Consider the following 55,617-nt stretch of genomic DNA (forward strand, 5'->3'; position numbering starts at 1 on the left):
CAGCACCAGGGCCAGGTACAGCGGGAGGTTGTTTCTCATGGCGGTTACGATAGCAACGATGGCGTCTTTTATGACTACGCTTTGGGGCTTCCGGCGCTGGTGGAGCAATCAACTAATTATGTCGTGAAAATAGGCGGTGTTCGGTTGCAAAAAAAAGGAAAGGATGCCACTAAATGAGACATGGCAATTACCCAATTTCACATGTTAAAAGTCAATTTATTTACAAGTAAATTATAATTTACGCTCTTATTAGTTACCTACCGATAGTCGGAAAACCGGCTCTGGATTGTTTAAAGAAGATTTTGCAATGCAAAGCCCTAATTACAAATTTTGAGGTAATTTGGACATCCATACATTTGATTTATTTCTTAATCTACGTGCCTCTCACCACCCCGCATGGGTACCCTCTGGCAGTAGGCAACGGTCGGCTTCTCTCGCGCTGAGTTTTGTTGTTATATATTTTATCTTTAATAAAAAGCTATAACAACTTTAAATTTCGCGGCTGTTATAAATTTTATTACTGATAAAAAATCTATAACAGCCGCGCCTACCTTCGCCCCATGATACGATTTACGGCAGGGGCCGGCGAAGGCCTGTCCGCCGCCGTGCGGCGACACTTTGGTTTCTCGCAGCTGGAGCTGGCCCGGCTGCTGGGCGTGTCGCAGGTGCAGGTGGCGCAGGCCGAAACCGGCCCCCGGCCCCTGCCGGCCGACGCCCGCGCCCGCCTGCGGGCATTGAGCGGACTGCTGGCGCCGGCACCCACCGGCCCCGCCCCGCCCGACGACCCCGCCCCGCTGGTCAAGCGCCGGGCCGCCTGCCTGGACCAGGCCCGCCGCCTGCGCCACCGCCTGCGGCACGAGCTGCCCGCCCGCGCCCAGCCCGCCCGGCACCGGCTGGCCGCCGCCAGCGCCTTGCCCGCCGCCCTGGCCGCCGCGCTCCCGCTGCCGCCCCGCGCCCAGGACACCCAGCAGGCCCAGCTCGTGCTGCTGCACAACGCGGCCCGCACCGAGCTGACTACCCGGAGCGGCCCCACCGCCGAGGCCCTGCTGCGCGCCCGCCTGGCCGGCCTGCTGGCCGAAGCCAACGCCCTGGCCCAGGCGCTAGGCGAGCCGGCGGACCCGGACGATTCCCCACCTTCGCTCAGACCGCTTGCATAAGCCACGGCGGCGCTTATCTTGCCGCATCTTTTAACCCCTTTACCCAACCCCTTCCCCCATGGCGTACTCCGTCAGCGACCTTACTACCAAAGCCGCGTGCGACGCGGTGCTCATCCCCCTCGGCCGCGAGCGCGACGCGGTGGCCAACCGCAGGTCGAACCTGGCGTTTCAGCTTGAGAACTTCGGCAACGCCGCGGCCCTGCAAGCCGAAGTGACCCGCCTGACCGCATCACGGCCGCCGAGGCCGACCTTGCCGCCCTGGCCGACGGCGAAGAAAAGCGCGACGCCGAGAATGCGCTCTCCCGCGACCGCATCCGCCGCAACGGGTTGGTGGACCGCGCCGAAAACCAAGGGGCGGACGTAAAGCTGCTCAAAGAATTTGAGCTGGCCTGGGTTACAAAGAAACTCGACGAAGCCACCGACCTCATTGCGCTGATCGAGGCCCGAAAGCTGGCCCTGCCCAACTAGGCGCCGCCGAACAACAAGCAATAAAAAAGGCCTTCCTATTTGGGAAGGCCTTTTTTATTGCCAATTTTTTATCGAAACCAGCTGGCGTACAACTGGTAGTTCGCCGCCGTACGCTGCAGCCCCGCCCGCTGCTCCTCCGTTACGGGCTTGATTTTGCGAGCCGGCACGCCGGCGTACAGGTACCCGGGCTCGCACTCGAAATTTTCCAGCACCACGGCCCCGGCCGCGATGATGCAGCCGGCGCCCACCACGGCGTGGTCCATCACGATGGCGCCCATGCCGATGAGCACGTCGTCGGCCACGGTGCAGCCGTGCACCAGCGCCCGGTGCCCGATGCTCACGCGGCGGCCGATGCTCAGCGGGGCCTTCTGGTAGGTGCAATGCAGCACGGCCCCGTCCTGGATGTTGGTTTCGTCGCCGATGCGAATACTATGCACGTCGCCGCGAATGACGGCCGTGAACCAGACGGTGCAGCGGTTGCCCAGCACCACGTCGCCCACAATGGTGGCGTTGTCGGCCACGAAGCAGTCGGCAGGAATGGTCGGGTGAATGCCGTGAACGGGGAGGATGAGGGCCATTTCAGTGAGCAATGAGCAATGAGCAAAAGGAACGTCATGCCGAGCGCAGCCGAGGCATCTCGCTCGGGAAAGTGACTCAATCGTTGGCTGCGCTGACCTTCGGTTCAGGAATGCGAGCGAGATGCCTCGGCTGCGCGGACGCCAGATGGGCATGACGTTCTCCGAGATGAATTACACCCCAATCAGCCGCTTCCACGTCCCCTTCTCCCAGTTATACTTCAGCGTGCTGGGCAGCGCCTGCCAGAAATACTTGCTGGTTTCCACCGCGAAGCTGGGCTGCATGTAGCAGTTGATGGTGCAGCCCTCGCACTGCGGCAGCCGGCCCTCCAGCGCGGCCAGACGCTGGGTTGCGGGCGCGTGGTAGAGGTCGAACAGTTGGCCTTCGATGGGAAATTTCTGCTCGCCGAGGTGGTAGCAAGGCAGCACCAGCTCGTTGCTGGGCGAAATGACCAGGGTGGTGCTGGCGGCCCGGCACACGGGCGCGGCCACGTGGTTGCCGCCGTCGCGCCGCAGCGCGATGAAGGCTTCGTTGAGGTACACGCCCTTGCGCCGGCCGAAGGCGGAGAGGTAGTCCAGCTCGGCGGGCGTGAGCTGCTCGCCGGTTTCCACGGCGCCGTACTCGAAGGCGGGGTTGAGAATCAGGACCAAGCCGTTGGGCTGGGTGATGTCGCGGTACACGGCCTCCAAATCCGCCAGGTTGTGGCGAAATACGGTGAAGAGGATGTCCGGCCGCTCGCCCAGTGCTTTGGCCACGCGGATGCTTTCGAGCACAAAGTCGTAGCAGGCCACGCCGCGGCCCCGGTCGTGGGTGGCGCGGTCGGCCGAGTCGAGCGAAAAATGCAGCATGTCGACCAGCCCGCGCAGGGTTGAGGCGTTTTTGGGGTAGAGCAAGCCGTTGGTCGTGACGGTGGTGATGAAGCCCAGTGCCCGGGCCAGCGCCAGAAATTCGGGCAGCTGCCGGTGCAGCAGCGGCTCGCCCCCGGTGAAGTCAATCACCGACACGCCCAGCCGCTTCAGGTCGCGCAGGTTGCGGTCTACATCCGCCAGCGTGATGTAAGGCGAGGGCTTTTCCCAGATGTCGCAAAACGCGCACTTCGCGTTGCAGCGGTACGTGACGTAGTAATTGCAAAGGACCGGGTGCTTGACGAGGCGCATGGTATTGGTTAATGGTCAGCGGGTAGTGATTAATGTTCAGAGGCAATCCGCTTCCTGACCACCTTGCCAGCACGAAACTAACCACTGACCACTCATCACTAACCACTGTTCAATGCGGCAGCTTGCCCCAGGCGGCTGGGTCCCACCGCGCGGGCGTAGCCGCCAGCGCCTCTGGAGTAGCGGCGCCGTAGTGCTCCTGGTAGTAGCTGCAGAAGCCTTTTAGCGGGCAGCGGGCGCAGTTGGGCTTCAGGAAAAAACAAATCTGCTGCCCGTGCCAATAGTTGTGCTTGTGGAAATTGAACAGCGTTTCGGCTTCGGCCGGCAGCAAAGCCAGCAGCACGCCGTGGGCTTTCTCCACCGATACCTTAGGGCCCAGAAAACCCACCCGCTGCGCCACCCGGTGCACGTGCGCGTCCACGGGCAGCACCGGCTTGTGGTAGTTGAAGAGCAGCAGCAGCGAAGCCGTTTTCAGCCCAATGCCGGGCATGTCGGTCAGCCAGGCCATGCCGCGCTCCAGGGACCAATTGGCCAGAAAATCTAGCTCGAAAGGCCCCCCGGTTTCGGCCTGAATGCGGCGCAGGATATCCTGAATACGCGGCGCCTGCGTGTCGGGCCAGCGCGTGGTGCGAATGGCGTGGGCCAAATCAGCCGCGGGAGCGGCCAGCACGCCGGGCCAGTCGCCAAAGGCTGCCAGCATGCGGTCGTAGGCCAGCTCTTCGTCGGCGTGGGTGGTGCGGTGCGAGAGCACCGTGGAAATGAGCTCGCGCATGGGCGGGCGACGCGGCTTGGGCGGCAGGTGCCCGTAGAACTGGTCGAGGATGGCATGGTCGGCCCGGGCCTTGGCGGCGGCGGACGATGTCGGAACCGCGGATTTATCGAATTGCACGGATTGAGCAGATTACGTGGTCGAACTATAAACCATTTACAGTACGCCAGAAGCAAAAAAAAGCCGCCCGAATGGGCGGCTTTTTGTTATTGAATCAGCGGGTAGCTACAAAATCCGACCAATCCGTAGCAATCCGATAAATCCGTGATTCCGACTTTACAGTTGGCCGCGCTTGGCGGCTTTCTGCATTTTGTCGTTGGCGAAGATGGCCACTTCCACGCGGCGGTTGGATGCTTTGCCAGCTGCCGAGGTGTTGTCCGCCACGGGCTGGGTGGCGCCGTAGCCGGTCGAGGTGATGCGGCCGGTGTCCACGCCCTGGTTCGAAATTTCGTTGGCCACGGCCTGGGCCCGGCGCTCGCTCAGGGGTTGGTTGATGGCGTCCGAGCCGGAGCTGTCGGTGTGGCCTTCAATCACCACGTTGGTGTCGGCGTATTTCTTCAGCGTAGCGGCCAGCTGGTCGATATTGCCAGCCGCTTCCGGGGTGAGGCTCGACGAGTTGGTGCCGAACAGGATGCCCGAAGCGAAAGTAATTTTGATGCCTTCGCCCACGCGCTCCACTTTGGCGCCTTCCAGGTCGCGGCGCAGCTCGGCGGCCTGCTTGTCCATGCGGCGGCCGATGAGCGCGCCGGCCGAGCCGCCCACCACGGCCCCGATAATGGCCCCTTTGGCCGTGCCCGACTTGCCGCCAATCAGCCGGCCGGCCACGCCGCCGGCCACTGCGCCGCCTAAGCCGCCAATGATGCCGCCCTTGGCGGTTTTGCTCATGCCTTTCGGCTTATCGGTCGATATGGTTGAGCTTTGGGCCTGGGCGAAGGTGTTCACCAATAGCAGCAGGGCCAGTAGGAAAGTGAGGGACGAACGAAAGAATTTCATGATTGAAAAGAGTTTTGGTAAGAAACGCTGGCAGAAAGCCGTTGCGGCCGCAACGGGCCGGCAAGTACGCCATTTGCAACCACCTTGCCAAACTATTTGCCGCCACGGTCCGGCCGGGGCGTTATTTCTTGTTGCGATAGGCGCTGTAGCGGGCCGGGTCCTGCTTCTTATCTTTTTTGCGGCCAATCAGGCCACCGCCCACCACGCCCGCAGCCGCACCAATGACGGCCCCTTTGCCCCCGCCGACGGCCGCGCCCGCTACCGCGCCAGCACCGCCGCCGATGGCTGCGCCCTTGGCCTTGTTGCTCCACCCTTTTTTAGAAGCTTGCGCCCGTGCCCCGCCGGTCAACAAAACAAAGGTCAGCAATAGCAAGAGAAACGATTGGAAGGTTTTCACGAGAATAGCCGATTAGAAATCAAAACCATAACGACCAGGCTTAAACGCGGGCCTCGCAGCTCGGGTTATGTCGAACTTGTTCGTCGCACCGCGCCACCAGCAGGGCGTGGCACAAAAAAAGCCGCCCGTTGGGGCGGCTTTTTTTCAGGTGGTCCGCTACCAGTTGGCGGGTACGTGGCCGGCCTAAAAGTAGCGTGTCAACCTACAAGTCGCCTTTTTCGGCGGCTTTTTTCATTTTCTCGTTGGCGTAGATAGCCACTTCCACCCGGCGGTTGGCCTGTTTGCCTTCCGCGGTGGCGTTGTCGCCCACGGGCTGCGAGGAGCCGTAGCCCTGGGTGGTCACGCGGTTCGAGGCCACGCCTTTGGCGATGGTTTCGGTGGCTACGGCCTGGGCCCGGCGCTCGCTCAGGGGCTGGTTGATGGCGTCGGAGCCGCTGGCATCGGTGTGGCCTTCCACCAGCACGTTGGTGTCGGGGTATTTCAGGAGCACGGCGGCCATCTTGTCGATTTCGCTCACCGATGCCGGGCGCAGGGCGGCGGCGTTCGTGTCGAAGAGAATGCCCGAGTCGAAGGTGATTTTGATGCCTTCGCCCACGCGCTCCACCTTGGCGTTCTTCATGTCGTTCTGCAGCTCTTCGGCCTGCTTGTCCATCTTCCGGCCAATGACGGCACCGGTGGCGCCACCCGCCGCGGCGCCCACGATGGCGCCAATGGCCGTGCCCTTGCCCCCGCCGATTACCCGGCCCAGGATGGCGCCGGCGGCGGCGCCGGTGCCGGCGCCAATCAAGCCGCCTTTGGCCGTTCTGCTCATGCCGGTTTTGCGCGCGCCCGTGCCGTTGTTGGTCGACAGGTCGGGCTGGGTGCTGGCTTGCTGCGACGTGGCGCAGGAGCTGAACAACAGCGCGAAGGCCATCAGCACGGAAAGAAACGATTTGGAGGTGTTCATGTCAAAAAAGAAATAATGAGGGAGAGGGTTTGCGGCCTTGTACGGGAAAGACCCGCTCCGGTACCGGAAACGGGCTTTTCAAGAAGTGTGCCGAAATCAAAAAGCGCCACTGCCAGGCTATTGGTGGGCTTTGGTCGGGGTGCGACGCGCTTCCCGCAGCTCGGGCACGGCCACCGCCACCGGCTGTAACATGCCCAACAAATCGGCCAGGCGCTGCTTTAGCTCGCGGCGGTCCACGATGAAATCGAGGAAGCCGTGCTCCAGCACAAACTCGGCGCTTTGGAAGCCCTTGGGCAAGTCCTTGCCAATGGTTTCCTTGATGACGCGCGGGCCGGCAAAGCCAATGAGCGCGCCCGGCTCGGCAATGTTAAAGTCGCCCAGCATGGCAAACGAGGCCGTGACGCCGCCCGTGGTGGGGTCGGTGAGCAGGCTCACGTAGGGCACGCCGGCCTCCGAAAGCAGCGCCAGCTTGGCCGAGGTTTTGGCCATTTGCATCAGCGAGTAGCCGGCTTCCATCATGCGGGCCCCGCCGGAGCGCGAAATCATGAGGAAGGGCGTGCGCGTCTGGCGGGCGTAGTCGATGGCGCGGGCAATTTTCTCGCCCACCACCGAGCCCATAGAGCCGCCGATGAACTTGAAATCCATGGCCGCCACCACCAGCGGCTGGCCGGCACTCTGGCCGTGGGCGGTGCGCACGGCATCCTTCAGGCCCGTGTTGCGCTCGGTGGCCGCCAAGCGCTTGGGGTACTCCTTGGTATCGACGAAGCCCAGCGGGTCGCCCGACGTCAGGTTGGCGTCGAGCTCGGTGAACTGGCCCTCGTCAAAGAGCAGCTCGAAGTAGTCGGCGGCATCAATCCGGTCGTGGTGGTGGCAGTTGCTGCACACGTGGAGCAGGCGCTTGTGCTCGGCCATGGTGGCCACGGTTTTGCACTCGGGGCACTTGTACCAGAGTCCGTCGGGGGTTTCCTTTTTCTCTTCCGTGGGGGTAACGATGCCCTTTTCGACGCGCTTGAACCAGGCCATATTTTTTAATTAAAAATTATGAATTAAAAATTAAAAATTATGAGAAAGAAAATTAAAAGCTCAGCAGGCCGTGCCTTCCCAATGAAACGAGAGAGGAGCGTTAGCCAATCTTTTTTAATTTTTAATTCATAATTTTTAATTCATCCCTACGCCAGCGTAATCCGCTCGTCCAAGTACACGTCCTGGATGGCGTGGAGTAGGTCCACGCCGTCGGCGAAGGGGCGCTGGAAAGCTTTGCGGCCCGAGATGAGGCCCTGACCGCCCGCGCGCTTATTGATGATGGCCGTGCGCACGGCGTCTTCGCGGTCGGTGGCGCCCTTGCTCTCGCCGCCCGAATTGATGAGGCCGATGCGGCCGGCGTAGCAGTTCAGCACCTGATAACGAGTCAGGTCGATGGGATGGTCGGTGCTGAGCTTATCGTACATGGCCGGGAAAGTCTTGCCAAACTTGAGGGCCGTGAAGCCGCCGTTGTTCTCGGGCAGCTTCTGCTTGATAATGTCGGCGCCCATGGTCACGCCCAGGTGGTTGGCCTGGCCGGTGAGGTCGGCCGCCACGTGGTAGTCAGTAATGGTCGTTTTAAAGGCGTTGTTGCGGGTGTAACACCACAGCACGGTGGCCAGGCCCAGCTGGTGAGCGTGCTCGAACGCCGCAGTTATTTCCCCAATCTGGCGGTTGCTTTCCTCCGAGCCGAAGTACACGGTGGCGCCGATGGCGGTCGCGCCCATGTCCCAGGCCTGCCGCACCGAGCCGAACAGGATTTGGTCGAACTTATTCGGGTAAGTCAGCAGCTCGTTATGGTTGATTTTGACCAGGAACGGGATTTTGTGGGCGTACCGGCGGGCCACCGTACCAAAGGAGCCAAAGGTGGTGGCCACGGCGTTGCAGCCGCCTTCGACGGCCAACTTGAGGATGTTTTCCGGGTCGAAATACATCGGGTTGGGCCCAAAAGCGGAGCCGGCGGTGTGCTCGATGCCCTGGTCGACGGGCAGGATGCTCAGGTAGCCGGTGCCAGCCAGCCGGCCGTGGTTGTAGAGCGCCCCGAGGCTGCGCAGCACCTGCGGCGAGCGGCTGCCGGGCCCGAAGCAACGGTCCAGAAAATCGGGGCCCGGCGCGTGCAACAGGTCTTTGTGCACGAGGCCCTCGTGGGCGAGCAAAGCTTCGTTTTCGGGGCTCAGGGTCAGGGAGGAGGCCATGTGGGACGAGGGAGCGGTGGGTTTCGGCCAACGGATATTCGCCGGGAAGGGCGGCAAAGATAGGCCGAAAAACGCGGGACAAATCGGGTTTTGGCGGGGCCAGCCGCGCGCCAAGCGCTACCTTGCCGCACCAACGCGCCCGGGCAGTCCGGTGCGCCGATGGCCCGGTACTTCGCCCCGCCTCTTTCCGTGAAAACCTTACCTCCCGCCCTCCTGGTCCTGACCCTGCTGGCCACGCCCCTGCTCCACGGCTGCGTGACGGCCAAGCGCTACGACGACCTGAGCGCCCGCCAAAAAGCGGATGCCGACGGCAAAGCCGCCGCCGAGCGCCAGCTCCGCAGCAGCACCGCCGAGCTGCAAAAAGCCACCGACGAGCTGACGCAGCTCCGCCTCACCCAGAAGCGCCTGGTGACCGACTCGGCCGAAACCGGCAACGCCTACCGCAAAACCCGTAGCCTCTACAACGAACTCAACAACAGCTACGACAAGCTGCTCAAGAACAGCGACCGGGAGTTGGCCAATAAGTCGTCGGACTACAACAAAGTAGCCCAGGACCTGGCCCGCCGCGAAGCCGAGCTCGGCGCCCTCGACGTGAGCCTGCAGAAAAGCAAGGCCGAAAACGACCGCCTGGCCGCCGACCTGCGCACCCGCGAAGCCCGCCTGACCGAGCTCACAAAGGCCCTGGCCGACAAGGACCGCGCCGTGGCCGACCTGAAAGCCCGCGTGAGCAAGGCCCTGCTCAGCTTCAACTCTACCGACCTGCAGGTGAAGCTAAAAGACGGCAAGGTGTACGTGTCGCTCTCGGAGCAGCTGCTGTTCAAGTCCGGCTCGACCAAGGTGGACCCCAAGGGGCAGGAAGCCCTGAAAAAACTGGCTACCGTGCTGCAGGAGCAAAAGGACGTGAACGTGGTGGTGGAAGGCCACACCGACACCGTGCCCATCCGCACGGGCACGGCCGGCCTCACCGACAACTGGGACCTGAGCGCGCTGCGCGCCACCGAGATTGCCCGCCTGCTCACCGTGAGCGGGGTGCCGCCGGCGCGGGTCACGGCCTCGGGCCGCGGCCAGTACGTGCCCGTGGCCGCCAACGACACGCCCGCCAACAAGGCCCTGAACCGGCGCACGGAAATCATCCTCACGCCGAAATTAGACGAGCTGTTTCAGATTCTGGACAGCAGCTCAGCGGTAAGATGACCTCACCCCCTGACTTCCGGTTTGCTACAAGCGCGAAGCCCGCGGAGACGAGGCACTGGTCCGGCTCAGTTAAAAGTTAAAAAGCAGACGGTCAGTTTTACCTTTTAACTCTTCGCTTTTAACTTTTACCTGACTCCCGGTGGCCCCTCTTTTTCGGGTCAGCGGCGAGGCTCACAACAGCGTCACGTTGACGCGGGCGAAGTAGAAGGCGCCCTGGAAGCCGAACTGGTTGGCGTTGTACACGAAGCGGCCGCGGTTGGTGTTGTCCAGGGTTGAGTTATAGCTGAGGTTGGGGTCGGCGGAGGAGTTTTGCGCGTTGTTGCGCGGGTTTTGAATGAACTTGTCGGGGTACACGTCGAACAGGTTGTTGACGCCCACAATCACGCCTATCTGCTTGATGACTTGGGCACTCAGGGTGAGGTCCGTTATCCACTGGGCGGCGAAGGTTTGGTCGAGGAACGAGCGGGCGGGGTTGGCATCCTTGAACTGCACCTCGCCGAAGCGCACGGTGCGGGCCTCGATGCCGAAGATGCCGTAGCCGTAGTTGGCCGAGAGGTTGATTTTGCTGCGCGGGTTGCCCGCTTCGAGGCGCGCGCGCTGCTGGCGGTCGAACAGCACGTTTTGCAGGTTGCCGGTGCCGTCGGTCTGGTCGTTGTTGATGGTGGTGGACGTGCTGTTGAAGCTGCGCACCACCGTTTCGTTGAAGTTGGCGGCGGCGGTCAGGCCCAGGCGGCTTTTGGCGCCCAGCACCAGGCGCTCGTTGGCCACGATGTCGATGCCGCGGGTGCGGGTGTTCACGGCGTTGGCGAAAAACTGCACCCGGCTGATGTCGGCACGGCTGGCCAGAATCTGGTCCACGAGGGTAGGGGGGGGAGTGGGCTGGCCAGCCGCGGGCGGGGGCGTTTTGGCAAACTGCGACGACAGTACGATGCGGTTTTCGATGTCAATCAGGTAGGCATCCACGGTCAGGGTGATGGTGCGGGCCACGCGGGCGGTGAGGCCGGCGCTGTAGTTGGTGGAGTTTTCCTGCTTGAGCGGGGCCACGCCAAAGCCTCGCTGGCTGGGGTTGGCGAAGTCGTTGCGCACAATGGGGTTGTCGTTGTTCACGGTGAGCACCTGGTTGGGCATGCCGTTCACAAACTGGGTGCTGGTGTTGGTGAAGTAGCGCTGCTGGAGCGAGGGCGCCCGGAAGCCGTTGCCGATGGAGCCGCGCAGGGCCAGGCCGTCGAGGATGCTGAACCGCGCCGCGGCCTGCCCGCTCGCACGGCTGCCGAAGTCGGAGTAGTTTTCGGCCCGGCCGGCCAGGTGCACCAGCAGTTTTTCGGTGACGTCGCTCTCCAAATCCAGGTAGCCAGCCACGTTGCTGCGGCCCTTCTTCACCTCGTCCTGCGGCTGGTAGCCGGGAAACACCTGCGAGCCCGAAGCCGTGGGCGTGGTCCCAATCAGGCGGCCCCCGTTGATATAAGACGCGTACTCGCCCTTGCCAATCTGGAAATTATCGTAGCGAAACTCGCCGCCAAAGGCCACGTTCACCGTGGGCAGAAAGCCCAGGTCCGTGAACTTGCGCGACACGCCCAGGTTGGTGGTGTTTTGCTGGAAAGCCAAGCGGCCGGCGTAAAAATCGGTGGGGTTGCGAATGCCGGCGCCCTGGGGCAGCGAGGCGTTCACGGTGTTGCTGATGTCGTAGCGCAGCTCGTTGCGCCCGAAGGTGTTGCTCAAATCCACGGCAAAGCCGCCGAGGCCCCGGCGCAGGCCCACGATGGCCGACTGGTCGTAGATGGTGGTGTTGATGAACGGCAGGAAACCGTCGGGGAAAAGGGTCAGGTCGCTCTGGGTGGGCTGGTTGGGGGCGCGGTTGAAGCCGGCCGACTTGCCGGTGCGGTAGGTGGCGCCGCCCGCCACGTATACCTCAAACCCCGCGCCCAGCCGGTAGGCCCCGTTCAGGAAGCCGCCGAAGTTGCGGGTGGCGGCGCTGCCGATGCGCAGGTTGTTGCGGTCGTAGCCGCGCTGGGCCACCAGGTCGTCGTCCGCGGCTTTCAGGTCGCGGCGCTCCTGCTCGGTGTCGGCGGCCGCGCCGCCGGGGTACTGGCCGGCGTTGCCGCCCAGGTAGATGAGCGGGGCCGTGTCGGGCAGGCCGCGGTTGAAGTAGTCGTGGTACTGGTACTGGCCGCTCAAATCAAGGTAGCCGCGCTGGTTGAGCCCGATGCCCACGTTGATGTCGGCCTGAAGCACCGCGCCGTCGTTTTCCGTGGTCTGGCCCACCGTGCTGCTGGCCGTCACGCCCGTGGAGTCGTCCTTGAGCTGAATGTTAATTACGCCCGCGATGGCGTCGGAGCCGTAGAGGGCGGCCGCGCCGTCGCGCAGCACCTCGATGCGCTTGATGCTGGCCGTGGGCACCACGTTGAGGTCGGTGCCCACCGAGCCGCGGCCGATGGTGCCGTTGATATTCACCAGCGCCGAGTTGTGGCGGCGCTTGCCGTTCACGAGCACCAGCACCTGGTCGGGGCCGAGGCCGCGCAGGCTGGCGGGGTCGATGTGGTCGGTGCCGTCGGAGATGGTTTGGCGCGAGGACTGGAACGATGGGGCCACGTAGGACAGAATCTGGGCCACGTCGGTCTGGGCGAAGGCCTTGATTTCGCGGGCCGAAATCACGTCCACCGGGGCCGTCGTGAGGATGTTGGAGCGGCCCTCGGTGGCGCGGGAGCCGGTCACGACCACCTCGTTCAGGTCGGTGGCGGCGGCCACCAGGCGCACGTCCACGCTGGTGCGGCCGCCGACCGCAATCTGCTGAGCCGCGAAGCCAATGGCCTGGATGGTGAGCGTGGCGTCGGGTGCCACGGAGAGGGAAAATTCGCCGTTGCCGCCGGTGCTGGTGCCATTGCTGGTGCCGCGCTCCAGCACCGTGGAGCCGGGCAGGGCCTCACCGGCCGCGCCCAGCACCCGGCCGGTCACGGTTATCTTCTGGGCCCGGGCCGTGAGGCCGACCAGCAGGAGCAGTAAGAGTAGAACGTTTTTCATAAGGAAGAAAATGGGTGAAAAAGTTTAGGAGCAACGAAACGAAACGATAAGAAGCAGTTGCAACCCACCGCCGACCGGGCAAGGCATCGGGCAAGTCCGGCGCTCCGACGCGGGACCGACTCAATTTAAATTCCAGAAAAACACGAGAAAATGCCCCGCGCGGGCCACCGCCGAAGTCAACAGCAGCAGCAGGGACCGTTTTTTTGACGGCAACAGCACAAGGGGCGGGCTACAAGCAGGCGCACGGGAGAGAACACTGGTTGCCTGAACTTACAACAGCCCACCGGAATTTCCACCGGCCGAGGCAGTGAAGTTCCTTAAAAACCGCATTTTATTCCGGGGGCAGCAAGTGACGCGCTTTCTGCAATCAGCGCCTTTTATCCCCCTAGGCGGCCAGTAGGCTACCGCCTGCGACGAACGAGCCGTTAATTACGCTTCTGTGATTTACGCCATTACCGCAACGAGACCGAGCACGGCGCTTCCCAATGCTTCGTCGCCGCTCAGCTGCACGGAGGCCCGGGCCTCGGCCGGACTGAGACCTTTGGTGAAGAGCCGCCAGGCCACCTCGGGGGCCAGTTGCACTTCGGCACTTAGCGCGGCGGCGGGCGAGCTCGGGCGCAGTTGCCAGCCGGCTGGCACTTTCTCCGCCTGCCAGGTGCCCCCGCTCGCCGAGGTCACCCGCACTTGCAGCACCGCCCCGGGCGCCGCCGGCACGGCCCGCAAGGCGTGCGGCAGGCCGCGCATCAGGGTTTCAACAAATGGCCGGAACAGTTCCGGCGTCATCAGGTCGGCAGGTGCGCCCACGGCTTCGCGGATTTGCTGCTGGTGGTGCCACTTCTCGGTGTAGTCGCGGGCCACGTGAAACCAGTTCAGCGAGGTGCTTTCGCCGGCCCAGGCCACTGAAAAACCCGCCGGCGCCCACGGGTCGAGCGTAGCGAGAAAAGCCGCGTACTCGGCCCCCGATTGGGCCAGCAGTTCAATGAGCACTGCCGGGCTCAAGCGGCGCACGGCCCGCACCCAGTCGGCGTTCAGGCGGTTGAGGAAGGCCACGACGCCCGCGTAGCTCGGGTCGTCGGGTGCCTCGCCGAAGTGGCCGTCGCGCAGCATCGAGAGCGTGCGCAGGTTGCCGTCGAGCAGGTGCGCGGCCACGTCTTTCACCGTCCATTGCCGGGCCAGGGTGGGCCGCTGCCAGTCCGCCGGCGTCAGGGAGCGCAGCAGCGCCAGCAGCTTCTGGTCCAGCACCGAGAAGAGCGGCAGCACGACAATGGGCGGTTTCTGCATACGTCTTTCTTCTGGCGAGACTGGTCAGTTACCTTTTTGATTGTTTGTCGCTGGTAATCCCAAGCGCAGCGTGAAGGCTGAAAACCGGACGGCACTACTGCACCGAATTACCAGGGCATCTTCAGCGCGTCTTCCCACTTAGTAAACGCTCCGAACCGGACTTTTGCCCGGCCGTAGCGCAAGGTACCGCCGGGAATGGCCCGGGCGGCGGCTTCCACCTGCCGGAAAGCAATTTTCGCCGGTGCCCCATCGAGCCCCAGAAACGTGGCTGGAAATGCGGTGTAGCTACTGTTCAGCGGCCCGCCGATGAGGTAGAGGCCTGTCAGCTTCCAGCCATCAGCCACGCGCACCGCCCGGATTTTCATTTGTTCCGGCAGCGTCTCCGCCGATTCCTGCACCCGGGTCGTGAGCAGGCAGGCCCCGGGCGGGGTCCAGCGTATCCGGTGCAAAGCCGTTGCTAATCAAATAAGAGCGCAGCCCGGCAAGTACCGAATCCGGCCGGGCTGCGGTTTCTACCAGTATCAGGTTGGCCCGGCCGGTTGGCTCAGTGGTCCCCTGGAGCTGCTGTTGGGCCGCTGCCGAAAACGACAAAACCACCAATCCGCCCACAGCTGCGGTCATCCGAAGGCCGCGCATTACCCAATGGCCTGGGCCAGGTCCTCAATCAAGTCCTCGGCGTCCTCGATGCCCACGCTCAGGCGGATGAGCGAGTCGCTCAGGCCCGATTTGCGGCGCTGCTCGGCCGGGATACTGGCGTGGGTCATGCTGGCGGGGTGGCCGCTGAGGCTTTCCACGCCGCCCAGGCTTTCGGCCAGGGTGAAGAGCTGAAATTTTTCGAGCACGGCCACGGCGTCCGCCTGCCGGTCACCCTTGAGCACGAAGGAAATCATGCCGCCAAAGTCGCGCATCTGCCGGGCGGCCACGGCGTGGTTGGGGTGGTTCTCGAAGCCGGGCCAGTACACCCGCTCCACTTTGGGGTGCTGGCGCAGGTACTCGGCCACGGCGCGGCCGTTTTCGCAGTGCCGCTGCATCCGCAGGTGCAGGGTTTTGAGGCCACGCAGCACCAGGAAGCAGTCCTGGGGGCCGGGCGTGCCGCCGCAGGCGTTCTGGTAGAAGCTCAGCCGCTCGTGCAGCAGGTCGTCGTTCACCACCAGGGCGCCCATCACGGTGTCGGAGTGGCCGGCCATGTACTTGGTGAGCGAGTACATCACGATGTCGGCCCCCAGGTCCATGGGCGTTTGCAGGTAGGGCGTGCTGAAGGTGTTGTCCACTGCCAGCAGGGCGCCGCACTCCTTGGCCACGGCGGCGGCGGCCGCAATGTCGATGACGTTGAGCAGCGGGTTGGTGGGGGTTTCCACCCAAATCAGCTTGGTGTTGGGGCCGGCCACGGCGCGCACGGCGGCCATGTCGTGCATGGGCACGAAGTGAAATTTGATGCCCAGCGGCTCGTACACTTTGGTGAAGAGGCGGTAGGAGCCGCCGTAGAGATCGTTGGTCGAAATGACCTCGTCGCCGGGCTGCAGCAGCTTGGCCACGCAGTCGATGGCGGCCATGCCGGTGGCGAAGGCCAGGCCGTGCCGGCCGTTGTCGAGGGCGGCCACGGCGTTTTGGAGCTGGGTCCGGGTGGGGTTGTGGGTGCGCGAGTACTCGTAGCCCTGGTGCTTGCCGGGCGAGGACTGCACGTAGGTAGAGGTCTGGTAAATGGGCGTCATGATGGCCCCGGTGGCGGGGTCCGGGTGCACGCCGGCGTGGATGGCTTTGGTGGCGAATTTCATGGGGCAAAGGTAGTTTCCGCGGCCTGTTGCGCCGGCGTTGGCACCGGCTTCGCGGCCCCGGCCCGGCCCCGACGGCCAGCCCCCTGGCAGCAAGCCGGATGCGGACGAAAAACAGGTTCTGAGTGGCCCCGGAAATCTTTTGGAAATCAGTCATTTGGGGCCCTACCTTCGCCTCGCCGACCGTGTTGGCCGGTGGTTATTTCTGCTTTTTTCGATGAAACACCTTCTACTGTTGCTGGCCGCGGCCCTGCTTCCCGGCGCGGCCGTGGCGGGCCCCGGGCCCACCCCCAAAGCCCTGGTCGTGACCGATACGCTCTCGCTGAAGCGGGCCTACGCGGCCTACGTCGACTCGGTGCACGCCACGCTCAGCTACCAGCAGGGCCACGTGGTGCTGCCCGGCGGCGTGGGCGAGCTCACGGTGCCGGGCGGCTTTCGCTACCTCGACTCGGCCCAGAGCCGCCGCGTGCTGCAACGCGTGTGGAACAACCCCAACGGCGAAAGCCTGGGCATGCTGTTTCCGGCCGACCGCGGCCCGCTCAGCGACGACAGCTGGGCCTACGTCATCCAATACGACCCCATGGGCCACGTGAAGGACGACGACGCCGACGACATCGACTACGCCGACCTGCTGGAAGAAATGCAGAAGGACACCGAAGAGGCCAACGCCGGGCGCACGGCCGCCGGCTACGAGCCCGTGCGCCTGCTGGGCTGGGCCGCCGCGCCCTACTACGACCAGGACAAGCACGCCCTGCACTGGGCCAAAACCCTGCGCTTCGGCAGCGACAGCGCCACGGCCACCCTCAACTACAACGTGCGCCTGCTGGGCCGCAAAGGCGTGCTGGTGCTCAACGCCGTGGGCGAGCCCGCCCAACTCGGCCAAATCAAAGCCAGCATTCCCAGCCTGCTCCGCAACGTAGCTTTCACCAAAGGCCAGCAGTACGCCGACTTCGACGCCGGCCTCGACGAGGTGGCCGCCTACGGCATCGGCGGGCTGGTGGCCGGCAAGGTGCTGGCCAAGGTGGGGCTGTTCGCCGTCATCCTCAAGTTCTGGAAGCTGGGCTTGCTGGCGTTGGTCGGGGCCTGGGCCGGCATCAAAAAGTTTTTGGGCATGGGCTCGAAGGAAGCTTAGCCAACATTTTCTGGGTCGGCTGGGCCGGCACGCTCCCAAAAGGCGTAAGCAGCCCCGTGGGGGGCCGGCTTACGCCTTTCGGGCATCTCACTCGGCCGGTGGCCCCCCCCGGTGCCGCCCTACCTTCGCTGCCCATGAGATTTTTGCGCGAGCTTTTTCAGAGAAACTTCTCCACCCTGCTCACCATGTTTCTGCTGGTGGCCGTGCCGCTGCTGGGCTCGGCCTCGCTGCTGGGGCTGCTCTACCGGCAGCAGGAGCTGCTGCGGCACCTGAGCGCGGGGCAAATGCTGCTGTATTTCGTGGCCATTGCCTTCACCATGGCGTTTGCCTTCACACCCACCACGTTCGTGGCCATCGTGACGGGCTACTACTTCGGCTGGGCGGCGCTGCCGGGCATGGTGTTGGCCTACGCCCTGGCCGCCACCATCGGCTACGAGCTGGCCCAGCGCCTCGACCACGGCAAGCTGCGCCAGTTCCTGCGCCTGTTCCCGAAGGCGGACGCCGTGCTGGGCGAGCTGCGGCACCAGAGCTGGCAACTCATCCTGCTCACGCGCCTCTCCCCCGTGCTGCCGTTTGCGCTCATGACCTTCGTGCTGGCCATCGTGGGAGTGCCGCGCCAGCGGTTTTTGTTGGCCTCGGTGGTGGGCATGCTGCCGCGCAGCCTGTTTTTCTACTGGCTGGGCACCCAGGCCTCCGACGTGCTGGCGCTGCTGCGCAACCCCGACCAGGGCACGCTGAGCAAGCTGTTGCTGATTGGCTTGGTGGTGACGTCCCTGTTCGGCCTGTTCATCATCTTCAACCGCGCTTTGCAAAAAGCCCTGCGCCGCAGCACCGCCGACAGCCCCGAAACGGGCGGCTGATTGTGAATCAGTTGCCCGCAGCACCAAACTTTTCTTCGCGAAAAAAGGGCCCCCGGCTTGCACTGCCGCGTTTTTTCCGCTTACCTTTGCGCTCCCAACGCGGGAACTGGTTGTGTAGCTCAATTGGATAGAGCATCTGACTACGAATCAGAAGGTTTAAGGTTCGACTCCTTACACGACCACTGGAAACCGCCTCTACAGCACGTAGGGGCGGTTTTTGCTTTTCTGGGGTACAGCATCGGGTACAAGCCCACGGTCTGGGCTACGTTGCTGCGGGCTGCCGCAGGGCGCGGATGGCTTTTTTTAGGCGGGCCTGGGGCCTTTCCGTTGGCCGGGTTTTCGGGACGCTTCGCCCGCTTTTTGGGCCCGCCCGCCGCCGCCTGCTTCGCCCGTAAGGCTTCGGGCGTTCGACCCAGGGGGGGCGCCGCTACATTTGACGGGCAATCCCTTCGCTTGGCGGCCGCGCAGTTCGCTCGTACTGTTGATGAAACACCTCTTCTCTGTTCTGTTTGCCTTTCTCTGCCTCGCCACCGGCTGCTCGAAGAAGAGCGCCGACCCGGCCCCGGACAACACCCCCACCGTGGCCTCCCAAACGGCCCTGCTCACCGCCGGCCGCTGGAGGCTGACGGCCTACACCATCAGCGGCGGCCAGGCCAACGCCGCCCCGTTCGACTACATCGCCAAGCGCAGCCTCACGAATAACACGTTGTTTGAATCCACCCGCGGCGACGACTTCGTTCGCTTCAGCACCGACGGCACCTGGGTGCAGGACGAAGGCGCCACCCGCGCAAACAGCTTCCCCCAAATTCGCTTTCAAGGGACCTGGTCCTTCGATTTGCCCAACCAAGCGCTCAGACTGAGCGGAATGCGGTTTGTCTTCAACGCCAACCAGCGCCCCCTAACCTCCCCAACCCCCCTCGACCTGGTCGAGCTCAGCAACCAGCGCCTGGTGGTGGTCTACAACGACTTCGAAACGGCTCCCGGCGTCATCGGCGGCATCTCGACCAAGGAAACCCTCACCTTCGAATCGTTCTAGGCCGGGTCAATCCGGCCCGGAGAATTAGCTTCTAGCGGCGAGTAACGCGGCGGGCAGGGGGCGACCTCGACCAGCGCCCGGCAGCAGGCGCGGACCTCGCCCAGCAGGCGGCGGGCGGCGCGCACGTGGCACAGCAGGTGGGCGCGGGCAGGGCCGCTCAGGGCGGGCAGGGGGGCAGGAGACTGGGGGTGGGTCACGGTTGCGGGGGAAGGTGTGCCCCTAAGTAGCCCACTGCCCTCGCAACCGGACCGTTTTTGCGGGGCATTCCGTCTTTTTATTTTTCGGGGTACCGGATTTGCACCTCGGGCCCGAATCGTGCAATTGGCTACGCGCGCAGGGCCCGGATGGCTTTTTTGAGGCTCGCCTGGGTGAAGTCCTGGGCCAGGAGCCAGTCCAGGTAGGTTGGCGCGGCGGCCTGGACCTGGCCCAGGGTCTGGCCGCGGTGCTTGCCGAAGCCGAGCAGGGTAGCGCCCGGGTCCGGGGCCGCCGGGTGGGCCGCGGCGGGGGCCCGGCAGAGCCAGGCCGGCCAGGGCTTCATGCGTTGCGGGCGCTCGATGATGGGGGGGTAGTCGGTGGAGCTCATTGCGTCAGGTCGTGGGGGTTGGCTAGGCGCGCAGGGGTCGGTCCGGCTCCACGTCGGCGAAGAAGGCCAGGCAGTCCTCCCAGCAATACATCGGGTCGTCGGGGCATTGGTTGCTGCGGATGTGGCCCGCTGCCGCTTCGAGCACTTCCCGGCACCGGGCTTTGCTCAGGCCAAATTCCTTGCGCAGGTGTTTGAAGCTGACGTAGAGGCCGTCGGCGCGTTGGATGAATTTCATCTGCTTGAGGGGGGATTGGTGACGGGGGTGGGGTTGCTTTTTCGGGGCCTGCGGGGCGGGCGGCCGCGCTGGTTCGGGCCAGGTTTTTGGCCAGCCACTCGGGCTCGACAGTCGGCGCAAGGCCGGCCGCTTCAGCGAAGGCGGCGCGCAGCAGGGCCTCGGCCACGGGCACGTCGCGCTCCCGGACCACGACGCTGTCGTGGATGGACGCCGCCCAGATGCCGCGCTGGTGCAGGGCCGGCAGCACGGTGTCCACCACCAGCCCGGCTTCGATGCGCTGGAGCTCGACTGCCAGGTGCTTGTAGCTTTCCGCCTTGCCAGCGCGCACCAGGGCGTAGACGCTCGGGTAGTTGGCCATGAACCACTGGCCGAGCCGGCTGCCTTCCGTGTGCTTGGTTTTGCAGAAGAAGACCGACCCGAACATTTTGCCCTTGAATTCCTTGCGGGCGCGGTATTCTTCCGCCTGCAGGCCGTGGGCGTCCGCGGCCAGGTTGTAAAAGGCGCCGGCGGCGGTTTCCCGGCGGTAGCAGGCCGCGTCGGCGGGTAGCGCCTGGTCCTGGTAGCGGCGCTGGAGCAGCACGTTGAGCAAAAAAGGCTGGGAGTTGCGGATGTCGAGGTTGAAGAGCTTCTCGCCGGGGTACTGGGCGTGGTAGAGGAAGGCGCGCGAGGGGGTGGCTAGGCTGGTGAGCGTGGTGAACACCCGCGAGCGCGGGTCGGGCCGGGTCACGTCCTGGAAGTGGCCGCTGGCCAGCCGCTCGACCGTGACCAGGTTGCGGGCGTGCGAGGCGTACACGTTCTCCAGCAACGCCCCGTACCAGGTCAGGGCGAGCGGCTGGCCCGCGGCCAGGGCCTTCTTGCGGGCAGTTTTCAGGCGCGAAGCGACCTCGGCGTGGGCCGGCAGGGCGATGGCCTCGTCGGTCGCCTTGGCCAGGTCCAGCAGGTAGCCGTAGCGCTTTTTGGGGCACTTGGCGGACGAGAGCAAGGTCTTGTGCCCGGCCAGGAAGCCGAGGGTGCACGCGTAGACTTGCTCGTTGGCGGCCAGGGCCGCCGCGCGGTGGATGCGCAGCTGGTGCACGTCGCGGCCGATGCGGGCGAGGAGCCGGTCGCCCGTGGCCTCCCCCGTGGCCCAGGCGGCGGCGGTGCGCCGGTCGAGCTTGCGGCCGAGCGATTCGGGCTTGAGGAAGTTGAGGCGCAGGAGCTTGCCGCGGAAGGCCGGGGCGAAGCGGTAGCCCAAACTCTTGCCGGTGCGGTGGTCGAAGCGGTTATCGCACTCGATGAGGCCGTGGATTTGGCAGTTGTGGAGCACGGCCTTGGCGTAGCGGGAGCCGACCAGGTCCTTCAAAACGGCTTGGTTGACCGGAATGAAGTCGTCGGCGTCGAGCTTTGGGTTGTAGACCGGCGCCGTGGCCAGGCGGTCGAAGAGAGCGGCGTACTTGTCGTGGTGGTCCATCACCGCCCGCTCGTCGAAGTCCCAGGTGCGCAGCATGCCGCAAATGTCAGCCAGCGGGCCGGGCACGAAAAGGGGGCGGTCGGTGTCGTAGAAAACGGCCACGGGGGCGGGGGTTTTAGGGGGAGTCGGGGGTCTCCGGCGTATCAAGGCCAGGGGCTAGGATAGCGGGTTGATACCCCCGGGTAGGCCCTAAAACCAACTCCTACCCGGGGCCCGGCCAGATTTAGCGAGTCCTGGCTTCTCGGAAGACCCAGCGGGCCTTCGGGGGTAAATACGCGGACCGACGCCTCGTTTTCCGTTTTGCGCAGAAAATATTTCAATGCGGTCGGTCAGCAACGCGAAGCACCTCTGCGCGGGGCAAGGAAACGGAAAAAGGAGCCGCCCCCGGTCTACGCCAAGTCGAATTCGCCCGTTACCCGCGGCGCAAAAACGTGGAAAATTTTGCCTCGCGGGCGGGCGCGCGCGCGGGAGTTCCGGAAGCAAGATTGAGAAAGGCAAAGGGGGCTCCAACAGGCCCACCTGGAGGGCCACCACCACCCGGGCCCACCACCAGACAACCCCACCAGGCAACCCCATCAGGCTCCACCACCAAGTCCCCTTTACTCGGGTACAGTTGGCAGAAAATCTCGATGCGTTCGTTTGGCCAATGCTTTTTTCAAGGTGAGCATCGGGGAGTCACCCACTCGCTGGTTGCTTCGTAGCTTCTGGTTGCTCCGTAGCTTGGTGCTCACTTTCCATCCCCGAACCCCAACCGTCTGTTTATATGCCAGCCCTGGTCACCAAGTACCGCATCTACTTCCTCTCGGATAGTGCCGCCGAACAAGGCGGCGCACACAAGCCGCACCTAGTACCTGTTGACGTCGCTCTGGAGTTCAACAGCCACCAGGAAGCCCTGGTTTGGGCAGAAAATATACTGGTGAGCCGGGGCACCTTCACCATTCTAACCGTCTATCGGGCCACCTAACCCAACGCACATCACCGGAAATTCGGCCAGGGCCGTCTCGTTGTCGAGTAAAAGAAGTGGAGGTAGAGGGCCAACTGCGGGTCGCACAGGCCCAGGATTTGGGTAATCTGCGCATTGGCGTAGGGCCGGTGCCGCTCGCCCCGAAAAAAATTTGGGATAACCAAGCCGGAACCCGCCCGGCGAGCCACCCCGAGGCCTAGTTAGGGCATGACCACGCCCCTGAGCCCCGAAAACCTGACCCTCATCGCCCCCCGCAAAAGCGCCGGCGGCCGCGACATCGTCTCCGCCCGGGCGCTGCACCAGTTCCTGGAGGTGGCCACGCGCTACAACGACTGGTTCCGCCGCCGCGTCGAAGAGTACCGGTTCGTCGAAAACCGCGACTACTCAAAGTTGAGTACTGACAATCAGGAAGTTGTCATCACCCTGGACATGGCCAAGGAGCTGGCCATGGTCGAGCGCAACGAGCAAGGCCAGCGGGCCCGGCACTACTTCATCGCCTGCGAAAAGCAGTTGCGCTCGGCCCTGGCTAGCCCGGCCCTGCCGTCCACCTACGCCGACGCCCTGCGCCAGCTGGCCGACTCGGTCGAAGCCCGTCAGCGGAGCGAGCAAGCCCTTCAGCTCCAGGTCCAGGCCACTACCCAGGCCCGCCACGAGCTCCAGACGGTGCAGCAGGTGGTGGAGGCTCAGCAGCCGGCCGTCGAGCTCGTGGCGGCCGTGTTCGCGGCCGGGGACCTGCTCGATTTGGAAACCGTGGCCAAAACGTTGGCCCTGCCCGGTCTGGGGCGCACCAACCTGGTGAAGCGACTCGTCGACGAGAAGGTCTTAACGAAGGACAGCAAGCTGCCTTATCAGCCGCTCGTTAACCAAGGCTACTTCCAGGTAAGGCACAAGACCCACACCGACGCGGGCGGCCGGACCCACGCCACGGCGCAGGTGATGGTCACGATGCGTGGCCTGGACTTTCTGCGCCGCCGGCTGGGTCGCTAGCACCGTCCGCGTCGGGGCCTGGCTCGTCGCTGCCGCCGCTCAACTCTTGCACCATTGCGCGCAGGGATGAGCCGGCGGGTAACCCCTGCGCCTCGTCCAGCGCCTGGTAGTGCCGTTGGACCTCCAGCAGTGTACCTTTTTTTGAGGGCATGGAACCGAGGGGTTGGTGGTGGTTGAGCAGCGCTTGTCGGGAAAAATCGCGGCCTCGAAGATAGGCGAAACGTGGTGTTCCGCAACGGGGAAACGAGCCGGTTCAGTCCCGCTGCTCCGGTTCAAAAGGCACCTTGCGGGCTTCGTATTCCCGGGTGTACCCACCTCACCACCCGCATGCGTTTCTTCTTCCTCGCCTTTGCCGTCCTGACCCTGCTCACCGGCGCCTACTGGCTCTTCGACGCGCCCGGCTCGGGCGCCGCCCCGGCTTGTTGCTTCTTCGCCGCCCTGGCCGCCGGCACGGGTCTCTATAACTGGATTCGGTTTGGCTCGCCCCTGCGCGAAGCCCGGCGCCGCTAGCCCGTGCCCGAGACCCTGCTGCTCCTCCCCCGGTCGCGTGGCCGCAAAATAAACTTCGCGGAAAGCCCCCAAAATCTGCCCGGTCGCGGGCTCCACGGGCTAGTTAGGCGCACACCCCTCCCCGTGCCCCTCCCCCCCCTTTCTGCCCCCGCCCCGCGGCCTGCCGTTCTCCCCCCCGCCGAGCTCGCCGCCGCCTTTCTGCTCACCATTGGCCGCACCCACGCGCGCCGGTGGCAGCGCTTCGCCTACCAGCTGCGCCGGCACCGGGCCGGGGCCGACGCCGGCGCGGAGGACGTCTTCGCCGACACCCTGCTCAAGTGTCACGAAAAAATCGGCCGGGAGGGGTTGGCGGACGCCAGCGGCCGCTGGGCCGAAGCCTACTTCGACCGCGCCTGCGAGCGCAACCTGGCCCGCTACCAGGAGCAGGCCCGGGCCACGGCCCGCACGCACCGCTCGCTCGACGCCCCGGCCCGCGAGGGGGCCCCGGCCTTCGCGCTGCCGGCACCGCCGCCCGAACCCCGCGGGGAGGACCCGCTGCCGGGCCTCATCCGGCAGGCCCTGGCCGAACGCTTCTCGCCCTTCGAGCAGGCCGCCTGGGCCCGCCACCTGGCCGGCGACACCTGCCAGGCCATTGCCGCCGACCTCGGCGTGGGCGACCCGCACGCGCTGTGGCGGCGGCTGCAGAAAATGAAAAAAACCCTGCGCGAGGCCTTTGCCGCCGACTACGCCGCCGGGGCCGACCCCTTCGACTTCGCCGACTAGCCATGCCCGTCAAAAAGTCCACGCCGGTGAAGCCCACGCCCGCCAGGACCTCAACCGCCACGCCGGTGAAGCCCCCGCGGCCCTCCCGGCGCCGGACACTCCCGGACGGGCTCCGCGCGCCCGCGCACGAGGGCTCGCCGCTGCCGGTCTGGCGGGCGGCCTTTTTGAAGGGGCTGGCGGCCACGGGCAACGTGCGCGAGGCCTGCGCCGGGGCCCAGGTGAGCCGCTCGCGGGCCTACGAGGCCCGGACTGAACAGCCCGCCTTCGCCGCGGCCTGGGAGGAGGCCCTGGCCCAGGCCGCCGACGCGCTCGAAGCCGAGGCCTGGCGCCGGGCGGTGGAGGGCGAGCGGCGCTACCAGTTCGACCGCGCGGGCCAGCCGCTGCGCCACCCCGAAACGGGCGCGGCCTACTACGAGCTGGCCAAGAGCGACGGCCTGCTCACGCTGCTGCTCAAGGCCCACCGCCCCGAGCGCTTCAAGGACCGCTCGGCGGTCGAAACCGGCCCCGCCCCGGCCCCGCCCTACGATTTGTCCCGGCTCAGCCCGGCCGAGCTCGAACAGCTCGAAGCGCTGACCCGCCGGGCCGCCGGCCCCGATTCCGCCCCAACCCCCTGACGCCGTGCTTGCCCCGAACGCCGCTTCCCTGCCCGCCGCTTCCCTGCCCGGGGCCCCGGTACCGCTGGACGAGATTGTGGCGCAGGCCTGCCGCAACCGCTTCTACCGCTTCTTCGTCGAGTTCTGGCCGACCATCGAGGCCGTCGAGCTGCAGGCCAACTGGCACATCGAGTACCTCTGCGACGAGCTCCAGGACGTGTACGCGCGCTGGGAGCGGGGCGAGGCCCAGCCCGACGTGCTCATCAACATCCCGCCGGGCACGAGCAAGAGCACCACGGTGACCCAGCTGTTTCCCGCCTGGCTCTGGCTCAAGCGGCCCAGCTTGCGCGTGATTAGCTCGTCTTACGCCGCCTCCCTCTCGGTGGGCCACGGCATCAAAACCCGGGACTGCCTGCGCTCGGACAAGTTCCAGCGGCTGTTCCCGGGCCTGATTGAGGCCAAGGATGACGAGGACGGCAAGACGGCCTACCGCAACACCCGTGGCGGGCAGCGCTACACCACCTCGACCGGGGGCGCCGTGACCGGCGTGCACGCCGACTTTATCCTGCTCGACGACCCGCTCAAGCCCGATGCCGCGAGCAGCGAGGCGGGGCTGGCCGCGGCCCGCAAGCACCTGCAGACGCTGGCCACCCGCAAAACCGACAAGGCCCGCTCGGTGACCCTGCTGGTCATGCAGCGCCTGCACGAGAAAGACCCCGCCGGCATCTGGTTGGCCAGCGGGCGCCCCTTGCGCCACATCTGCCTGCCCGGCGAGCTGACGGTGGACGCCGCCACCGGCGAAGCGGGCAAACAAGTGCGCCCGCCCGCGCTCCGGGACCGCTACGTCGACGGCCTGCTCGACCCTCAGCGGCTCGGCCGGCCGGTGCTCCAGACCCTGGCCACCGCGCTGGGGGCCTACGGCTACGCGGGCCAGGTGCAGCAGCTGCCGGCCCCGGCCTCGGGCGGCATTTTGAAGAAGGCCTGGTTCCGGACGCTGACCTGGGAAGCCTTCCTGCAGCTGCCCGGCGCCCGCGCGGCCACCTGGCAGTTCGACGCCGACACCGCCTACACGGCCAACACGGCCAACGACCCCTCGGCCCTACTGGCCTCGACCTACCTGGGCCAGACGCTCTACGTGGGCCACGCCTCGGAGCACTGGCTGGAGCTGCCCGCCCTCAAGGCCAAGCTCCTGGAGCTGGTCAAGGCCCACGGCTACGGGCCCCTCTCCAAGCTGCACGTCGAGCCCAAAGCCTCGGGCAAGTCGGTGGTGCAGGAACTGCGCAGCCTCTCGCAGCTCAACGTGGTGGAGGCCCCCGCGCCCGAAGCCGACAAGCTGACGCGCGTCAACGCCGTCTCGCCTTTCATCGAAGCCGGCCGGGTGGTGCTCCTCGACGGCGCCTGGAACGAGGCCTTCGTGACCCAGTGCGCGGGCTTCCCCACGGCCGCCCACGACGACATGCTCGACTGCCTGACCCAGGCCATTGCCCGCGCGCAGAAACCCACCGGCGCCTTCGCCTGGGCCTGATTCTTAATTCCTACTTAACTACTTAAAAAAGATGCCCCGCCTTACCCTCACCGACTCCGACGGCGCCGTGCTCACCGGCACGCTGCCCAGCGGCTGGCACGACACCCCGCTGGCCGCCTACGCCGCCCTGGCTGCGGCCCAAACCGTGGCCGAAACCTGCCAGGCCGTGGCCCAGCTGCTCGGCCTGCCCGCCGAGCCTTTCCTGGCCGACGTCTCGCTGCTGGCCCCGGTGCGCCGGGCCGCCCCCTTCCTCTTCGACGGCTCCCTGCCCGAGGCCACCGAGCCGGTGGGGCAGTTCTCGCACGAGGGGCACCTCTACGGGCACGTCGGGCACCTGGATAAAATCAGCGCGGGGCAGATGGAAGCTCTGCTCGGCCTGCTCCAGACGCACGCCGAGCAGCCCCTGGCCGCCGCCCCCGCCCTGCTGGCCGTGCTCTACTGCCCGGTGGGCCGGGCGCAGACGGCCGACGTGGTGGCGGCCACCGCCCGGGCCTTCGCCGCCCTGCCCATGGCCGTGGCCTGGCCCGCTCTGGCGGCTTTTTTACGGAGCTCGGCGGGTGCCGCGCTGAGCATCCGCACTGCTTTGGCACTCGAAAAAGAAGCCCTGGCCCTGCTCGGCGCCTTGGAGACGGCGGTGAGCCGGCCGACGACGGGTGGGGGTTGGCGCATCTCCTCTTCGAGTATGCGGCGCTGGCTCACACGGCAGTGGATACGGTCCGCCAGGAAAATGCTTACTCCGTCCTAGAAACCGTCGAGTACCACCGGGCCATGGCCGCCCGCCGCCCGCCCCGCTAGCCGACCTGCCCTCGGTGGTACCGAGGGCAGGTTTTTGGCCCGCCGCCTGCAATTTTCCCCGCCGCCCGCTTCCTGGCACCATGCCCCTCTCCTTCGCGCAGCTGCTCACCACCCTCCAGGCCCTGGGCACCCGCCGGCTCGCCATCGGCCGCGCCCGCCTCGGCTTCGAGGGCGCCGGCGAGTACCCGGTCCTGGTGGTCGAGCCCGACCCGCTGGTGAGCGAGACCAGCCGCGGCCAGCTGGTCTACGAGCTGGCCCTGCTCGTGCTCGACCGCGCGCGCGACCCGGCCGGCGCCTACCGCCCCGACCCCGACCAGGTGCCCGCTTTGCTCGCCGCCACCGGCCAGTGGGCCGACGAGCTGGTGGAACAGCTCCGCGCCGAGCACCCCGGCGACGTGGTGCTGGGCAGCGTCTCCCGGGCGGCCCTCACCGATTTTGGCGCCGACCTGGCCACCGGCTGGCGCGTCGAGCTGCGCCTGCAGGCCCGCCAGGACCTCAACCGCCAGGCCAACGCTTCCTTATTTGAAGCCAGAAGCTAGGAGCTGGAAGCTAGCCTGCTTGTCCCCAATCTCCCAGCTTCCAGCTTCCAGCTTCTGACTTCCAGCTTCTACCTACTTAACACACCATGAGGGTTCCCGACTTCACCGCCCGCAACCGCGCCATCAACGACCTCGGTCTGACGGCGGACGTGAACGCGGACAGCTTCCAGCTGCAGCAGATTTCGCGCCACCTCAACAGCCTGCCCCCGGTCGCGGTGAGCTTCTACAGCCCCACCAGCCCGGGCTACGCCCCGGGGCGTACCACCCTGCTGGGCCTGGACACCACCGGCTATCCGCTCCACACGCAAATCGTGGTCGAGTTTGGACCCAACGGGGAGTACATCGAGCGCTGGCAACTCATCTACGACGCCCTGGGCCCCCGCCAGGCGCTGCTCGACTACGGCGGCGAGGCCCTGCCCGTGCGCTGGGAGCGGGTCACCGACAAGCGCAGCGGCGTGCCTTCCTACGACGAGCTGCAGCTCCGGGCCCCGGCCGGGGGCTACGTGTTTGCGGAACGCGACCTGATGCGCGACTACGCCGGCGGGCCGGTGGAAAAGTTTTTCGCGGCCTTGCTCGATGGCCCGCTGCCCCGCCCCACCGACCCGGAGGGCGACGCCAACTGGCGCCGGGTGGGGGACGAGCAGGTGCCGGACCCGACCCCGTTTACCTTGTTCGTGCCGCTGGCCGCCGCGCAAAGCGCGGCCGCCGACGAGCAATTGCGGGCCCACCGCCAGTACCGCATCCTGGGCGGCGACGCGGCCGCCAGCGGCCGGGACGTCATCGCCTACGCGCTGAGCCCGACGGCCTTCGACCCGCGCGCCTTCCGGGTCACGCCGGCCACGCCCAGCAGCCAGGAAACCTACGAACCGGGCACCTACGAACTCGTCCCCGGCGCCTTCGTCCCCGGCCCGGTAGCGCCCGACTCGGTGGCCCTGCCCTTCCTCGCGCCCGAAGTGCGGGCCCTGCTGGCCCTGGGCGCGGCGCAGCTGCTCACCGTGCCGGCCGGGCAAACCAGCCTGGAAACCACGTTTTTGACCTACGCCTTCGGCAATTACGCCGGGGACGAAATCCACGTCCTGAACGGGGCCCTGGACGAGATTCGGGACCTGAGCGGGGACAGCACGCTGTGGACGGCCGGCGACACGCAATCCTACACCTTATTTGGCGGGCTCTACGCTTTTACCGTGACCCCCGCGGACCCCGCCCGCCCCGTGCACGTGCTGCTGCGGCGGGCGCCCCAAGGGGGCATCCTCTACGACGCACTGGGCCAGGAAACGGACGGCGCCCCCACCAATAAATCTTTTTCCGACGAAATAGACAACCTCTACAACGTCCTGCAGGAAACCGTCGACGAATTATCGCTGAACAAGGCGGATTTGGTCAACGGCAAAGTGCCGGCCGGCCAACTGCCGTCCTACGTGGACGACGTGCTCGAATTGCTAACCTTCGCCGCCCTGCCGGCCCCGGGGGAAGCCGGCAAGCTGTATCACGTCACCGACGACCCGACCCCCACGGCCAACGGCCTGTACCGGTGGTCGGGCACGGCGTACGCCAAGCTGCCGGCCGGCTACGTGCGGCCGGCCGTGGAAGTCCGCCGCCCCGACGGCACGGTAACGGCCATTCCGCCGTCCGCCGTGCCGGGCAACGAGCTGGTCGACGCCCTGAACCAGTCGGGACAAAGCGGCGGCCCGGGGGACGTGCTGGTGGCCTTCACCCGCAAGGGCGGGGACCTGGGCCGCGTGAACGTACTGGGCAACGACAACACGGTGTTCGGATTCGGGACGCAGCTGCTCGACAACGGCGTTGGGTTGTCCGTAGGCGACAATACGACCAACCGCTTTTACGACGTGCTGTTTGAAAGCAGCCTGCCGCAGTCGTCTTTTTTCTGCCAGGTTGGCCACGCCCGGGTGGAGTTGTTCGGCGGCCGCCTCAAAACCCCGGCCGGCGGGGGCTACACGGCGATTGGCGTGGACCTCGTCCTGACGGACGTGCGGGCCACGGGCGTGAACCTGCGCGGGCAAGTGGCCCAGGGCGGAAGCACGGCCGGGTTCGTGTACTTGCGCGGCAGCACCCGGGTCGACGCCGCCGTCCTGGCCAACGTCAACGTCGTGGACCAGCGCGGCAGCGCGGCCGGCACCTTCGTGCCGCTGACCGGTACCACCCCGGGCAACGGCCTGAGCGGTCCGCTCGAATTAAAGGCCGGCCACCAGCTCCGCCTGGCCGGCCCGGCGGTGGGGTACGCCTTCGAAAACCAGGCCGGCAACCTGGAATTGTTGCGCAACGGCCAAAAAGTGGCCTTGTTCAACGACCAGTTTCTGCAACTCTCCCGCGGGGGCGGCGGCGTGGTGACGCTCGGCGCCTCGGCCGGCAACGAGCTCTTGGTCAACGGCCAGCCCGTGGCGGGCGGCGGCGGCGTCTCCACGCTGGTCATCGACAGCACGGCCGCCCTGCGCGTTTCGCGCGGCATCCCGGTGTACGAAGCCGTCGCCGGCCTGGAAGAAGTCTACGAGACCAACGCCAGCGCGGGGCGCTACCAGCTCGACAAAAACACCCTGTCCGGCACGCGCATCTTCGGCCCGCCCGACCAAAGTCGGACCCAAATCCTGACCGCCCTGCAGGCCCTGACCCCGGCCGAGCGCGCGGCCGGGGTGCGCCTCTACGTGAAAACCGTGCCCGTGGTGCCCTCCGACGCGTCCACCCTCCTCATCCGCCTCTAACGTGAACGTTCAATTCCTCACCGCCAGCCGCGCCGACTTTCCCGCCGCCGTGGTGGCCGCCCAAGTACCCGAAATGGGCGCGCTCTACGCGCGTTACCAAAACAACGACGCCAACTTGTTGGCCGACGGCAGCGGCAACATCACCACCTGGCTCGACAGCAGCGGCCGGAGCAAGCACCTGACCCCCCCGCGCAGCGGCACCCAGAAGAAAATCGTGGTCGACAACCGCCCCTACCACCGATTCAACGACTCGGGCTTCGACGTGCTGCAGGCCCCGGACGCCTTCCCGGTCTCCTCGGACTACAGCCTCCTGTTTCGCTGGCAGCAACTGGTGAAAATCGACAAGCAGTCGCCGGTCTCGGCCGCCGGGCAGCACGCCGTGGCGATGCGCGCGGCCGGCAATTCGCCGGCGCTCTGGGGCAACACGGGCTACCTGGCCGAAGCTCCATCGAACCCGCCGGCCGGCGGGTTCTACACCCTGTTTGTGACCTACGACAACGCCACCGGCACGGCCCGCACCTACATCAACAACGTCTTGGGCGCCACCCAGGGCGGGGGCAGCGCCAACACTGCCGGCACGCTGGTGCTCGGCGATTTCCTCAGCGGCTTTTTTGGCTGCCCCCAGGCCCTGCTGGGCGAGCTGGTGGTCTACAACACGGTGGTGGCCGCGGCCACCCGCGATTACTGGCACTCCAACCTCACGTAAGTCATGGCCCTCAAAATCACCATTCTATCCTCCGACCCACTGCTGCGCAACACCCCAATCCAGGCCACGCGCTACTACGTGCACCTCGCCGGGATTCATTACATAAAGGACGAAAACACGGGTTCGCTGCCCGTGCGCTACTACGCCATCACCGACAACAACATGCCCTCGGGCCCGCAGCTGACGGGCAGCGGCTTGCCCGAAATCGTGCCCATTTTGCGGCCCATGGAAATTTTGGCCAGCCAGAGCGAGCCGGCCGTCCTGATTTGCTACCGCCTGGTGGCCGAGCACCTGCTGGCGGCCTGCGCGCCGGGGGCCACGGTCGAAAACCTCTTCTAGGCCCGCGCTCGCATGGTCCTCGTCCTGCCGTTTTGGGTGGTGCTAGTCTTCGCGGCCGGGCTGCTCGGGTGCCTGGGGGCCGTGGCCCGCAAGCACCGCCGCTCTCAATAATTACCAAGTAAAAAAATGGCCGCTCCCACTCCTCTGCGCGACGCTTTGCAGGCCATCGGGCGGGCCGTGGCCGGCGACCTGCTGCGCCGGCTCGACGCCACCGGCCGCACCCCCCTGCGCCCCAACTCGGCCCTGAAGCGCGCGCTGCTCGCCCCCGACGCGGTGCGGGTCGTGGCCGGCCCGGGGGGCAACCTGGGCCTGCAGCTCTTCGCCCCCGACTACCTGCCAAGCGTCGACGCGGGCCGCCGGCCCTTCGCCCGCAAGGTGCCCCTGGCCGCCATCCTGCGCTTCATCCAGGACCGCAACCTGCGCTACCGCGCGCCCACCACCGGCCGCTTCGCCCGCGCGCGGGTGCGGCTCCGGGCCGTTAATCGTTCGCCGATTGGGGAGGGCACCCCGGCCCAGTCGGTGAACAAGCTGGCCTTCCTGATTCAAAACGCCATTTACCGCCGCGGCATCCGGGCCCGGCCCGTGCTGCTGCCCGCCTTCGCCCTCGGCCAGGACCTGCTCGACCGCTACCTCGACGAGCAGCTGCTCGCCGTGCTGGCCGCCGAGCTCGACGCCCGGCTCCCACTCCTTACCCCGTAAAAAAACATGCCTCTTTCGCCTTCGGACATCTACCTACGCGGCTGGGAAGACGCCGCCCGCAACAAGCGCGTGGGCGTCTACTACGCCCCGCCGCCGGCCGACGGCAGCTACACGCGGAGCGTGTACGTCGAATCCTTCCCCCTCGACCCGGGCCGGCAAATGGAAACCGGCGGCTCCCCCCAGGACGGAATTCCCGAGAACGTGCTGCTGCTCACGCGCACCGACGGCCCGGCCCCGGGCGAGCGGGTGCGCGTCTACAGCCAACGCCGGTCCTTCTACGCCTACATCTTCACCGAAGCGGGCGACTTGCTGGTGCTCAACACGGTGGTCACCGGCCCGGCCAGCCCGGTGCCGGGCGCCCCGGGACGGGTGGCCTTCGACGTGCGCTTCCCGGTCGACGTCCCCACCCGGCCGGTCGACCTGCGCGTCTACCGCCAGCCCGGGGGCGAGCAAGCCCCCCCGGTCGCCGAGCGGCTGGGCATTGCCGCCCCGGCCCGCTCCGAAGTGGACCTGCCGCCCGGCGACTACCTGTTCTTCTTTCGCAGCGGGGCCGGCGAGCTGCAGCGCTACCTCACCGTGCCGCCCTACGTCTCGCCGCTGCCCGCGGTCTGCCGCGACGAGGCGGCCGACAACTACGTCGACGACCCGACCCGGGCCTCGGACCCGGGCCTGTGCACCTACTCGCCGCCCCTGGCCCTGGCCGCGCCCCTGCCCGCGCTCGTGCCCAACGGCCGGCCCGTGCTCGTTACGTTGGCCGCGGCCGCCCTCCCCGGCGCCGTGCCCGCCCCGGCCGAGGCCACGCTGGACTGCTCCTTTCTGGGCGGCGCCGTGGGCGTGGTGCTCACCCTCAACGGCTACCGCTTCACCAGCGGCCCGCTGGTGGACGCCACCCGCTTCGAGGACGCCGCTTCCCTGGCCGAGGCCCTGAACGCGGTCGCCGCCCTGGCCGCCGGCTACCGCATCCGGGCCGTAGCCGGCGGCCAGGTCCGGCTCACCGCCCGCGCCGACGGCACCGGCGGCAACCTCGACGTCGCGGTCAGCAACCCGGCCCGGGTCGTGGCCACCGCGGCCCCGGGCGTCAACCGCTACCGCTCCGAGTCCCGCCGCCGCTGGGGCTGCTTCCTGGAGGTGTGGACCGGGGCCCCGGAAAGCAACCCGAGCCCCTTTTCGGACCGCTACGCCGACGCCTACCGCGACCGCTACGGCCGGCTGGCCCCGGCCCCGGCCGGCCCCGCCCTGCCCGTGCTGGTCCAGCGCCTGGAGCAGGAGCTGCGGGCCGACAACGCCTACGTCTTCGACATCGCCCCGGCCCTGCGCCAGTTCACCGGCCACGCCTACCCCAACCCCGACGGCAGCTGCCCCGACCGGCTGAGCTCCTACTTTTTGCGCTACGGCGAATCCTACGCCACGGCCGCCAGCACCCGGCGCGAGCGCTACGCGGCCGCCAGCGAGACGGCCTGGACCATTGACGCGGTCGAGCTGGGCCCCGAGGTGGCCGGGGGCCTCTACCTGCTCAGCCGCCGCCCGGGCCCCTGGCGCAGCGCCGGCCCCGCGCACGCCGCCCCGACCCTGCTGCTGGCCCGCCCCGGCGGCCTGGGCGCCGCGGCCCTGCCCGCCACGACCGAGCTGCTCACCGTCCGCTACGACGGGCTGGTGCAGGTGGTGGCGGGCCCGCCGCTGCCCGCCGGGACGGTCACCCGCCTGGCCCTGCCGGCCGCCGTGCTCGCCGGCCAGCGCACGGCCGAGCTGCGCCTGGACCCGGGCACCGGCGGCTCCCCGGTGCGGGTCGGCGCCCTGGCCCTGCTCGACCGCCCGGCCGCCGAAAACACCGCGCTCACCTTCGCCAACGGCCAGGGCGGCTTCGACACGGTGGTCTTCGAAGGCCTCCGCGAGGAGGGGCTCAAGCGCACGGCCGCCACGTACGCCACCCCCACCGGCTCGGCCACCCGGGCCGCCGAGACGGCCGAGCCCTTCCGCCTGCACTCCGGCCCGCTCACCGCCGACGAGTACCGCTGGCTGCGCCGCGAGCTGGGCAACTCGCCCAGCGCCTGGCTCGAAACCCCCCAGGGCCCGCTCGCCGTCACGCTCACCGGCCTGGCCGCCGACAACGACGAGCGCGCCGGCGCCTACGCCCTGGTGCTCGACGCGACCCCCGCCGAAGAGCCAATCTACGGCATCACCAATTAGTGCTTAGTGGTTAGTGATTAGTGGTTAATCGCCCACTGCTCACCACTCACCACTAATCACTCACCACTGAACACTAACCACTAAAAAAGATGCGTTCGCTGACCCTGTTGCTCGCCGGCCTGCCGGCCGATTTGCCCGCCCAGACCCGGGGCCTGGTGCGCCTGACCCAGGCGCGCGCCCCGCTGGGCGATTTGGGGGCGCGGGTGGGCGAGTACAGCTGGCCGCTGACCTTGCCGCCCACGCGCGGCAACGCGCGCATCTTCGGCGTCGACGCCCTGCACCCGGCCGGCCTGGACAAGTTCCGGGCCCTGGATTACCCCTTCGAGCTGCTGGTGGGCGGCCAGCGCCTGGCCGGCACCTTCCGCCTGAGCGCCCTGCGCGGGGGCTACACCGGCGCCCTGCTCGGGGCCGGCACGGCCTGGGGCCAGCTGCTCGGGGAGAAGACCCTGCCCGAGCTGGGCTTCGCCCCGGTGGCCTACGACGGCTCCCAGCTCGAAGCGATTCAGGCCCTGGACGGCGACCAAACGGACCTGCAGTTCCCCCTAATCGCCTACGGCAACTTTTACGCGCCGCCCCGGCTCACCACCGGGCCGGACGGCACGAGCGAACTGGTTTCGCTGCCCCCCCAGGCCCGGCTGCTCTTTCCGCTGGCCGTCGACGACTGCCCGCCCTGCGTGTACTACCGCAACGTGCTGCGCCAAATCTTTGCCGACCTGGGCTGGACCCTCACCGGCCGGGTGCTCGACGAGCCGGCCTGGCGCGCCGCCCTGCTGGCCCCGGCCGGCGCGGACCTCGACGCCGCCTGGCCCTGGGGCGGCCTGCTGCCGGCGGCGGCGGCGGCCACTATTCCCCAGCAGCAGGACAGCTTTTTTGAGTACGGGCCCGGCAGCGACAATTTTTCCAGCACGGCCGTGGGCGTCGACGAGCCGGGCCGGGTCCGCTACTTCGGCCTGGCCACCGACCAGGTCACGGCGGGCGGCGGCACCCGGGCGCTGGCCCCCGGCCAGGCGGCGTACACGGCCCCGCGGGCCGGGGCCTATTCCTTTGCCTGGTCGGCCACGGTGGCCGCCGCTTCGCAGTTCATCGACGAGCAGAACAACCCCGGCGGGGCTCGCTACGCCCCGCACTTTGCGCCGGTGGTGCTCGGCCTGGTCGTGTTCCGGGGCGGGGAGGGCTACGAGGGGGCCGACGGGGGCGTCAGCACCGGCGGCACCGGCGCCTTCGCGCCCGGCCAGCAGCGGGTGACGGGCTTCGTGCGCCTCGACCAGCCGGGCAGCTTCGCTCTGCGCACCGGGGCCTTCGCCGGGGCGGCCCCGCGCCTGTACCTGGAGGCCGGCGACGCGGTGCGCCTGCTCGCCTTCACGTGCGTGCAGTACGAGCGGGCCGGCGACGGCCTGAACAAGTACACCCGCAAGGAATTGCACCTGACCCTGGCGGCCGCCGCCTTTGCCTGCACCGCCTACGAGGACGAGCAGGGCACGAGCGAAACCCGCCTGCGGCCGGCCGCCTTTTTGCCGCCGCTGCGCCAGCGCGACGTGCTGCGCGACTTCCTGCTGCGCGTCGACGCGGTGCTGCTGGCCGACGCCGGCCGGCGCACCGTGGCCGTGCTCACCCGGGGCGAGCTCAGCGCCGCCGCCGGCCCGCCCCTGGCCCTGGGCGCCGTGCTCGACGCGGCCGGGGCCGAGTTCGTGCCCGCCGCCGGGGCCGGGGTCAGCGCCCTGCGCTTCGCCGCCGCCGAGCACCCGGCCGAGCCCCTGCCCGTCGCCGGCGGCCCCGACGCCGTGCGCCTGGCCGTGGGGCCGCCCGGCGGCAGCGAAACCGCCCTGCCCCTGCTCTACGCCCCGGTGGCCTTCCGCCGGGTGGCCATCGCCCAGCCCGGCGGCGGCGAGGCGGCGGCCGAGCTGCCCACCCTGGCCACGGCCGCGGCCCTGGCCCAGCCCCTGGCCGAGGTCGAATGGGACGTGGCCGGCCAGCCCCCGCGGCTGCTGCGCTACCTGGGCCCGGAAGCCGACGGGCCGACCGTGCCCTTCCAGCAGCGGCACGTGCCCCTGGCCCGCGCCGCCTGGGACGGCCCCCTGCGCGCGGCCGGCCCCGAGGGGTCGGTGGCCGCGTATTACGGCGAGACGGCCCGGCGCCTGCGCCGCGGCCACGTGGCCAAGCTGCCCGGCGTGCTCACCCCCGCCCAGTACGCCCAGCTCACGCCGGGCCGCCGGGTGGACCTGCACGGGGTGGCCTACACGGTCGAAGGCATCGGGCAGTTCGACCCCGCCGACGAGGCCGCCGCGGCCACCGTCGAGCTGCTGCGCGAATGCTAACGGCGCTGCGCGCCAATTAGTAATTAGTAATTACTAATTACCAATTAAGAATCACCGATTCCTGCTTCCTTCTCAATAATTAGTAATTACTAATTATCAATTACTAATTAAAAAACATGGCCGCCACCACGACGAAGACGTACCAAATCAACATCGAGGGCCTGGACACGGCCGGCCAGACCTCGAAGGAGCTGCGCGCGGAGCTGGCCGCCCTCAAGGCGCAGTTGGACACGGTGGGCACCGACTCGGCCGCCGGCCAGAAGATTCAGGAGCGCCTGGGCGTGGTGCGCGGCGAGATTAAGGGCCTGCGGGACGAAATAAAATCCTTGGACCCGGAAAATCAAATCCGGGCCTTTTCCAACTTCGCCCAGGGCGTGGTGGGCGCCTTCGGGGTGGCCACCGTGGCGGCCGAGGCCTTCGGGCTCAGCAGCCAGACGGCCGAGGAGTTCACCAAGAAAACGCAGGGCGTGATTGCCGTGCTCGGCTCCCTGGACGCCATCCGCAACAGCCTCGACGGGGAGACGCTCAAGAGCATCCGCACCACGCTGGCCCAGGGGCAGGCCTATTTGTTCAGCGGCACGGCGGCCACGGCCTCGGGCACCGCCGCCACGGCCGCGGGCCGGGCCACCCGCCTGGCCCTCATTGCCACCGGCGTGGGGGCCTTCCTGGTGCTCGTCGGCCTGGTGGCCGCCAACTGGGACAAGGTCAAAGAAGTGACCAGCGGCTGGGCCGACAAGTTCCGCCCCGAGCTCCTCGCCCTGAGCGGCTTCGTCGAGGACGTCATCGCCAAGGCCCGGGACGTGGCCAGCTTCCTGACCGGCGGGCTGGTGGACAACGCGGCCAAAGCCGCCAAGGCCGAGCTCGCCCAGGGCCTGCGCGAGGTGGACCAGGTCAACGCCGAGGCCACCACCCGGCGCATCGCCGAGCTGCAGGCCGCCGGCCAGGACACCTTTGCCCTGCGCCGCGAGCAGCTCCAGCGGGAGCTGAACCTGTTGAAGCAACAGACCGCGGAGGAAAAGAAAATCTACCTCGACAAGGAGTCCGAGCTGCGCGTGCTCGAAAACCAGGAAGCCAAAAAGCGGGCCGACGAGGCGGAGAAGAACCGGAAGAAGCAGGAGCAGGCGGAGCAGGCGGCGGCCGGGAAGGCCAAGGCCGAGCGGGAGAAACTGGCGCAGGAAGCGTTTGAGGCCTTCAAAAAGCGCAACCAGGAAGTAGAAAAGATTCAGGGCCTCAGCGCCCAGGACCGGCTGCGGCTGGATTTGGCGGCGGAGGCGAAGCGGCAGCAAGACGTGGCGGCCCTGGGCCAACAGGCGCAGGCCGCCGCCGGGCGCATCGCCGAGCAGTTCGCCCGCGAGCAGGCCGAACGGGTGCGCCTGGCGGCCATTCCCCCGCTGGGCCTGGGCGACAACGTGCTCGTGCGGGTCTTCGGGGTGGCCCCGGACCAGCTCGACGCCACCAAAGCCGCCCTGGCCGGCGCCGCCCAGCAGCTCGCGGGCCTGGCCGGCGGCCTGCTCGACGCCCAGCTGCAGGGGGCCGACGAGCGCCTGGCCCAGACCACGCAGCGCCTGGCCGGGCTCGACGCCCAGGCCCAGGCCGCGGCCGCGGCCAGCGAGGCCACCGCCCAGCAGCTCGACTCGGCCAAGGGCGCCCGCCGGGACTTCCTGCTCGGCAAGCTGGAGAAGGAGCGCGCCGCCGAGGCCCGGCTGGCCACCGAGCGCGCGAAGGCCGCCAAAGAGCAGGAGCAGGCGGCGAAAGCAAAGGCCGCGCTGGAGCAGCGCCAGCAGCAGATTACCGCGGCCACCACCGCCGTCGAGGCCATCCTGCTCGGCATCGAGGCCGCGCGGGCCATCGCCAAGGCGGCCTCGAAAGGCGTGGTCGGCTTCGACAACATCGCCCTGGCCATTGGGGCCACCGCCGCGCTGGTGGCCGGCTTCGCGTCGGTGAAGAACGCGGCGAAGCTGGAGGAGGGCGGCGTGCTCAAGGGCCCGAGCCACGCCCAGGGCGGCATCCGGGGCACCGGCCGCTTCGCCAACATCGAGGTGGAGGGCGGCGAGGGCGTGCTGCCGGTCGACGCCACCCGCCGCAACTACGCCGCCTTTGAGCTGCTGCGCACCGCCGGCCGCACCCGCACCCTGACCGCGGCCGACTTCGCGGACGCGGCCGCCGTGCGGGTCCTGCCGCCCGCCGGCAACCGGTTCGCCGACGGCGGCGTGCTGCCCGGGGGGGCCGGCGCCGGGGGGGTGCTGGTGCCGCAGGCCGAGCTGGCCGAGCTGGTGGCGACGAACAAGCAGATGCTCGCCCGCCTCGACGCCGTGGCCGCCTCCAACCAACAGATTGCCGGCTACGGCCCCGCCGTGCTGGCCATCGGCCCGGGCGAGGCCTTGCGCATCGAGGAGCAGCGCCAGTCCGTGCGCGCGGCCGAGGCCAGCGCCGCCCTCTAGCCCCGGCCCCAATCGGCGAACGATTAACGGGCCAAACTTTTTTGGCGCGGCAGCTGCAAAATCCGCCGCGCCCCGCTTCTGGGCACATGCCCCAGGCGACCGCCGCTCCTCTGTTTCTGGCCCTGACTGCCCTGACGGCCGCCGACCTGGCGGCCGCCCCGGTGCTGCGCATGGTGCTGAGCGAAAACCAGGCCCAGGGCGTCAAGCGGGTGAGCCTGGTCCGCAACCCGGCCATCGAAAAAGGCTGGGTCGCCCTGGCCGCCGCCGAAGCCCCCGCCCCGCGCCGGGTGCACCTGAGCACCGAAACCGACGGCCCCCGGGCCCAGGTGCTGACCGGCCCGGTCCTGGTGCCCGGCCAGAAGATTCTGCGCCTCGGCGCCGACGGCAAGCCCTTCTACGTCACCTTCGAAGCGGCCGACATCCTGGCCATTGCCCGCCGCTTTGCCGCCGAGGGCCAGCACAACCACAGCAACCAGGACCACGCCACGGTCTTGTCCGGCAACGTCTTCTACGAGAGCTGGATTGTGGCCGACCCGGCCCAGGACAAGTCCACGGCCCTGGGCCTGGACGAAGTGGCCGGCACCTGGATGCTCAGCGCCCACGTCCCGGACGCCGACTTCTGGCAACGCGAAGTGGTGAGCGGCAACATCACCGGCTTCTCGATTGAGGGCCTGTTCGACACCGAAGAAATCACGCTGGCCGCAACGTCGGCGCCCCTCCCCCCCATGAAGAAAAACTGGATGTTTTCCCTGCTCGTGGCCATGGCCAAAGTAGCCGGCATTAAGCTGACCAAAACCGAACTCAAGGACGGCACCATCGTGGACGTGGCCGAGGACGGCACCGTGTCGAGCCTCGACGCGGAGGGCAACGTCACCGGCCCCGCCAAAGATGGCCCCTACGAGCTGGCCGACGGCACCGCCATCGAGGTGAAGGACGGCAAAAAGGTCCCCGCGAAGGCCGCCGGGCAACCGGTCGCCGCCGCCGACGAAGCCGTGACGGCGGCCACCGAAATGCTGAAGGGCTTGAGCGCCGAGACCCCGGTCGACGAGGCCAAGGCCCTGCTCGAAAAAGCCCTGGAAGCCCTGGCCGGCAAGCCGGCGACCGCCGTCGAAGCGGCCGCCCTGCGCCTGGAGGCCGTGCCCCTGGCCGGCGGCAAGACCGTCAACTTCGACCCGATGACGCGCAAGCTCACCGACGAGGCCGGCGCGCTGCTGCCCAGCGGCGACTACCAGCGCACCGACGGCACCTGTTTCCGCGTGAACGTGGACCAGTACTGCTACGAGATTCCGGCCGCCGACTACAAGGCGATTGCCGAGACCGCCACGGCGGCCGAGACGGTCGCCGCCGAGCTGGCCGCCGTCAAGCTCCAGCTCACGGCCGCCGAGGCCAAGCTCAGCACCGAGCCCGACGGCCAGCGCGTGCACCTGTCCGGCACCGGTGCCCAGGACAAGCCCCTGCCCCGCCACCTGGCCTTTCTGCAGGCCCACCAAAGCTAGCGCCTGCCGCGTCGGGCCCGAACGGCACCGGCGTCCTGTTCGGCGAGAACAACCCACCAAAGCCAGGCCCTACCGCCCGGCTCCCTCTTTTTCCCTCCCCTCGTTTCACCAACCCCCTCCCGCACCCCCATGCTGACTTATGCTCCCCGCGTGTTTGCTCCCGAGCACGTCGCCGAAATTTTCTCCGAAGTGCTCTTCGCCAACCGGTCCATCGGCCGCGGCCTGGTGCGCGGGGTGACCGACATCCTGCACTCGCAGGGCGTGACCTCGCTGACCGGCGACATCGAACTCGGCGCCCGCATCGACCACGTGACCGACGCCGTGGTGGCCTCGCGCAGCAACAACCTCGCCTTCTCGGACGGCACCCTGGTGCCCCAGCAGCTCATGGCGCTGGAGTTCTTCAACATGAACGAGCTGCGCAACACGCGTTTTGGCCGCACGATGAACACGGCCGACCGCACGTTCCAGTCGAGCGAGTTCGACACGGCCGTGCTCGACTACACCCTGCCGCGCATCGGCAAGAGCTACGAGCGCCGGATGCACGTGGGCATCACCGCCATCAGCCAGGCCGCCATCGCCGCTTCGGGCAGTGCCGTCTCGGCCGCCACCAAGGCCTGGGCCGCGGCGCAAACCCCCGGCCTGGTCGACGGCTTCGTGGCCCGCATGGTGCTCGGCAAAATTGCCGGCGCCAACATCGCCATCCTGGACGGCGTGACCGTGACGGCCACCAACATCGCCACCGAGTACGGCAAGCTGTACAGCAACGCCGACGGCGCGGTGGCCGGCAACCCCGAGACGGTGATTTTCGCCCCGCTCTCCGACCGCTCGCTCATCCTGCAGTACAACCTGGCCCAGACCAACCGCGACACGTTCGTGGTGACGGGTATGGGCACCGAGGCGGAAATGTTCATGTACCTGGGCGTGCCCATCGAGTTCGTCGAAACCCAGGGCCGCCAGGCCGGCGCCGCCACCGGCGTGCCCGCCCGCTACCTGGGCCGGGGCAAGGACCAGGGCGACTTCGTCTACGGCACGAACCTGACCAGCGCCCTCAACAGCGCCACCATTGAGAAGGTGAACACCTTCTCGACGCTGCTGGGCATGCGCATGGACGTGACCCTCGACACGCTGGTGCTCGTGCCCCAGCAGAAGGTGCTCTACCTGTAATTCAGCTGCCCGGCCCGGCTCTTTCGAGGGCCGGGCTCCTGGCGCACCCCCTCCCGAAGATGAGCGAAGAACAGAAAAAAGCCGCCGCCGAGAAAGTGGCCGCCGAGAAAGTGGCCGCCGAGGAGGAAGCCATCAAGGCCCTGCTGCGGCGCAACGGCCTGCCCCGGGCCTGGCGCGACCAGGACGGCGGCGTGCACTTCGATGCCGCATTCATTACGCGTTTCGACGCCGATACCCTCACCGTCATCGAGGCCTAAGCGCCTTGCTGAGCATCCTACTCCCTCCCCCATGCCCTCTTTGCTTAAGTCCCTGCGCAAATCCACCGAGTACAGCCAGGGCGGCGTGCTTGGCGTGCTGGCCATCCCCACCCTGCTGGCGAACGGCGCCCGCGGCTTCGAGGTGACCCGCACCGGCGACGAAGCCACCAACCTGGTGCCCGCCGCGGGCAACGCCTTCCAGCTCATCGAGCCGGAAGAGAACTCCTGCGGCTTTGCCGAGACGCTCAAGGTGGGCGCCACCCGCTACCTCAACCAGTCGGTGAGCTTCAAGTACGGCACGCTGAGCAACCTGAGCGCCGTGGCCATGAAAGCCCTGAACCTGGGCCGGCACAGCTTCCTGCTCAAGCTCAAAAACGGCACCTGCGTGCTCTTAGGCGAAAATAACGGCCTCACGGCCGAGAAGAACGACGGCGGCGCCGGCGCATCGAACGACGATTTGGCCGGCAACGACCTGACGCTCAGCGGCGGCGAAATCGTGCACGCCGCCCTCTTCCCGGCGTCCGTCTTCGACGCGCTGGCCGCCGGCGTCACCGACTAATTCAGTAGTGGGTAGTGGTCAGTGATTAACGATTAGTGATTAATCGCTCACTGACCACTAATCACTAAAAACTAACCATTAAAAAGTGCTCTATTCGCTGCTCCCGGCCACGGGCTACGGGCTGGCCGGCCTCAAAACCCTGCTGCTGGCCCCCTGGTCGGGCGCGGCGACCTACGCCTACGCCACGGCCGAGTGCTCCCACCTGGTCAGCTTCAGCGGCCTGAGCGGCTGGCAGCAGCTGCCCTGCCAGCCCCCGGCGGCCTGCGAGTTCGGGGAAGCCTACGCCCTGACCGAGCAAGGCCCGGCCCACGCCCAGGCCGTGAACGTGGCCCTGGCCGGGCTCTCCGCCGCCCAGCGCACGGCGGTCCAGGCCCTGGCGACCGCCGGCCCGCTGGTGGCCTTGTGCCAGGACTACGCCGGCCAGTGGTGGCTCTACGGTCAGACGCAAGGCCTGCGCCTGCTGGCGGCCGCGGCCCGCGGCGGGGTGTTCGGCGGCGAGAGCGGCCGCACGCTGGCCCTGACCGGCGCCCAGCGCGAGGCGGCCCGCACGGTGGCCCAAAGCCGCATCAACCTGCTCTTTAACGCGGCCACCGCGTTCACCTACCCCACCTGACCCTAATTAGTAATTTGTAATTACTAATTATTAATTAAGCAAGGATGCAGACCCACACCGTCAAGCTCAACCTGGCCGCCGTCACCGTGCCGGTGCCGGCGCTCCAGAAGGCCAAGAAGTTCGTCGAATGGGGGCCCAAGCACAGCTTTCCCGCCACCGTGCTGGGCCTGATTCGCCAGTCCCCGACGGCCTCGGCCATGATTGGGCGCAAGGGCGAGTACATCGCCGGCGAGGGCCTGAGCTGCAGCCCCACGGCCCAGCCCGAGCTGGCCGCCTGGCTCACGCAGGTGCAGGCCGCGCAGCTGCTGGCGCCCACCGGCGCGGACGCGGCGCACCTGGAAAGCTACGCCTGGCAGGTGATATGGGCCAAGGACAAGAAAAGCATCGTCGAAATTTACCACCAGCCGGTTGACACCGTGTTGTGGGGCGAAAAGAACGCCGAGGGCCGGGTGGAGACCTACTACCTGTGCGACGACTGGAGCAAATCGGGGACTGCGGAATTTCCGGTGGTCCCCCTGCCGGCCTACGACCCGAAGAAGCCCGGCGGCACGCAGCTCTACGTGTTCCACCACTACGCCCCCGGCCAGCGCTACTACCAGGACCTGAGCTTCACCGCCGGGTTCAACGACATGGCCACCGAGGCGGCGCTCACCCGCTACCGCAAGAACAGCGTCGACACGCGCTTTGGGGGCAACACCATCGTCAGCATTCTGGACGGGCCCAAGGACAAAGTCGACCCGGCGGACCCGGCCAAGACCATCACCGCCGCGGCCCAGCGCGAGGCCTTTAAGGCGGGCGTCAAAAACACGTTCCAGGGCCCCGAGGCCGATTCGCTGCTGTTCGTGTTTGGCGACGGCACGGCGGAAGCGGCCGCCAAGATGGTCAAGGTCCAAAGCCTGTCGGCTGCCAGCCCGGAGAGCTACGAGAAGATTTCCGACCAGGCCATCCAGGCCATTCTGAGCTGCGGCGGGGTGACGAGCCCGGCGGTGGTGGGCCTGCCCACCCAGGCCGGGCTGGGCGGCGGGGGCAGCGAGCTGCGCGAAGCCTACGAGACGTACGACAACGCCGTGTGCCTGCCCTGGCGCCGGGGCATCGTGGCCGGCCTGCTGGAGCTGTTTACCGCCGGCGGCCGGGCCCTGGCCGAGGTCCCGGACGACACCGAGCCGCTGGCCATCGTGGCCCCGCTGCCCGTGCGCCAGCATTTTGGCGAGGAGTCCCTGGCCCGGGTGCTCGAAGACGACGAAATCCGCCAGGCCGAGGGCTACGCGGCCCGCAAGAAGCCCGCCGAGGCGGAAGGGGACGCCCCGGTGCAGACCGAGGCCCAGAAGGCCCTCTCGGGCTCGGTGGGCGGGCAGACCAGCATCGACGCCATGCTCAACCTGCTGGCCCAGAACCTGACCACCCGCGCCAGCTGCCTGGCCCGCCTCAAAACCTTTTTTGGCCTGACCCCCGAGCAGGCCGAGGCCATCGTGCCGCTGCCGGCTGAGACCACCCAGGTGCCGGCGGGCACCGTCTAACCCCTCCCCGGTACCCATGCCCCTCGTCCACCTCATCACCTTCGCCGACGTCACCGCCCGCACCGTGGTGGCGCTCGGCAGCGAGCCCCACAAGTTCACCGTGGCCATCCCCCGGGCCGAGCAGCGCCACCTGCGCCCGGTCCTCGGCCCGGCGCTCTACGACCAATTGCGGGCCTTCGTGGAAGCGAATCCGCTGGCCACCACCGGTCCGCTGGCCGCGTTGGCCGCCGAGGTGAAGGACATGCTCGCCAGCTGGGCCGTGGTCGAGGCCTGGCCCAGCCTGCTCGGCCACATCGAGGCCGCGGGCTTCGTGACGAAAGTGGGCAAGAGCGAGGGCACGAGCACGGCCGACGTGCAGCTGGCCGACCGCACCCTGGCCGACCTGCGCGAGACGGCCGGGTGGCAGTCCGGCGAGCTGGCCCGCTGGCTGGCCGCCCGGGCGGCCGACTACCCCGACTGGGCCGCCCCGGGCGGGGCCCCGGCCACCGAAATGCTCCTGGGCGGGCTGCTGCTCTAAGGCGGCTGCCCCCATTCCAGCCGCTTCCCTACTACCCGCGCTCTGCTGCTACCCACCCCCTCACCCCCTACCAGATGACTCCTTCGCCCCCTGCCGCCCTGCCCGGGGGCGACCCCGCCGCCGACGCCCTGCGGACCCGCAACTGGGTGCTGGCCGGCGCCCTGGCCGGCCTGATGCTCTTCGTCCAGGCCCTGATGACCTTCGTGATGACCAGCGCGGCCGCCAAGATGGACGTCACCTCGACCGGCCTGGCCCGGGTGCTGACCGCGGTGGAAGTGATGAACGCCCGCAACGAGGCGCTCTCCCAGCGCGTGGTGCTGCTCGAAGAGGCGGTCAAGGAATCCGCCGCGCGCGGCCGCGACACCGAGGTGCGCGTCGGCTCGCTCGAAGCCCGCGTGGCCATCCACGACAACTACCTGGACCACAAAAAATAAGCCCCCCACCCGCCATGGGTTTTTCCTTCCGCCACTTCTTTTCCCCGGCCCCGGCCCGGGTGCAGCGGGCCACGGCCCTGCTCAAGCTCGCGGGCGGCCTGCTCACCGCCGCCGCCGCGGCCGAGTACACCCCGCCGGCCCGCAAGCCGGCCTGCTTTTTTGGCGGCCTGGTGGTCTGCGCCGTGGCCGAAGGCCTGGAAAAGCTCTGGCCCCCGGCGGCCCCCGAAACGGCCGAACCCCCCGCCGACGAGGCCGGCTAAGCGGGCTGCGTATTCCGGGTTAATTAGTAATGAGTAATTACTAATTATTAATTACTAATTACTAATTAAATGATTGCCCCGACCCCCTTCCAGCACCGCCTCTCCCTGGCCCTGACGGCCCTCTGGTACCTGTGCTTCGCCGCCCTGGCCCTGCTGGTGAGCTGCACCCGCCCCGTGAGCCGCCCCGTGGCCCGGCCCGCGGCGAGCACCGCGCTGGCCCCCGATTCGCTGGCCGCTGCCTGGCCCGCCGTGGTGGCGCCGCCGGCGGGGGCCCGCGAATCGGTCTTTTTTCTGAGCACGGCGGCCGGCAGTGCGCGGCGCCAGGAGCGGCGGGCCGCCGTGGCCCGCAGCCGGGCGCTGGCCCGGGAAGCCGGCGCCGGCGTGCCGCGCAAGGTGAAGGTGCAAAACGGGTCCCTGGCCTGGGGAGGCGGCGACGCGGCCTACGTGGGCAAGAAAGCCACCGCCGTGGTGCAGTCCGATTCGGCCCGGCTCACGGCGCCGGCCACTGCGCTCCCCGAAGGGCCCCGGGGCTGGGCCCGGCGGCTGGCCGGCTGGCTCACCGCCGCGCTGGGCTACGCCGTAACGGCCGGCCTGGGCTGGGCGGCCGGCCACTGGGGCAACCCCTGGCGGCAGCTGCGCCGCGTGCTGCCCGGCTAGCGGCGGATTCTTTTTTGGGTTTTTGCTGATTTTTTGGGCGCGCCCCCGCCCCGGGGCCCTATTTAGGTTCGAGCGCCGCCGCCGGCTGCGTATACCTGCTTACCGTCCTGCTTACCGTCCCCCTTCCCATGCACCTCGACCTCTACCGCGACCTTTCCGCCCACGGCTGCACCCTGAGCCGGCTCCACCTGGCGGGGAATTTTGAATGCTTCGTCTGCGAGGACGTCGTGCGCACCGGCCCCAAGGTGTGGGGCAAGACCGCCATCCCGGCGGGCACCTACCGGGTGGTCATAACCTTCTCCCCGCGCTTCCAGACCTACCTTCCTTTGTTGCTGAATGTGCCTGGTTATCAAGGCATTCGTATTCATTCTGGAAATTCCGAGCACCAATCCCTGGGGTGTTTGCTCCCGGGCCAGGCCCTCATGCCTGGCCGGGTGGGCGTGCTCCGCAGCCGGGCCGCCTGTGCCTCGCTGTTCGCCAAGCTGAAGAAAGTGGAAAAGAAAGAGGTCATCACCCTCACGATTCACCCCGCTGCGGCCTAATCAGGCAACCGCCATTCCTGCTACCAGAATGTCCCCGCCCGGTCTACCCCCGGGCGGGTTTTTTTGTGGCAGGCGGCGCCCTGGCGGCCGGCCATCACGGGGTCAGGGGCGGCTGCGCACCGCGGCGGAGGCTATCAGCCATCCCTCAGGAGTTCAATTCATTCAGGTTATCTGTGTGTTAACAGACGAACCACGATGTCGCAAACCGGTGATTTTTTGCTGAAAAAGACCATAAAAAACTGTCCTCACAGACGCTCATTGCGCTTTCTGAAAATTTGGGGGGCATTTAGTGACGTCACAAAAACAGGCAAAGTGTCCTTGAGCACCGCACAGCACGCCCGGTACCTTTGACCCGCTATCCACCAATTGGCAGCAGAATGAACGTTGCCTGTTTTCGCCCTCAAAAGCTCACTCTTTTCCAACCCAATCCTTTCCCTATGCAGTTTTCCTCTTACCTTCGCAGCAGGTCCTTGCTGCTAGTATTAACCGCAGCCCTGGGCCTGAACGCCTGCTCGGTTCTGCCCGAGCCCGAGGCGCCCAAATCAGTGCCCGTGCAGCCGTCAACCCAAGACGACTACTGGTTGCCCGGAGTCGTTGTCATTGGCGGTGACAGCGGCGGCGATAGTGGCTGGGGGGGCGGACTCGGACCGGGCGGCGGGCCGCCCGGCAGCGGCGACACCGGCGGCGGCGGCGATGGCGGTCCTACCCCTGTGAGCGACCCTGGCGGCGGCAGCGGCGGCGGCGGCGGCGGCCCTCAAGATGGCGCACCAACTCTCGCGCCCACTGTAACACTAAACATCAGCTTAACACCTTGTCAAACGACGGTTTTTACTAACTTACAAGGCCTGAACAATGGGATGCTTGCTTTCATTGTGCAAAAGTTTGGGGGCACCGCCACGGGCTACAACTGGCGTTTGCTCAACGGCACATTAGACCCGGGAACGTATGGAAACACAAGTCCATACAACAAAATATCTCGAAGCATCACCAGCACATTTGATGCTAATCAATGGCGAAATGCCTCGGATTTGAGTGTGGCACGCACGATGATGCACGAGTCCGTGCATGCGTATTTGCTAACCTACTTTGCCAATACCCCACAGTATGCCAGTTTTAGCTACCCGGAACTAGTGAAAGCTTATCGTGACCTTGCTGTGGCCGGCGGAGCCGACGCCAATATTCCCCACCACAATGTGATGGGACAGGGCTGGCTGAGCGACTTGGCCTGGGGATTGCAACAGTACGGGCAGAACCAAGGCTACAATTTACCGGACCAGTACTACGCGGACATGTCTTGGGGCGGGTTGGAAGCCAGCGACGCGTTTAGAGCGTTGTCCCCGGCGGACCAAGCCCGCATTAGCAATTTGCTGCGAGTAGAGGCCACAGGCCGCGACTCGCAGGGCAACTATCAGCCCCAGGGCGGGCGACCCGCCGGCTGTCCGTAACCGCATAGTAATTCCATTCGCCATGAAAATACTTGTTTATTACGCTTTTTTCGGGTGGCTCCCCTTTGCCAGTGGGCTGGTGGGGTGCAGTAGCGAACGCGTGGCCCTGGGGCCAGCTCCTCCCCGCGAGCAGGAGATTACGCGGTTTCGCCGCACCGACCCTGCGAAAGAGCCTGTGGTGTTTGGCCGAGTCTTGGTGCTGGACAAAACGCACACATATCCTCAAGCAGCGGCAATTGTGTCGTTGGACGACAGCATTTCATTTGCCAATGAGGCGGGCGAGTACCGCTTAATCGTGTCGCCAGGAGCGCACCGGTTCTTGACCGGGCAGATTGGCATTCTCCCGTCCCAATTGACCTTGGAAGTAGAGCGAGGTGACTCTGTACGCATCAATTTTCACCTGCGGCCCGACTTGCGCCCATTGGATTGAGCGGGAACCACCCGTGTTGCTCACACGCGGCAAGCTCTGGTTAGGGGTTTTAAAAGAACCACTGCCTCATTCCAAACCGCTTCGCCGTGAAAAAGTCCCGTCATTCCCGCTTGCCGCGCTGGGCGCTGCTGCCCTTCGCCTCAGTAGGAGGTGCTGGCCCGCTTGCGGGCGTACTTGCGCCGCCCGTCCGGCTGGGTCTGGGTTTCGAGCAGGGCCAGCACCTCGCCGCGGCGGAAGCGCAACTGGCGGCCGGCGCGGTGGGTAGCAATCTTGTGCGCCTTCACCCAGTCGTAAATGGTGCCGCAGGTGACTCCGAGCAGGGCGGCGGCCCCGGCCACGTCCAGCAGCTGCTCGGCCTGGAAGGCCTGCGCGGCGGCCTGGGCTTGCTCGTGGAGCAGCGCCTGGTACTCCTGGCGCGCCGCCTGGCGCACGTACCGGTCGAGCTCCCCCAGCAGCGGCAGCAGCGCCTGGGCCCAGGCGGCCAGGGGGGTGGTCGGCTCGGGGGCCGGCAGGGCCAACGAAGCCAGCAGGGAGGTCGTAACGGGGGAGAGGGCGGCGTACGGGAAGTCTTTCACTCCTGGTTTACGAAAAAAGAAATTCCGCCGTTACCCGCCCCTGGCAACTTTTTTCGGGCCAACCCGTAGCGCATTCCCTTGTTCTTTATTCTTCGTCCCAGGCCCGCCGCGAGACCTCGACTTGCCGGCTGACGCTGGTTTGGTTGTAGCGCAGCGTGGTTTTGGCGTTGGCGTGGCCGGCCGCCTGCATGATTAATTCCAACGGGATGAGCTTGGCGAAGGAGCGCGTGATGAAGGTGCGCCGCGCGGTGTGGCAGCTCACCAGCTCCCATTTGCGAAACGTTTCCTTGACCACCCGGCTGGTCTGGTCGTAGTAGGTGATTTTCTCGGTCAGCGCGTCCAGGCCCGCTCGCGCGCACACCACCTTGATGTACGCGTTTATCTTCTGGTTGCTGGTTTCGTGGAGCGCCCCGGACCAGACCCGCTCCAGCAGCGCCCGGGCCGCGCGGCGCACGTAGACCGTGGCCGCCCGGTCGGTGGTCTTTTTTGGCACCAGCTGGAGCACCTCGCCTTTGTCGTGGACGGGCCGCAGCTTGGCCGCGTCGGAGTAGCGCAGCCCCGTGTAGGCCATCAGCAGCCACAAGCCGCGGGCGTTTTCCAGGTAGCCCGGCAGCCCGTCCAGGGCCTCCACCCGGGCCAGCTCGTCCTCGGTCAGGGCCAGCACCTCGGGCTCGGCGAACTTCCAGTTCCAGCCCTTGACGTCGATTTTGGGCGTTCGGCCGCGCAGGGCCGCGTCGGCCAGGAAGGCCTTCAGGTTGTTGAGTTGCTTGTTGACGCTGGCGTCGCCCATCTGCTCGTTCCGCTCCGCGCCGGCCGCGAGCCAACCGGCAAACCGGTCCCGCCAGGCCCGGGTGAAGTCCGCGTAGTCCAGCTCGTGGCCGGAGGACTGGGTGAAGCGCACCAGGTGGCGGTAGGTCGACCGCCGCCCTTTGATGGTGTTGGCTGCGTTTTCCCGTTCCAGGCGCACCAGCCAGGCCACGAAATCGGGCAGGGGCCGGGGCAATTCCGGCGCCGGGGCTTCCGCCTGGGGCTCGATAACGGCCCGCAGCTGCTCGGCCGAAGGCAGCTTGCCCTCCGCCCGCATGTCGCCCCAAAACGCGAGCAGCCGGGCCGACATGCGGTCGAGGCTTTTGTTGAGGCGCGCGTTGGTCTTCCGGGTTTCTTCGTCCAGGCCGCGGGCCTTCTCGTTGGCGCGCTGCACGTCCGCGCCGGTCCAGTGGGCGGGCAGTATTTTTTCGCCGGTGTAGAGGCGGATTCGGGGCTGCCCGTTTGTCGGGTTGAACCAGATGAAAACCGCGGTGGGCTTGGCGGACTTGGGGTCCTTCAGATGAAAAGAGACGGTGGCCATGCCGCGAAGGTAGGCAACATCCGGGTACAGTCCGGGGTACAAGCGGGTACAGAATGGGGTACAAACCAACCGGAATCAATCCCAAGACTTTCCCCAAAGCCCGGGGCTGGGGGCGTGAAAACCGCTCCATTCACCGCGAATGACCCATTTCCCCTGGACGACGGGTCGGGTTGCGCAAGGCGAGTTCGACTCCTTACACGACCACGAAAAGACCCTTCATGGTAGCGTGAAGGGTCTTTTGCTTTCCTGGAGACCCATGAGGGAACCTCACTCTTTGAGCAACTAGCTGCTTAATCTCGTTATCAGTCGGCAGTTGTCTGTTGTTAGCTCCTTGACAAACACCTGACTGGCAACGAACAACTGACAACTCGTTTACTTTTGGACGACTACTTAGGACACTTATGCTGTTCATGGCAAACGGCTGCAACGCAAACCACTGGCCTGTGATGGGAAAGACGCGCCGGCGAAGGCCCTGGTTATGAGCCAGAAGCTGGTGGTTGCGGGCAAGGCCGATGCAGCGGGCCAGCATTTGCACGTCTGTCTCGCGCGGGCAAGCCGCGACGCAGCGTTTGCGGGCAGCGACGCAAGTGGTGAGCGTAGGCGGCCGGCATGGCGGGGAGGGTTGAGCGGGGGCCGGACGCGGCTGAATTGCCTGGCACAGGTTCCGGCGGGCCCTCCCCAACCCCCGGACGATAATCTGCTTGGCGGGGGGCTTTTGGCCTGTCCGCTCTTTCGCGCTCAGCGGCTTTGGGGCCGCCCCCGAACAGCTCCCGGCGGATGGCCTCGTCGCGGTGGTAAACGTCGGGCCAGCAACGCAAGCGGCCGTTTACAGCCGTGCAGGTGGCGTAGCGGATGTACAGCGGCAGCGGGCGGGCCAGGCGCACCTCGCGGGGCCGGGGCTGGCGGGCGCATTCTTCTTCGCTGGGCAGCAGCGCCGGCCGACCCTCGCGGCGTAGCAAGTAAGCAGCCAGCGCGAAGGGGTTATCCAGCCGGATGCACCCGTGGCTGAGGGCCCGGCCGGGCCGGGCAAAGAGCTGCCGCAGGGGCGTGTCGTGCAAATACACCGAATACGGGTTGGCAAAGCGGAAGACGATGTTGCCCAGCGCGTTCTCGCAGCCCGCCGACTGGCGCACGGTGTAGGCAAACGTGCCGGACGTCACCCGCGCCCAGTTGATGCCTTGCGGGTTTTGCGGCTGCCCCCGCTCGTCGTAGAGGGCGTAGTTGTTGCGGGCCAGGTAGTCAGCGTCCCGCTTGAGGTGGGGCAGCAGCTCCCGCGTGGCAATGGAGTGCGGCACGTGCCAGTCGGGGGCCAGGGTGAAGGAGCGAATGGCGCTGCTGAGCGTGGGCGTGGGCGTGGCGGGCGTCCCCACCACCACGCGGTGCCGGCGCCGCACCGAGTCGCGGACTACCACTTGTAGCTCGAAAGCCGGAATATTAATCAGCGCATATTCCGCCGCCGGGGGCACGGGGTCCCAGCGCCAGCGTTCCAAGTTGAGGGCGGCCTGCTCGTACTCGGCCTGGTGCTGCGCCGCCGAATCCGGGGCCGCGGGCCGGGCCAGCCACTGCGCCAGTGCCTGCTGGAGCTGGCGGTACTCGCGGTTGGCCGGTTGGCCGGCCCGCACGGCGGCCGGCACCTGGCGGCCCCCGGCATCTACGGCGGCCCGCAGCAGCACCGCCGGCTGGCCGGCCGGCCCCGCCGCTTTTTCCGGGGCCGAGGCCGCGTAGCGGCGCAGCCGCCCCCGGCTCAGGTCGCGCATGAACCGCAGCACCGCGTCGCTCAAGTACACGTCGAGCCGGGCCAACTGCCCGGCCCGCTGGTCCGGCGGCGCGGGCCGCCCGAGCGAGTCGCGCAGGCCCCGCAGGCGGGTTGCGCCGTAGTCGGCCGGGCGCAGACCGTGCTCCGCGGCGCGGGCCAGCAGCGCCAGGGCCGCCGTGGCATTGGCCGTGAGGCTGTCGGCGGGGGCCGTGGTCCAGGCGGGGGTGCCGGCCGGGCCGTAGAAGGCCCGCACGTCGGCCCCGGCTTGCAGGCCCCGCCGGGCATCGGCGGCGCGGGCACTGCCGGCGGCGGCCGTGTCGAGCAGCGCCTGAATCAGGGGCGCGACCGGAACCTTCGGGGCCTGCCCGGTTGGGCGCGGGGCAACCGCGGTTGCGGCCGCTTGTTGGCTCGTCGGCGTCGTACCACAGCCCGTCCCTGCCAGCACCACACCCAGACAGGCCCAGCGCAATTGGGAGTAAATGAACATTCGCGGGTAAGTGAAGAAAGCCAAACAAAGTGGTTCCAACCGAGCGGGACAGGCCCTGTCCGTCCGCCGATAAGGCACCGAAAAAATCCGGTCACTTTTCCGAAGTGGTTGGGTTTCGTATTGATGGTATGAAGGGCTTTTAAATCTTCATCATCGGCTTAGCAAAGCAGTTGGGAGAAATTCCCGCCCTGGCCCGCGTCGAGGCGGCGGGCTAGGCCGGACGGGTCGCCGTCGCTGGCTCCCGCAGTCAGCCCCGGCCAGGAGCGGCGCAGCCCCGAGCCACGCCCGGAAGCAAGCATTGCCACTGATGGAAACGGTACGGGAAGCGGAAGCGAGAACGTGGGCGCGCGCAGCTAACCGGCCATTTATGCCCCGACGGCCGCCGCCAGGCCAAGCCCCGCGCCCTTTCCACTTCTGCATCCGGTCGCCCGCGTTGTAGTAGCCCACCACGGTTTCTTCGGTGTGGTAGTCGCGGCCCACGATGGAGAGCTGCCGCATGTTGTAGCCGCGGTGCTGGAGCCGTCTGACGGCTTGCTCGGCCAGCTCGTGGGTATCGTGGGCCGCGACCATTGGCGAGTGCTTTTTCATGAGTGGGGAGATGTAGTGATGGAGGAATCCGGCGGGACCTCCGGGCTCATGCCTACTGTCTCGAAGGCAAGTCGCCCGTCCGATACCGCAAGATTACGGGCGCATCCCGGCCGGTCAACTGACAAAAGTCAGCTGCGGACCCTGACGTTTGGCAGGTTTCGGTGCGCCGTAGCCGGGTTCCTTGGCCCAGCGTTTTCCGGCTTCATCCGCTCCCGTTCGTGGCCCCGTCTTCGCTCGTTCTCACCGATTTCTACCGGCCGGCCAACCATGCCCTTGCCCGCGCCAGCCGCCTTGGTGCTGCTGCGCGTGCACCGCGATGCGCTGCTGAACCCCGAACGGTTTATGGGGCTGGGCCTGACTGACTGAGGTGGTTTAGCAAGCCACAGGCGCTGCTACAAAACCCGTCAACTGCGCGTGGCCTCGCGCGAAACACTAAGAGCCGCCGCGTAGGCCGCCGGGCCTTGCGCACGGCCCTGGCCCTGCGTGGAAAAAGTGGGCCCGCTGCATTGCCCGGTGTTTCCCGACGCCTCGGCGACCGGGGTGCGCGGGGCGCTCCGTCCAAAGCCCTTGAACCGGACCTGACAAAAGTCAGGTCACGGGGCAATTATCGTCATGGCCGGGGGGATGGCCGGGGGGGACTTTTGTACCAGACCCCCCATCCTTCCAGCATCCAACGCCATGACCACGCACCTCCAAGCCCCTCCGAATTCCGCGCTTTTAGCCTGTCCTGCTTCGGCCGACGACTTAACTGATGCGGCCATCACGGCCGCCATCGAGACGCTGCTGGCCAATAAGAAAGGCCTGAGCTCGCACCTGATTACTGTGCAGACCCACGAAGGCCTGGTCAAGCTGGCCGGCTTCACCGACAACTTGCTGGCGCGGCAGCGGGCCGAGGACATTGCCCTGGCCGTGCGCGGCGTGCGCGGGGTGACCAGCACGGTGGCCGTGCGCACCGACGAGGTGGGCGACGCCGAGTTGCAGCGCGACGTGGCCGGGGCCCTGGCCGATGACCCCGCCACCGACGACTACCGGGTGCACTGCACCGTGGCCGGGGGCGTGGTGACGCTGTCTGGCCTAGTGCAGTCGTGGGCCGAAAAGCAGTTGGTGCTGCGCGTGCTGCAAGGCGTGCGGGGCGTGCACGCTTTCGTGACCGACCACCTGACCATTCGCGGGGGCGCCATCCTGAACTCCGACGAGGAAATCACTACCCAGGTGCGGGAGCTGCTCGATTGGGACATCCGCGTGAACGGCGCTTTGGTCGAAGTGCACACCTATGAGCAGGTGGTGCACCTTTCGGGCACGGTGGGCACGGCGGCCGAGAAGGACCGCCTGGTGGCCATTGCCTACCAGACCGGGGCCACCCGCGTGGACGCCCGCGACCTGTTCGTGGCCTACTGGGCGCTGGGCCGGGCCATCCGCCGGGAGAAATTTGCGCCCAAAACCGACGAGGCCATTGCCAGCGCCGTGCGCGACACCCTGCGCTTCAACCCGCGGGTGCGGGCGGCGGAAACGTTGGTGCAGGTGCTGGACGGGGTGGTGACGCTGGCCGGCACGGTGAGCAACCTGCGCACCAAGCAGGACGCCGAGCAGGACGCGCGCCACGTGGTGGGCGTGGCCAACGTGCACAACCTGCTCAAGGTGCGCCCCGGGCGGCCG

The 55,617-nt window shown here is 67.1% G+C and carries 55 protein-coding genes and 1 tRNA gene (2 of these 56 cut by a window edge); 36 read left to right on the forward strand and 20 right to left on the reverse strand.

Translation table 11 applies throughout. From position 1 onward, the window contains the following. On the reverse strand, positions 1 to 39 hold the 5' portion of the coding sequence (locus RMO51_RS09365; protein WP_310394080.1) for a DUF6252 family protein. The gene continues 513 nt to the left of window position 1, outside the view; only the first 39 of its 552 coding nucleotides appear in the window; the start codon lies at positions 37 to 39; its stop codon lies beyond the left edge, outside the window. A gap of 521 nt (positions 40 to 560) precedes the next feature. Here RMO51_RS09365 and RMO51_RS09370 point away from each other — a divergent pair. Beyond that, a complete protein-coding gene (locus RMO51_RS09370) occupies positions 561 to 1,157 on the forward strand; it encodes a helix-turn-helix transcriptional regulator (RefSeq protein ID WP_310394082.1) in 597 nt (198 codons plus the stop codon). Between the two features lie 58 nt (positions 1,158 to 1,215). Then, positions 1,216 to 1,521, forward strand: coding sequence for a hypothetical protein (locus RMO51_RS09375; protein ID WP_310394084.1), 306 nt, complete (start codon positions 1,216 to 1,218; stop codon positions 1,519 to 1,521). A gap of 172 nt (positions 1,522 to 1,693) precedes the next feature. On the opposite strand, the gene RMO51_RS09380 is transcribed toward RMO51_RS09375, so the two are convergent. From RMO51_RS09380 to RMO51_RS09415, 8 genes are all read right to left on the reverse strand, one after another. After that, positions 1,694 to 2,203 carry a gamma carbonic anhydrase family protein gene (locus tag RMO51_RS09380; RefSeq protein WP_310394086.1) on the reverse strand — a complete coding sequence of 170 codons (510 nt, stop codon included), beginning with the start codon at positions 2,201 to 2,203 and terminating at the stop codon, positions 1,694 to 1,696. Between the two features lie 171 nt (positions 2,204 to 2,374). After that, a complete protein-coding gene (locus RMO51_RS09385) occupies positions 2,375 to 3,358 on the reverse strand; it encodes a radical SAM protein (RefSeq protein ID WP_310394088.1) in 984 nt (327 codons plus the stop codon). 109 nt (positions 3,359 to 3,467) lie between these two features. Further along, complete coding sequence (nth, locus tag RMO51_RS09390; RefSeq protein WP_310394091.1) at positions 3,468 to 4,244, reverse strand: endonuclease III; 777 nt, start codon at positions 4,242 to 4,244, stop codon at positions 3,468 to 3,470. A 156-nt stretch (positions 4,245 to 4,400) separates the two neighbouring features. After that, the gene (locus RMO51_RS09395; protein ID WP_310394092.1) at positions 4,401 to 5,117 is read right to left on the reverse strand and encodes an OmpA family protein; all 717 of its coding nucleotides are present in this window, start codon (positions 5,115 to 5,117) and stop codon (positions 4,401 to 4,403) included. Positions 5,118 to 5,238: 121 nt separating this feature from the next. After that, positions 5,239 to 5,514 (reverse strand): YMGG-like glycine zipper-containing protein, encoded by a 276-nt coding sequence (locus RMO51_RS09400; protein WP_310394094.1) that lies wholly within the window; start codon positions 5,512 to 5,514, stop codon positions 5,239 to 5,241. A 202-nt stretch (positions 5,515 to 5,716) separates the two neighbouring features. Continuing rightward, a complete protein-coding gene (locus RMO51_RS09405) occupies positions 5,717 to 6,460 on the reverse strand; it encodes an OmpA family protein (RefSeq protein WP_310394096.1) in 744 nt (247 codons plus the stop codon). 117 nt (positions 6,461 to 6,577) lie between these two features. Then, positions 6,578 to 7,483: an acetyl-CoA carboxylase, carboxyltransferase subunit beta gene (gene accD, locus RMO51_RS09410; protein ID WP_310394099.1), complete on the reverse strand. Its 906-nt coding sequence runs from the start codon at positions 7,481 to 7,483 to the stop codon at positions 6,578 to 6,580. Between the two features lie 146 nt (positions 7,484 to 7,629). Next, positions 7,630 to 8,676, reverse strand: coding sequence for a class I fructose-bisphosphate aldolase (locus tag RMO51_RS09415; protein ID WP_310394101.1), 1,047 nt, complete (start codon positions 8,674 to 8,676; stop codon positions 7,630 to 7,632). Positions 8,677 to 8,865: 189 nt separating this feature from the next. Here RMO51_RS09415 and RMO51_RS09420 point away from each other — a divergent pair, with 189 nt between their 5' ends. Beyond that, positions 8,866 to 9,870 (forward strand): OmpA family protein, encoded by a 1,005-nt coding sequence (locus tag RMO51_RS09420; RefSeq protein ID WP_310394103.1) that lies wholly within the window; start codon positions 8,866 to 8,868, stop codon positions 9,868 to 9,870. A 171-nt stretch (positions 9,871 to 10,041) separates the two neighbouring features. Here RMO51_RS09420 and RMO51_RS09425 read toward each other — a convergent pair whose 3' ends face one another. The 4 genes from RMO51_RS09425 to RMO51_RS09440 form a co-directional block, all read right to left on the reverse strand. Continuing rightward, positions 10,042 to 12,888 carry a TonB-dependent receptor gene (locus RMO51_RS09425; protein ID WP_310394105.1) on the reverse strand — a complete coding sequence of 949 codons (2,847 nt, stop codon included), beginning with the start codon at positions 12,886 to 12,888 and terminating at the stop codon, positions 10,042 to 10,044. 444 nt (positions 12,889 to 13,332) lie between these two features. Further along, complete coding sequence (locus RMO51_RS09430; protein ID WP_310394107.1) at positions 13,333 to 14,169, reverse strand: maleylpyruvate isomerase N-terminal domain-containing protein; 837 nt, start codon at positions 14,167 to 14,169, stop codon at positions 13,333 to 13,335. Positions 14,170 to 14,276: 107 nt separating this feature from the next. Next, complete coding sequence (locus RMO51_RS09435) at positions 14,277 to 14,618, reverse strand: hypothetical protein (protein ID WP_310394108.1); 342 nt, start codon at positions 14,616 to 14,618, stop codon at positions 14,277 to 14,279. A 186-nt stretch (positions 14,619 to 14,804) separates the two neighbouring features. Beyond that, complete coding sequence (locus RMO51_RS09440; RefSeq protein ID WP_310394110.1) at positions 14,805 to 15,944, reverse strand: cystathionine gamma-synthase; 1,140 nt, start codon at positions 15,942 to 15,944, stop codon at positions 14,805 to 14,807. A 214-nt stretch (positions 15,945 to 16,158) separates the two neighbouring features. Here RMO51_RS09440 and RMO51_RS09445 point away from each other — a divergent pair, with 214 nt between their 5' ends. The 4 genes from RMO51_RS09445 (at position 16,159) to RMO51_RS09460 (ending at position 18,969) form a co-directional block, all read left to right on the forward strand. Beyond that, complete coding sequence (locus tag RMO51_RS09445) at positions 16,159 to 17,073, forward strand: DUF2167 domain-containing protein (protein ID WP_310394111.1); 915 nt, start codon at positions 16,159 to 16,161, stop codon at positions 17,071 to 17,073. A 134-nt stretch (positions 17,074 to 17,207) separates the two neighbouring features. Next, positions 17,208 to 17,933, forward strand: a complete 726-nt coding sequence (locus tag RMO51_RS09450; protein WP_310394112.1) for a VTT domain-containing protein — start codon at positions 17,208 to 17,210, stop codon at positions 17,931 to 17,933. A gap of 108 nt (positions 17,934 to 18,041) precedes the next feature. Next, positions 18,042 to 18,115: transfer RNA gene (locus tag RMO51_RS09455), tRNA-Arg, on the forward strand. 302 nt (positions 18,116 to 18,417) lie between these two features. Then, positions 18,418 to 18,969, forward strand: a complete 552-nt coding sequence (locus tag RMO51_RS09460; protein WP_310394113.1) for a hypothetical protein — start codon at positions 18,418 to 18,420, stop codon at positions 18,967 to 18,969. On the opposite strand, the gene RMO51_RS09465 is transcribed toward RMO51_RS09460, so the two are convergent. From RMO51_RS09465 to RMO51_RS09475, 3 genes are all read right to left on the reverse strand, one after another. Next, the gene (locus tag RMO51_RS09465; protein ID WP_310394115.1) at positions 18,966 to 19,166 is read right to left on the reverse strand and encodes a hypothetical protein; all 201 of its coding nucleotides are present in this window, start codon (positions 19,164 to 19,166) and stop codon (positions 18,966 to 18,968) included. The genes RMO51_RS09460 and RMO51_RS09465 overlap by 4 nt on opposite strands. A gap of 128 nt (positions 19,167 to 19,294) precedes the next feature. Beyond that, on the reverse strand, positions 19,295 to 19,552 hold the full coding sequence (locus tag RMO51_RS09470) for a hypothetical protein (RefSeq protein WP_310394116.1): 258 nt from the start codon (positions 19,550 to 19,552) through the stop codon (positions 19,295 to 19,297). Next, positions 19,549 to 21,339, reverse strand: coding sequence for a hypothetical protein (locus tag RMO51_RS09475; protein ID WP_310394118.1), 1,791 nt, complete (start codon positions 21,337 to 21,339; stop codon positions 19,549 to 19,551). Before RMO51_RS09475 ends, RMO51_RS09470 begins: the two co-directional genes overlap by 4 nt. A gap of 661 nt (positions 21,340 to 22,000) precedes the next feature. Here RMO51_RS09475 and RMO51_RS09480 point away from each other — a divergent pair. The 28 genes from RMO51_RS09480 to RMO51_RS09615 all read left to right on the forward strand — a co-directional run bounded on the left by RMO51_RS09480 (position 22,001) and on the right by RMO51_RS09615 (position 49,207). Further along, positions 22,001 to 22,201 (forward strand): hypothetical protein, encoded by a 201-nt coding sequence (locus RMO51_RS09480; protein WP_310394120.1) that lies wholly within the window; start codon positions 22,001 to 22,003, stop codon positions 22,199 to 22,201. Between the two features lie 207 nt (positions 22,202 to 22,408). Continuing rightward, entirely contained in the window at positions 22,409 to 23,188 is a 780-nt protein-coding gene (locus RMO51_RS09485) for an antA/AntB antirepressor family protein (protein ID WP_310394121.1), read from the forward strand. 327 nt (positions 23,189 to 23,515) lie between these two features. Beyond that, complete coding sequence (locus RMO51_RS09490; protein WP_310394123.1) at positions 23,516 to 23,698, forward strand: hypothetical protein; 183 nt, start codon at positions 23,516 to 23,518, stop codon at positions 23,696 to 23,698. A 123-nt stretch (positions 23,699 to 23,821) separates the two neighbouring features. Then, positions 23,822 to 24,460 (forward strand): hypothetical protein, encoded by a 639-nt coding sequence (locus RMO51_RS09495; protein ID WP_310394124.1) that lies wholly within the window; start codon positions 23,822 to 23,824, stop codon positions 24,458 to 24,460. Positions 24,461 to 24,462: 2 nt separating this feature from the next. Next, on the forward strand, positions 24,463 to 25,074 hold the full coding sequence (locus RMO51_RS09500) for a hypothetical protein (RefSeq protein WP_310394126.1): 612 nt from the start codon (positions 24,463 to 24,465) through the stop codon (positions 25,072 to 25,074). A gap of 4 nt (positions 25,075 to 25,078) precedes the next feature. Beyond that, positions 25,079 to 26,578, forward strand: coding sequence for a phage terminase large subunit (gene terL, locus RMO51_RS09505; RefSeq protein WP_310394131.1), 1,500 nt, complete (start codon positions 25,079 to 25,081; stop codon positions 26,576 to 26,578). A gap of 31 nt (positions 26,579 to 26,609) precedes the next feature. After that, positions 26,610 to 27,323 (forward strand): hypothetical protein, encoded by a 714-nt coding sequence (locus tag RMO51_RS09510; protein ID WP_310394133.1) that lies wholly within the window; start codon positions 26,610 to 26,612, stop codon positions 27,321 to 27,323. 130 nt (positions 27,324 to 27,453) lie between these two features. Then, the gene (locus RMO51_RS09515; protein ID WP_310394134.1) at positions 27,454 to 27,912 is read left to right on the forward strand and encodes a hypothetical protein; all 459 of its coding nucleotides are present in this window, start codon (positions 27,454 to 27,456) and stop codon (positions 27,910 to 27,912) included. Between the two features lie 86 nt (positions 27,913 to 27,998). Continuing rightward, positions 27,999 to 30,629 carry a hypothetical protein gene (locus RMO51_RS09520; RefSeq protein WP_310394136.1) on the forward strand — a complete coding sequence of 877 codons (2,631 nt, stop codon included), beginning with the start codon at positions 27,999 to 28,001 and terminating at the stop codon, positions 30,627 to 30,629. 1 nt (position 30,630) lies between these two features. Further along, positions 30,631 to 31,335 (forward strand): hypothetical protein, encoded by a 705-nt coding sequence (locus RMO51_RS09525; RefSeq protein WP_310394137.1) that lies wholly within the window; start codon positions 30,631 to 30,633, stop codon positions 31,333 to 31,335. Positions 31,336 to 31,338: 3 nt separating this feature from the next. Beyond that, positions 31,339 to 31,674, forward strand: a complete 336-nt coding sequence (locus RMO51_RS09530; protein WP_310394139.1) for a hypothetical protein — start codon at positions 31,339 to 31,341, stop codon at positions 31,672 to 31,674. Positions 31,675 to 31,800: 126 nt separating this feature from the next. After that, positions 31,801 to 32,373, forward strand: coding sequence for a hypothetical protein (locus tag RMO51_RS09535; RefSeq protein WP_310394141.1), 573 nt, complete (start codon positions 31,801 to 31,803; stop codon positions 32,371 to 32,373). 6 nt (positions 32,374 to 32,379) lie between these two features. Continuing rightward, positions 32,380 to 34,560, forward strand: coding sequence for a hypothetical protein (locus tag RMO51_RS09540; RefSeq protein WP_310394143.1), 2,181 nt, complete (start codon positions 32,380 to 32,382; stop codon positions 34,558 to 34,560). Between the two features lie 89 nt (positions 34,561 to 34,649). Next, positions 34,650 to 36,875 (forward strand): hypothetical protein, encoded by a 2,226-nt coding sequence (locus RMO51_RS09545; protein ID WP_310394144.1) that lies wholly within the window; start codon positions 34,650 to 34,652, stop codon positions 36,873 to 36,875. 116 nt (positions 36,876 to 36,991) lie between these two features. After that, complete coding sequence (locus RMO51_RS09550; RefSeq protein WP_310394145.1) at positions 36,992 to 39,316, forward strand: hypothetical protein; 2,325 nt, start codon at positions 36,992 to 36,994, stop codon at positions 39,314 to 39,316. Positions 39,317 to 39,402: 86 nt separating this feature from the next. Then, positions 39,403 to 40,812 (forward strand): XkdF-like putative serine protease domain-containing protein, encoded by a 1,410-nt coding sequence (locus RMO51_RS09555; RefSeq protein WP_310394147.1) that lies wholly within the window; start codon positions 39,403 to 39,405, stop codon positions 40,810 to 40,812. A gap of 129 nt (positions 40,813 to 40,941) precedes the next feature. Further along, positions 40,942 to 41,976, forward strand: coding sequence for a hypothetical protein (locus RMO51_RS09560; protein WP_310394148.1), 1,035 nt, complete (start codon positions 40,942 to 40,944; stop codon positions 41,974 to 41,976). 59 nt (positions 41,977 to 42,035) lie between these two features. Next, positions 42,036 to 42,233 (forward strand): hypothetical protein, encoded by a 198-nt coding sequence (locus RMO51_RS09565; protein WP_310394150.1) that lies wholly within the window; start codon positions 42,036 to 42,038, stop codon positions 42,231 to 42,233. Between the two features lie 31 nt (positions 42,234 to 42,264). Next, entirely contained in the window at positions 42,265 to 42,792 is a 528-nt protein-coding gene (locus RMO51_RS09570; protein WP_310394152.1) for a hypothetical protein, read from the forward strand. A gap of 85 nt (positions 42,793 to 42,877) precedes the next feature. Beyond that, complete coding sequence (locus tag RMO51_RS09575; RefSeq protein WP_310394154.1) at positions 42,878 to 43,405, forward strand: hypothetical protein; 528 nt, start codon at positions 42,878 to 42,880, stop codon at positions 43,403 to 43,405. Between the two features lie 44 nt (positions 43,406 to 43,449). Beyond that, the gene (locus tag RMO51_RS09580) at positions 43,450 to 44,922 is read left to right on the forward strand and encodes a hypothetical protein (RefSeq protein WP_310394155.1); all 1,473 of its coding nucleotides are present in this window, start codon (positions 43,450 to 43,452) and stop codon (positions 44,920 to 44,922) included. Positions 44,923 to 44,938: 16 nt separating this feature from the next. After that, complete coding sequence (locus RMO51_RS09585) at positions 44,939 to 45,439, forward strand: DUF6712 family protein (protein ID WP_310394157.1); 501 nt, start codon at positions 44,939 to 44,941, stop codon at positions 45,437 to 45,439. Positions 45,440 to 45,513: 74 nt separating this feature from the next. Further along, entirely contained in the window at positions 45,514 to 45,873 is a 360-nt protein-coding gene (locus RMO51_RS09590; protein WP_310394159.1) for a hypothetical protein, read from the forward strand. A gap of 14 nt (positions 45,874 to 45,887) precedes the next feature. After that, the gene (locus RMO51_RS09595; RefSeq protein WP_310394161.1) at positions 45,888 to 46,133 is read left to right on the forward strand and encodes a hypothetical protein; all 246 of its coding nucleotides are present in this window, start codon (positions 45,888 to 45,890) and stop codon (positions 46,131 to 46,133) included. Positions 46,134 to 46,202: 69 nt separating this feature from the next. After that, positions 46,203 to 46,790, forward strand: coding sequence for a hypothetical protein (locus tag RMO51_RS09600; protein ID WP_310394163.1), 588 nt, complete (start codon positions 46,203 to 46,205; stop codon positions 46,788 to 46,790). 128 nt (positions 46,791 to 46,918) lie between these two features. Then, positions 46,919 to 47,332, forward strand: a complete 414-nt coding sequence (locus RMO51_RS09605; protein ID WP_310394164.1) for a DUF5675 family protein — start codon at positions 46,919 to 46,921, stop codon at positions 47,330 to 47,332. Positions 47,333 to 47,709: 377 nt separating this feature from the next. Beyond that, the gene (locus tag RMO51_RS09610) at positions 47,710 to 48,777 is read left to right on the forward strand and encodes a hypothetical protein (protein WP_310394165.1); all 1,068 of its coding nucleotides are present in this window, start codon (positions 47,710 to 47,712) and stop codon (positions 48,775 to 48,777) included. 22 nt (positions 48,778 to 48,799) lie between these two features. Then, positions 48,800 to 49,207, forward strand: coding sequence for a hypothetical protein (locus tag RMO51_RS09615; protein WP_310394166.1), 408 nt, complete (start codon positions 48,800 to 48,802; stop codon positions 49,205 to 49,207). 140 nt (positions 49,208 to 49,347) lie between these two features. Here RMO51_RS09615 and RMO51_RS09620 read toward each other — a convergent pair whose 3' ends face one another. The 4 genes from RMO51_RS09620 to RMO51_RS09635 form a co-directional block, all read right to left on the reverse strand. Continuing rightward, positions 49,348 to 49,782 (reverse strand): helix-turn-helix domain-containing protein, encoded by a 435-nt coding sequence (locus tag RMO51_RS09620; protein WP_310394168.1) that lies wholly within the window; start codon positions 49,780 to 49,782, stop codon positions 49,348 to 49,350. Between the two features lie 85 nt (positions 49,783 to 49,867). Beyond that, a complete protein-coding gene (locus tag RMO51_RS09625) occupies positions 49,868 to 51,130 on the reverse strand; it encodes a tyrosine-type recombinase/integrase (protein ID WP_310394170.1) in 1,263 nt (420 codons plus the stop codon). Positions 51,131 to 51,606: 476 nt separating this feature from the next. Then, positions 51,607 to 53,373 (reverse strand): L,D-transpeptidase family protein, encoded by a 1,767-nt coding sequence (locus RMO51_RS09630; RefSeq protein ID WP_310394172.1) that lies wholly within the window; start codon positions 53,371 to 53,373, stop codon positions 51,607 to 51,609. A gap of 150 nt (positions 53,374 to 53,523) precedes the next feature. Then, positions 53,524 to 53,961 carry a general stress protein gene (locus tag RMO51_RS09635; protein ID WP_310394173.1) on the reverse strand — a complete coding sequence of 146 codons (438 nt, stop codon included), beginning with the start codon at positions 53,959 to 53,961 and terminating at the stop codon, positions 53,524 to 53,526. A 678-nt stretch (positions 53,962 to 54,639) separates the two neighbouring features. On the opposite strand from RMO51_RS09635, the gene RMO51_RS09640 reads away from it, so the two are divergent. Beyond that, a protein-coding gene (locus tag RMO51_RS09640; RefSeq protein ID WP_310394175.1) for a BON domain-containing protein crosses the window boundary here: on the forward strand, positions 54,640 to 55,617 show its 5' portion. The gene runs 549 nt beyond the window's last position; only the first 978 of its 1,527 coding nucleotides appear in the window; the start codon lies at positions 54,640 to 54,642; its stop codon lies beyond the right edge, outside the window.

It is taken from the genome of Hymenobacter sp., from assembly GCF_031398885.1.
Lineage (GTDB): Bacteria > Bacteroidota > Bacteroidia > Cytophagales > Hymenobacteraceae > Hymenobacter.

Excerpts from the sequence above, each read along its gene's own strand:
- RMO51_RS09425 (WP_310394105.1), bottom strand. The coding sequence starts at position 12,888 with ATGAAAAACGTTCTACTCTTACTGCTCCTGCTGGTCGGCCTCACGGCC.
- RMO51_RS09585 (WP_310394157.1), top strand. The coding sequence starts at position 44,939 with ATGCCCCTCGTCCACCTCATCACCTTCGCCGACGTCACCGCCCGCACC.
- RMO51_RS09375 (WP_310394084.1), top strand. The coding sequence starts at position 1,216 with ATGGCGTACTCCGTCAGCGACCTTACTACCAAAGCCGCGTGCGACGCG.
- RMO51_RS09450 (WP_310394112.1), top strand. The coding sequence starts at position 17,208 with ATGAGATTTTTGCGCGAGCTTTTTCAGAGAAACTTCTCCACCCTGCTC.
- RMO51_RS09595 (WP_310394161.1), top strand. The coding sequence starts at position 45,888 with ATGGGTTTTTCCTTCCGCCACTTCTTTTCCCCGGCCCCGGCCCGGGTG.
- RMO51_RS09550 (WP_310394145.1), top strand. The coding sequence starts at position 36,992 with ATGGCCGCCACCACGACGAAGACGTACCAAATCAACATCGAGGGCCTG.
- RMO51_RS09445 (WP_310394111.1), top strand. The coding sequence starts at position 16,159 with ATGAAACACCTTCTACTGTTGCTGGCCGCGGCCCTGCTTCCCGGCGCG.
- RMO51_RS09510 (WP_310394133.1), top strand. The coding sequence starts at position 26,610 with ATGCCCCGCCTTACCCTCACCGACTCCGACGGCGCCGTGCTCACCGGC.
- RMO51_RS09405 (WP_310394096.1), bottom strand. The coding sequence starts at position 6,460 with ATGAACACCTCCAAATCGTTTCTTTCCGTGCTGATGGCCTTCGCGCTG.
- RMO51_RS09565 (WP_310394150.1), top strand. The coding sequence starts at position 42,036 with ATGAGCGAAGAACAGAAAAAAGCCGCCGCCGAGAAAGTGGCCGCCGAG.
- RMO51_RS09520 (WP_310394136.1), top strand. The coding sequence starts at position 27,999 with ATGAGGGTTCCCGACTTCACCGCCCGCAACCGCGCCATCAACGACCTC.
- RMO51_RS09430 (WP_310394107.1), bottom strand. The coding sequence starts at position 14,169 with ATGCAGAAACCGCCCATTGTCGTGCTGCCGCTCTTCTCGGTGCTGGAC.
- RMO51_RS09545 (WP_310394144.1), top strand. The coding sequence starts at position 34,650 with ATGCGTTCGCTGACCCTGTTGCTCGCCGGCCTGCCGGCCGATTTGCCC.
- RMO51_RS09485 (WP_310394121.1), top strand. The coding sequence starts at position 22,409 with ATGACCACGCCCCTGAGCCCCGAAAACCTGACCCTCATCGCCCCCCGC.
- RMO51_RS09555 (WP_310394147.1), top strand. The coding sequence starts at position 39,403 with ATGCCCCAGGCGACCGCCGCTCCTCTGTTTCTGGCCCTGACTGCCCTG.
- RMO51_RS09590 (WP_310394159.1), top strand. The coding sequence starts at position 45,514 with ATGACTCCTTCGCCCCCTGCCGCCCTGCCCGGGGGCGACCCCGCCGCC.
- RMO51_RS09460 (WP_310394113.1), top strand. The coding sequence starts at position 18,418 with ATGAAACACCTCTTCTCTGTTCTGTTTGCCTTTCTCTGCCTCGCCACC.
- RMO51_RS09635 (WP_310394173.1), bottom strand. The coding sequence starts at position 53,961 with ATGAAAAAGCACTCGCCAATGGTCGCGGCCCACGATACCCACGAGCTG.
- RMO51_RS09610 (WP_310394165.1), top strand. The coding sequence starts at position 47,710 with ATGAACGTTGCCTGTTTTCGCCCTCAAAAGCTCACTCTTTTCCAACCC.
- RMO51_RS09385 (WP_310394088.1), bottom strand. The coding sequence starts at position 3,358 with ATGCGCCTCGTCAAGCACCCGGTCCTTTGCAATTACTACGTCACGTAC.
- RMO51_RS09535 (WP_310394141.1), top strand. The coding sequence starts at position 31,801 with ATGGCCGCTCCCACTCCTCTGCGCGACGCTTTGCAGGCCATCGGGCGG.
- RMO51_RS09540 (WP_310394143.1), top strand. The coding sequence starts at position 32,380 with ATGCCTCTTTCGCCTTCGGACATCTACCTACGCGGCTGGGAAGACGCC.
- RMO51_RS09625 (WP_310394170.1), bottom strand. The coding sequence starts at position 51,130 with ATGGCCACCGTCTCTTTTCATCTGAAGGACCCCAAGTCCGCCAAGCCC.
- accD (WP_310394099.1), bottom strand. The coding sequence starts at position 7,483 with ATGGCCTGGTTCAAGCGCGTCGAAAAGGGCATCGTTACCCCCACGGAA.
- RMO51_RS09515 (WP_310394134.1), top strand. The coding sequence starts at position 27,454 with ATGCCCCTCTCCTTCGCGCAGCTGCTCACCACCCTCCAGGCCCTGGGC.
- RMO51_RS09605 (WP_310394164.1), top strand. The coding sequence starts at position 46,919 with ATGCACCTCGACCTCTACCGCGACCTTTCCGCCCACGGCTGCACCCTG.
- RMO51_RS09530 (WP_310394139.1), top strand. The coding sequence starts at position 31,339 with ATGGCCCTCAAAATCACCATTCTATCCTCCGACCCACTGCTGCGCAAC.
- RMO51_RS09560 (WP_310394148.1), top strand. The coding sequence starts at position 40,942 with ATGCTGACTTATGCTCCCCGCGTGTTTGCTCCCGAGCACGTCGCCGAA.
- RMO51_RS09570 (WP_310394152.1), top strand. The coding sequence starts at position 42,265 with ATGCCCTCTTTGCTTAAGTCCCTGCGCAAATCCACCGAGTACAGCCAG.
- RMO51_RS09600 (WP_310394163.1), top strand. The coding sequence starts at position 46,203 with ATGATTGCCCCGACCCCCTTCCAGCACCGCCTCTCCCTGGCCCTGACG.
- RMO51_RS09370 (WP_310394082.1), top strand. The coding sequence starts at position 561 with ATGATACGATTTACGGCAGGGGCCGGCGAAGGCCTGTCCGCCGCCGTG.
- RMO51_RS09470 (WP_310394116.1), bottom strand. The coding sequence starts at position 19,552 with ATGAGCTCCACCGACTACCCCCCCATCATCGAGCGCCCGCAACGCATG.
- RMO51_RS09415 (WP_310394101.1), bottom strand. The coding sequence starts at position 8,676 with ATGGCCTCCTCCCTGACCCTGAGCCCCGAAAACGAAGCTTTGCTCGCC.
- RMO51_RS09490 (WP_310394123.1), top strand. The coding sequence starts at position 23,516 with ATGCGTTTCTTCTTCCTCGCCTTTGCCGTCCTGACCCTGCTCACCGGC.
- RMO51_RS09615 (WP_310394166.1), top strand. The coding sequence starts at position 48,800 with ATGAAAATACTTGTTTATTACGCTTTTTTCGGGTGGCTCCCCTTTGCC.
- RMO51_RS09440 (WP_310394110.1), bottom strand. The coding sequence starts at position 15,944 with ATGAAATTCGCCACCAAAGCCATCCACGCCGGCGTGCACCCGGACCCC.
- RMO51_RS09380 (WP_310394086.1), bottom strand. The coding sequence starts at position 2,203 with ATGGCCCTCATCCTCCCCGTTCACGGCATTCACCCGACCATTCCTGCC.
- RMO51_RS09395 (WP_310394092.1), bottom strand. The coding sequence starts at position 5,117 with ATGAAATTCTTTCGTTCGTCCCTCACTTTCCTACTGGCCCTGCTGCTA.
- RMO51_RS09630 (WP_310394172.1), bottom strand. The coding sequence starts at position 53,373 with ATGTTCATTTACTCCCAATTGCGCTGGGCCTGTCTGGGTGTGGTGCTG.
- RMO51_RS09480 (WP_310394120.1), top strand. The coding sequence starts at position 22,001 with ATGCCAGCCCTGGTCACCAAGTACCGCATCTACTTCCTCTCGGATAGT.
- RMO51_RS09580 (WP_310394155.1), top strand. The coding sequence starts at position 43,450 with ATGCAGACCCACACCGTCAAGCTCAACCTGGCCGCCGTCACCGTGCCG.
- RMO51_RS09500 (WP_310394126.1), top strand. The coding sequence starts at position 24,463 with ATGCCCGTCAAAAAGTCCACGCCGGTGAAGCCCACGCCCGCCAGGACC.